Origin of the sequence: Bowmanella yangjiangensis, assembly GCF_017255015.1 — a bacterium.
GTDB classification, from domain to species: Bacteria; Pseudomonadota; Gammaproteobacteria; order Enterobacterales; family Alteromonadaceae; genus Bowmanella; species Bowmanella yangjiangensis.
In genome coordinates this window covers 1-57,671 of record NZ_JAFKCS010000023.1, presented here as the reverse complement: position 1 = coordinate 57,671, position 57,671 = coordinate 1, and the positions used below count along the sequence as shown (strand labels likewise).

Below are 57,671 nucleotides of genomic sequence, written 5' to 3'. Positions count from 1 at the left end.
AAAGCGCAGGATTTGCCGGACTGGGAAATCTGCAGGGCGGCACGCATGCCTGCGCCACCGGCGCCAATTACCACTGCATCAAATTCATGTACTGGAATAGTCACTTACACACCCCACAATACGAACAGACCTACAGCAACGTAGGCAAAAGCCAATAGGTTTAACAGGAACTGAATAGTGCCACGCAAAGCCGCAGCTTTAACGTAGTCGGTCAGAACCTGCCAAAGGCCGATGCGCACATGGATCATGATGGAAACCAGCGCCGCCAGGGTAAAGACCTTCATTCCCAGACCAGCAAACAACGCCTGCCAGATTTCAAAAGTGATCTGTGGCGTTGAAATAAAGAACCACGCCATATAAAGGAAGAAAGACGCGATAATGGCTGCGGTGGTGCGCAGAGATAAATAGTCCTGAACGCCGTTACGCTTCAGACTGGCCTGATTAGTTACCATAGTACGACTCCCACTACGACTGTCAGAACAATCCAAAGAGCAATAACAGCTTTAGCGCTGGCATTACCGGATTGCAATTCTTCCCAGTGCCCCATGTCCATGATCACATGGCGCAGGCCACCCAGAAGGTGATAGATGAAGGCAGAAACTGTGCCGATGGCAATCAGCTTACCCAAAACGCCATTCATGCATTCCACCACCATGTCAAAACCTTCTGCAGAGGATACAGACACTGCCCAAGCCGAGATCACAAAAATCAAGGCAAAGAACATAGCTACACCTGTTATCCGATGCAAAATGGAAACAATGGCAGATGGAGGAAAACTAATCGTATTGAGTTGTAAATTTACTGGTCTTTGTTTTTTCACGATTTGTTGCCCGTTACACCCCCGGAAGGGTTGAGTTCTACGTCGCTAATCCAGCGTTGCGCAAGATTAACCGTCTCTCTATTCAAGCTGTCAAAAATTAAACGACGGGGTGCTGCATCAAATTGTTAAAAAAATGCTACAAACACCGCTACTTAAACGTCGCAAAGTATATCCAGCCCTAGCCATAATTACAATTTTTGTTACGTCCTAACGCCTTGTTTGGATTTTGTTTATTTCCTATTCAATAGAAGAAAGTAAACTAAATCATAGCTTCTTGATAGATTGACGCGCATAACAAGCGCGCATCCCTTGTAAGCACTGACCAAACAAGATGTTTCACCAAGTATAAAGCCGATAAAACATCGGCTTTTTTGCTCAGGCTTTGGCAAAATCCTTTGCAAGCCCATAAGCAGGACGCATACACTTGGCCGCCGCAATTTTGCATTCAAATCGCAAAATCAGCGTTGCGCCTAGGTTATAGGGGAGATTCCCAACATGACACTAAACTTTAGTTGAATAGATATCAGGCGAAAACGCATTAAAATTGACTTGGAACGCTAATATCAGTACAAATAGCGGCACTTTTTAAACGCCTGTGTGAACTTTTCCGCTCTTTATTTCGGCTGTCTGCTTCCTGCGTACCAGTCTGGAAAAGTTGCAACACACCACCACAGAAGCAATCTGAAGGAGAGCATCTTATGGCAGATCAAAAGGCCATCTTAAAGGTAGGCGACAAGGAGATCGAACTCCCTATTCTATCTGGAACAGCAGGCCATGATGTGATCGATGTTCGGTCATTGGGCGCCAATGGTTACTTCACGTTCGACCCCGGTTTTATGGCTACAGGCTCTTGCGAATCGTCTATCACTTATATAGATGGTGAGAAAGGCATTCTGTTACACCGCGGTTATTCGATTGAAGACCTGGCCCGTGACGCCGGATATCTTGAAGTCTGCTACATGCTGCTGCACGGCGAAGCGCCCACTGCTGAGCAGTATGCTCAGTTCAAAAACACCATCACCCGTCACACTATGGTGCATGACCAGGTGAATAACTTCTTCCGCGGTTTCCGTCGCGACGCCCACCCTATGGCGATGCTATGCGGTACCGTTGGAGCTATGTCTTCGTTCTATCACGACGACCTGGATATTTCAGACCCAGAGCAGCGTTTGCGCAGTGCGTACCGCCTGGTAGCAAAAATGCCCACTTTGGTCGCTATGTGCTACAAGTACAACATTGGTCAGCCCTTTGTTTACCCGCGCAATGACCGTTCTTTTGCGGCCAACTTCCTGAACATGATGTTCTCTGTACCCGCTGAAGAGTACAACGCCAGTGAAGCCGTGGTTCGTGCCATGGATCGCATCTTCACTTTGCATGCTGACCATGAGCAAAATGCCTCTACCAGTACTGTTCGTTTAGCCGGCTCTTCAGGTGCCAACCCTTATGCATGTATTGCTGCTGGGGTTGCCTCTTTGTGGGGACCTGCACACGGTGGTGCCAACGAAGCCTGTTTGAACATGCTGGAAGAAATTGGCTCAGTGGATCGCATTCCAGAGTTTATTGAACGCGCGAAAGACAAAAACGACCCATTCCGTCTGATGGGCTTCGGTCACCGCGTTTATAAGAATTATGACCCACGAGCAACAGTAATGCGTGAGAGCTGTCACGAAGTCTTGGCCGAGCTGAATATTCAGGATCCATTGTTGGATGTGGCCATGGAACTGGAGCGTATTGCGCTGTCAGACCCCTACTTCAAAGACAAGAAGTTGTTCCCCAATGTGGACTTCTACTCAGGCATTATCCTGAAAGCCATTGGTATCCCAACTAACATGTTCACCTGTATTTTCGCTTTGGCTCGTACTGTGGGATGGATTTCTCACTGGCACGAAATGCTCAGCCAGCCAGGTCAGAAAATCGGTCGTCCCCGTCAGTTGTATACTGGCCACGACGCGCGTAAATACCAGCCACTGAACAAGTAATCAGTGTCTGAATTGAAAAAACCGCCATAAGGCGGTTTTTTTATGCACGCTCAAAATTGTAAGCCGTTCACAAGCAAATCTTTCAACCTGTAACATGGTGTTAATAGCTTGAATTTTCGCCGCAACATTTTGCCGCCTGCCGCATCACTACGACTAAGAACCACACCAGGTAATGACGCGCAAGATATGTCGCCATGCCAACAACTGATTGAAGATGTAATTGAGCCCCGCCTGGCACGTATTCCTGGGGTGGCGCAGGTTAACCTGGCCAGCCAGCGTCCCAGAGAACTGCGTATTAGTCTCGATCTTACAAAGCTGCTGCACTGAATGATATTAACCAGACAATCCGCGAACTTTATGATGGCCCACTGGCAGAACAGGGGCAATTAAAGGCCGGTGATAAAGTCGCGGTGCGCGGAGCAGAGCGGCTACGCGACGGTCAGCAGGTGCAGATCACCCGATCCTGATTCTCAACAAAGGGTATTTTGCGCTAAGCTAGAGGCCTTTATGCATGGGCAAGCAGGGATTTGATGAAAGCAGCCTTCAAATGGGTAAGTGGGATATTGATTGCTGGTCTGATAATCATTGCCCTAGTGTACAGCTTTCGCCACCCTCTTGCCTTTTCGCTGGCCAATCACTATCTAAAACCTTATCAGCTAAGCCTGGATTGCCTGGAATTTTCACTTAGCCGTGAGAATGGCAGCTGGCAAATTGATGCTAAGCAACTTTGTCTTAGCGGCCCTGGCTTTGTACTCGATGGTCAACAGGTCATATATGCGAGCAATAGCCTGCAGATTGCCAAACTGGCCATAACACATCAGCCCAGTACTGCGGCTAACAAGGCCGACCAGCAGCCGCTGCGTTGGCAGATCCCAACGCTGCCGTCTGTCAGCATCGCGGCCCTAAACCTGCAAAGCCCCATGCTTCGCCAGCCGTTGGAATTGGCCGTGCACTACGATAAAGGTGAACTACGACTGGATGGCCCTTGGCAGGCTGCGGTCGCCTTAACTGACAACCAGGCTCAAGCGCAAATTAACTGGTCATTAACCAGTCTTGCTGATTATTTTCCCATCCCCGACAGCCTGCCACCAGAGCTACTCAACACCGTCATTCAAAGTCAGGTGAGTTTTGATGGACAATTTGTCACCAGCCAGCACAACCTGGCACTGCAAATTCCCTATCAACACAACGTAAAAGACCAGCGTTGTTTGTTATTACTTGCGGCACAAGGTACCTTGGGTTTGTCGCTGGATATCTTAAGTTTACAAGGACAAGCTGACTTAACCGCCCTGCCCTTAAGTATTGCCCTGCAGCAATGTCCCTTGCCTTATGCCATGGCCGATGCATACAAGCCGGAACAATTGCAGATTAACCTGCCTCTACCGGTGGCATTTTCCTTACAACAACTCTCCACGCCCCGCCTGCACGCCGAGTTTAAAGGTAATAGCGCGGGACAGTTGCGTGTAACGGATTTGCTCTGGCAGCAATCAGGTAAGCTGACGGGCAGATATCAGCTCGATAGTCATCTCACTCCTGATGCCAGGCAGGCCAAGCTATTTCCATTGGCCATGCAGGGTATGGGAGACTTTGCGCTGCAGTTTTCAGCGGGACAACCACAATACCAGCTTACCGGGCAAGCTTGGCAGGTCAGCGCCGAAAGGTGGAAAGACCCAGACTGGCAGGTCGATGCGCTTAAGCTAAACGCTGATTTTACCTATAGCTCAGTGCAGGGAGGCGAGGTGAATGCCCAAGCAGCAGTGGCTGCCGGTCATTTCAAAGACAATAGATTCAGCAATTTATCTGCCAGCCTCTTTGGTCGGTCAGCCGATCTTGCTAGTGTCAGAGGGCATCTTGATCTATCAGTGGACAAATTCGTTGCGCCGCAAGGCCAGGCCAATGGGCTTCATCATCAACACCAGTTCAGCTTACAGGATGCCGTCTACTCACTGACTGGTACCAGCCAGATAAAGGAGCTTCAAGCGGATAAATGGAAGTTGGCGGATATCGGCCTTAGCCACACTGCAGCCATGCCACTAACTGAGCCTTTGCAAGGCACCTCGAGCCATAGCTGGCAGTTAAGTTCAGGTCTGCATGGGACGATAGAACAAGTACAGGAGCAGATTATGCTCACACTGCCAGCACAAAGTGCCAGCAAGTTTACCGCCCTTGCCCGCCCCTTGCTGCCAGAACTGACATTTACCCAAGGAAAATTTGCTGGTACAGCCAAATACAATCTTAACAACCAGGTATTAATGGCTACGCTGGGTATAGATTCATTATCCCTCAGCTACCAAGATTATCTGGTTAATGACATCAATTTGGCCACTGAGGTTAATTGGCATTCAGGTAGCCTTCATCTGCCCCCCGCTAGGCTGAATATAGGGTCGGTTAATGCCGGACTTGAGATTACCGATATCAGCGGCGAGCTGATGGGCGATGAACAAGGGATGCGGGTTGAAACCTTAAGCGGCAAGGTATTGGATGGCACCTTTCTATTGCCTAAAGCTATGCTCAGTGACAAGCCACAGCAGGTCACCTTGCATCTGAAAAACTTAGATGCAAAACAACTGGCGAGCCTCGGCAAAGATGCAGGAATTGAGGTAAGGGGCAGAATCAGCGCCGATGTGCCTATCCAGCTTGCCGACAGGCACATTGAGGTGCAAGGTGGCAGACTGTATAACGAAGGGCCAGCAAAATTACTGATTTATGACAACCAGGCCTTTGAAGATTTACTCGCCAGCCAACCAACCCTGGCACCCAGTTTGTCGGCCTTAAAGAATATGGATATTTCATCTGTCACCAGTAAGGTTGATTTAAAACCAGATGGCTGGCTGAACCTGGAAATGAAAATTAAAGGGCACAATCCTGGCCAAAAACAGGACGTTAACTTTAACTATAGCCATGAGGAAAACCTTTTCACCCTGTTTCGGGCCCTGCAACTGGGTGATGAGGTGCAAAAGAAAGTGCAAGAGAAAATCAAATGAGGAAAACGCTGTGAGACACTTACTGTTATTGACTGCCGTGCTAATGCTTGGCGCTTGTACGCATAGGGTCCAGGTGGAAACCAAGGAACCAATTACGATTAATCTGAACGTCAAAGTTGACCATGAGATTCGCGTCAAAGTGGACAAAGAGCTGGACAGCCTGTTCAGTGAAGACAGCGAATTGTTCTAAGGAGATATCATGAAAAACAAAATTTTGTCTGCCCTGTTTGCCCTACCGTTACTTTTGAGTCTACCTGCCCTGGCTATCGAGCTGGACGATGCGAAGCAGAAAGGTTATGTGGGTGAACAAACCGATGGCTACCTGGGTATAGTGAAAAGTGCCCCGGAAGTGCCAGAGCTGGTGCAGGATGTGAACGCTAAGCGCAAGGCCAAGTATCAGGAATTAGCGCAGAAAAATGGTATTTCCCTGGCCCAGGTTGAAGCGCTGGCAGGCAAGAAAGCGGTTGAAAAAACCGCGCCGGGCCACTACATACTGCTGGATGGTCAATGGGTTAAGAAATAACCCTTAAAGGTTTTTACTATCACCACCTTAGCACGGCCAGTTATACTGGCCGTGTTTTTTTGCAGGAGCCGTTATGTTTGAATGGATTGCCAGCCCTGAAGCCTGGGTAGCCTTAGGTACCTTGATGGCCCTTGAGATCGTTCTGGGCATAGACAACATCATCTTTATCTCCATTCTGGTTGGCCGACTGCCTCCCGAGCAACGGGAAAAGGCACGTAAACTGGGCATTACCCTGGCCATGCTAACCAGATTGGCCCTGCTATTCTCCATCACTTGGGTCATGGGCCTGACTGAGGCCTGGTTTACCTTGCTGGATAACGAAATATCTGGACGGGATGTCATTCTGATACTTGGTGGTCTTTTTCTTTTGGCCAAGTCCACCCATGAAATTCATAACAGCCTGGAAGGTGGTGGTGAAACTGATGCACATCAGGCCGCTACCAGCTTTGGCGCCATTTTGGTCCAGATAGCCATATTGGATCTGGTGTTTTCCCTGGATTCGGTAATTACCGCGGTTGGTTTGGTCTCGCACCTGTCAATCATGGTGATCGCCGTTGTGGCATCGGTACTGGTGATGCTGTTTGCCGCGAAGTCGATTGGCGAGTTTGTTGACGCCCATCCCACCATCAAGATGCTGGCCCTGTCATTTTTAATTATGGTGGGCTTTACCTTAGTCATCGAAGGCTTTGATGTGCATGTGCCCAAAGGCTATATCTACTTTGCCATGGCGTTCTCAGTGGCAGTGGAAATGCTTAATATCCGTCTGCGTAAACGCCAGCAAGTGAAAAAAGTAACTCTGAATAAATCCATCAGCTAACGAGGATAGGATGCAAACCAAAATATTGATCCTGCTGGCCTTGCTGGCCTTGTTTTTTATTAGCCGCACCGCCATTCAAATGTTTGTGCAAAAGGTGGTGGAAGTAAAAGACGCCAGCCTGACCCGCAAGGCTATGATCAAAAAGTTCCTGTATATGGCGCATTTAGGGGTGTTCCTGTTTGCGGCCGTGGTCACCATGGGCATAGACTACGCCAATCTGATGGTGTTTTTATCCTCTACCTTTGCCATTTTGGGGGTGGCTCTGGTGGCACAGTGGTCGATTCTGGCCAATATCACCGCCGGTATTCTGATTTTCTTTAACTTTCCTTACCGTGTCGGTGATCGGGTAATGATCGTCAATAAAGACTTTGATATGTCGGGGGTAATTGAGGAAATTACCACATTCCATGTGCTGATCCGTCGAGACCAGGGTGAGCTCATTACCTACCCCAACAGCCTGATCTTACAAACCCCTGTGATTAAAGTGCCCGATGGTGTTCCGCGCCTGTCTGGCAAAACCGAACAACTGGAATCCGATTGATGTCTATTATCCTGAAAAACGCCGAACAAATTGAGCTGATGCGCAACTCCGGACAGCTATTAGCCAAGGTATTTGCCATGTTGGATGATTATGTTCAGGCTGGCGTCAGCACCATGGACATCAACAATAAAGTTGATGATTTTATTTGCAATGAACTGATGGCGCGTCCGGCCAGCAAGGGCCAGTATGACTACCCCTATGTGCTGAACTGTTCCATTAATGAAGTGGTTTGCCATGGTATGCCAAAAGCCACACAGCGGCTGAAAAACGGCGATATCGTCAATCTGGATATAACCTTAGAGAAAAACGGCTTTGTCGCAGACTCCAGCAAAATGTACCTGATTGGCCAGGTTACCCCATTGGCTAAACGCTTAGTTGACACCACTTATCAAGCCATGTGGGCTGGTATTAACAGTGTCAAGCCAGGAGCCACATTAGGTGACGTTGGTCACGCTATTCAGCGCGTGGCTGAGAATGCCGGCTATTCGGTGGTACGGGATTATTGCGGCCATGGCATTGGTGAGCAGATGCACGAAGGCCCGCAAGTCTTACATTATGGTGAGCCTGGTACCGGTGTTACGCTCGAGCCGGGCATGACCTTTACCATAGAGCCGATGATCAATCAGGGTGGCTACCGCACTAAAACAAAGAAAGACGGTTGGACGGTGGTAACCCGTGACGGCAAACTGTCGGCACAATGGGAGCATACCGTCGCCGTTACCGAAACCGGCGTCGAAGTTCTGACCCTAAGACAAGAGGAAATGGCATGAGCCTGGACAATCGTATTGAATTGGCAACCCTGCCTACTCCGGTGGAATTCCTACAGCAGCTTAGCACTAAGCTTGGCGGCCCACAGATCTGGCTGAAACGCGATGATTTAACCGGTCTGGCGCTGGGCGGCAATAAAACGCGCAAGCTCGAATACATTCTATTCGATGCCATTGAGCAAGGCGCAGATTGCATTATCACGGCAGGCGCCATTCAGTCGAATCACTGCCGCCAAACCGCTGCAGCGGCGGCCAAGCTGGGTCTGGAATGCCATTTAGTGCTGGGCGGCGAAGCGCCAGAGAAGTGTAATGGTAATTTACTTCTGGATAATCTGCTTGGTGCGCATATTCACTGGGCAGGAGAGAACCGCAAAGGCGAAGGCATTCCCGCCCTGATTGCCGAACTCAAGGCTAAGGGTAAAACCCCCTATATGGTACCTTACGGCGGCTCCAATCTGCTTGGCGCAATGGGCTATGCCAATGCGGTATTGGAGTTGGTTAAACAATCCGAAACCCGTTTTACCCATGTGGTATTCGCGTCGGCATCGGGTGGTACCCATGCCGGTATTCTGGCCGGTGCCAGATTAGTTGGCTTGGATTCGCAGATCCTGGGTATTCGGATTGATAAAGCCGATACGCCGGAACTGCTATTTGCCGACAAGGTACTTAATCTTGCCAATGAAACCGCCGAGGCTCTGGCATTGGAACCCTTTAATGCCAAAGATGTACTGCTCAATGAAGATTATCTGGGGGGCGGTTATGCGGTTATTGGTGATGCAGAGCGTCAGGCTATTGATTTATTGGCCAAAACAGAAGGTGTATTAGTAGACCCCGTGTATACAGGACGCGCCATGGCAGGCCTACTGGATCTTATCCAAAAAGGTTATTTCAAAACCGATGACAAGATATTGTTCTGGCATACCGGCGGTGCCCCCGCCCTGTTTGCCTATGCCAATGAGCTCTAAAGAGTAAAAGCGCACTGCCCGGCAGTACGCTTTTCTCTACCCCATCGACAATGTTAGCGATGTCGACTCACTCTCAATCGCATACAAACTTTATTGCTTAGCCCGGCGACGTGACATGCTTAGGCTAGCCAAACCTAATAGCATTAATATCCAGACCGATGGCTCAGGTATCTGAGAAGGAATATCGGCCAGCCCTACCAGGGACCATTTGGCAAATGTCACCCTGGCAGAAGAACCATTGCTTGGGTTTGAGTGATCCCACCAGGTATTCATTGAAGAATGTGCAATCATGTCCTCTATGCTGGACGCATTTCGTGCAGAAGCACTTTTAGTTGATGTATCCTCAAAACCATAAGCGGTAACAACAAAGCATCTATCAGATGCAGTACAACCATTAGTTAATGATGGGTTAGTGTCATAGATACCGAGAAAAACCTGATCCAGCAACGCCTGTGATGCCAGATCAGCGCTAGCTAAATCCTGAAAAGTAAAATCGCTAATCTCATTACAGCCCGAATAAACACTCTGGCAGGACCCATCGATAAAACTGACATCATAGATATAATTGCCAACCGTCACTCCGGTAGCACCGAGCAGCGCATCATTCGTCCCCACAATTAATGCAGCATTTGATGAAAGCGGGCTGAAGAAGGCCACCGCCGCAATCAGATTGAGTATTTTTTTACTTAGCATAACTATCCTTACAACTTTTTTAAGCCAACGCCTTAGCAACAGTTACACCAAATCTAATTATTTGATATCAATAGGTTAACCAAGAACAAAGCTGGAAAACAACAGACTTTAACAAGGGTTTCGCAAACCACCAGACCGGCAAAATTGTAAGGCTAAGTCACCCGCATCGTCTTCTAGCCGAAAGTATGAAATTTACTGGAGAAGTTGTGAGGCGCAAAAATTTAATGGACAGATGAGCATCGCATTGAAGGGAGCGCATATAAGTGCGCTCCTTAGGTTACATTGACTCCAATTTTTACTAAAGCCCTAACAAATACCGCCATACGGCCTGTTCAATGGTCACTAATGCCTGGGCAGAGGCATCACCTTCAAGATCACCGCCGGTGGTTAAAATCACCAGGGCAATATCGTTTTGTAAATCACCGATGATTTCTGTTGATACCCCAGGGTCGCCGCCACTATGGCGTATGTAGCTGCCGTCCACTTCCCAGAATAAACCGTGTTGCCCAAACAAGGCCGGGTTATCTGTTAGTGCTGATTTCACTGCATTGGCATTCAGTACCTGCTGATCCCCCAGTTTGCCCTGATGCATCATAGCATCGAGATAACGACTAAGATCCCGTGCAGATGAACGCAACTCGCCATCGGCACTGGTCACACCGCTATACTGTGGAATAGGCTCATTCACACCGTCGCCATCCAGATCACCATAAAGCGTCGCCTGATCAGGCAAAGCCGGATCCCAACTGGTATTATGCATGCCTAACGGCGTGAACAAACGCTGCTGAGTATAATCAAAATAGTCCACATAGCCCTGTTGGTTTAAAAAGCGTCCAAAGGCATAGGAAGCCAATCCGGTTGCCAGGTTACTGTACTCACTGAACATGCCAGGTTCAAAGCCAGGGTATTGCAGATAGTTCTCCTGCTGATACAGCTCGCCGCCGGGAACAAGATAGCTTTTTAAAAATCTTCCCAAATCGGTTTCTACCGGGTCCGGACAGCTGTCGCTGGCATAAAGCTCGTTGTATAAAGAGCGACTGTCATCCAGCGCGTAGTAAGCACACAGATAGGAGGCATCCGTTATACCGGAAGTGTGGCTGGCCAGATGCGCGAAACTGGCCTGTTGTGATACGCCTTGCAATAGAAAGTCCAACCAGTTCTGCACCGGTGCAGATAGGTCCAGTTCCAGCTCGTGCTGGGCATGAGCCAGTGCGGTGCCCAGAAAGGCCTTACTCACTGAAGCCAGCTTAAATGGCGTATCCAGTGTCACAACCCGGCCGCTGTCATCAGCCTGACCATAGTTACCCTGCCAGACAATTTGCCCCTGTTTGATTGCCGCAATACTGGCGCCCACCAGGTTAGCGTCAGCCAGTATGGTCTTGATATTGTTATCCAACTCGCTTTCACTGCTCGCTGGCGCCAGTTTTCCACCCAGTTGTGTCAGTACATAATCGTAACTACTGAAGCGGCCAAACTGCGCACCGGAAAGACTGTAAGTTGGCAGATATACATCGGGCGGGATACCGCTCTTTTCAAAATGGTGGCCAAGGTGATCCCAGTAAAATTCATGAGAAAGCTCAGCGTCCCAGCCATTAGGTAAACTTCCGGGTAATTTGTCTGACAACCCGCCCCAGGTAGATTGCCCGACCAAGGTCACCTGAGGCAGAGCAGACATGGCCAGGGTGAAGGTTTCGCCAGCGCTGACCGTATCTTCACTGACAAGCAGATAAACCGGTTTATTGTAGAATATGTCGCCATCCGGCTCGATAAAGAACTCACTGACTGGCGAGTTTCCATGCTTGTTTCTGGCCTGTTTGGTAAAGGCGAGTCGCCGTTCATTGGTCAGGTAAGAGGCAATCTTTAGTCCCAGCGGATCAAATCCGCCGTCATTCAAGCGAATATCGACAATCATGCCCTTAGTGTCAGCCAAATCTGCCATGATTTCAGGCATGATTTCGTCCAGTACCGCCAGGTCTTCTGGAGCACCCTTACCACTAAATCCATACATACGGGTCACCACCAGTATGGCGACATTCTGTGCGGTTTTACCCCAAATCATGCCAGGTAAACCAGAGTCGCCCAGCTCACCACCACTATCGGCCACGATATAGCTACGAATGCGCTGTATGTATTCGTTAATATAGAGTTCCTGCAACGCGTCCAGTTGCGCTTGGCTAATACTGGGGTCATCCATAAAGGCACTAACCTGCGCCTGCTCAATTTGTTTAAACAACTGGCCTGTTTTACTGGTGGGTGAATATTCCCTGTCCAGGGTTTCTGCAGACAGCACCACATGGCCGTCGTTCAGAGGCTCAAGCATTTGGGTAAAGATATCGAACAGTTGTTCATCCGTGGTGGACGCATTAACAAGCGGGCGATACCTGTCATACATGGCTTGCCAGTCCACTTCACGCAAAGCAAAAAAAGCATAAAGTTCATTAAACTTATGCCAGAAGTATTCGAAGTTCGCTACCGGGTCCTGGCTCTCGTCTGTACCATCCACACATACCGAAGGTAAGGCATCGACCCGTTCAAATACAAAGTGGTAGTAAGGGCCATACTCAATGAGATCGAACTCCAGACGATTGGCACCGGGCAGCGAGAAGTCACCAAAAGTGTTATCGGCTTGTGCCATTGGTACATTCATCAATGGCAGGCAACCGACCTGATTGGCCTCAAAAATGCGCACTCCCTGGCTGTCCGCCTGCAAATAGCGGCCATACCCTTTTTGTACCCAAGCCCCTTGCGCCTGCTGATACACTGTCGGTTCAACCGGTATAACAGGTTTCTTATTGTCTGAGCCGCAGCCGGCTATTCCCAGAGCAATGGCTGATAAACAAAATAGTCGTAACATACTCAATCCTTTTGTTGGCGATGTGACCAATAGCATGCCAAGGGGACTGCCTGAAATCCGTTCAGGCTTGTGGCAAAGTTGTATGGGAATGTCGAACGTTGTGTATGCAACCGTGATTTTCAGTCACACCAAGGCATGAATTATCGAATTAACTTTTAGGTACAGGTCCGGAGGTAGGATTATCCATTGCATACCCCATCAAATAAGATGATCTGCCGACTAGCCACCAAAATGTGTCCGGTAATCCATAGGCGTAAAACCAAAGCGTAACTTGAACAAACGACCAAAGCTATTGGCACCGCTAAATCCGCATTCCTGACACACCCGCTCCAGACTATAACCGTCACACAGCAACAAACTGCGCGCCCGATCCAGACGCAACTGCTCAAGATAACGGCTGGGGGAAAGGCCAAATCGCTGAGTAAAAATGCGCCTGAAATGCCGCTCACTCAGACAGGCCTTATCTGCCATTTGTGCCAGGCCGATGGGACGGTGTAAGTTGTCGAGCACCCATTGTTGTAGCTGAATAAAACGGGTTTCCTCGCTGGCCTGCACAGTCAGTGGTCGTGAATATTGGGTTTGATTGCCACTGCGGCGCAGGTACATGACCAGCTCCTGGGCCACGGTTTGGGCCAGATGTAGCCCCAGATCTTCTTCCAATATAGCCAGGCACAAATCAATACCTGCCGTCATACCGCCTGAGGAATAGTATTTATCCTCTTTGTGATACAAGGCCTCGGCATTAACCTGCACGGCAGGAAAGGCGTCCTGCAATTGCTGAGCAAAGCGCCAGTGAGTAGACAAGGTTTTGCCATTCACCAGACCACTGGCGGCCAGTAAGAATGCACCAGTACAAATGCTGATTAATTTTTCAAGCTGACTATCCTGGCTGCGCAACCAGTGCAAAAACACAGGATTCTGCTGTAATTGCTGGTTACCGCTGCCACCGGGCAGCACCAGATAATCCAGTGCAGGACAATCATTCAGTGCAACGTCTGCCATCAGTTTCAGACCGTTTTCGGCCCTGATAGGTTGCGTATTCAAACCCAGCAGATGTATTTGATAAAACGCCGGGCGCCCCAATTTTTTCAGCTCCTCATTAGCTTGCCCAAAGGTATCTAAAGCACCGGCTAAATCAACGGCTTGCACCTGCTCATAAATAAAAATACCCACTTGCTTCATTGGCTGCTCCACCTGAGGTTTTAAGCAACTATAACAATGCCCAACACTGACCGAAAGGACATACATAGTGCAGATTCGGCCATAAAATATGAAATTTCAAGTGGCTTGATGAAGCGAATCAAGAATATCCAACAAAGCGGTTTCGTCCGGCTCCAGGTCGGTTTGTTGCGTTCCGCTGAGGCGCTGGCGGGTATGCCAGTCGCAATTTTCAATCACAACCGGGTCGATATAGCCCGGGTCATTGTGCAATGACAAAGGCCCTGGATGCAGACATTGCCAGAGGCGCGCAGAATCCGTCAGTTGTTGCTGAAAATAGGCCGCCTGAATCTCGGCCTGTCGCCAATGTTGGATATCTGCTTTAAGGGGAAAGGCGGGTGCCCCCGTCAGGGTTTCGGGGGCCTCAGGCAACGCCACCGCAGACGGCTCGCTAGCAATCCGCAGGCGTTCAAGCAGATTTTGTTGCAGCATACTCAGCAGCAGACTAAATGTCTGTGCCTGACCCGGCTTAGCCGCCCGGCTCAATACACCACTAAATTCGAGATCGTTAACTACCGATTGCATGACGTTCCCTACTCTTCTAGCAGATATATCGTATGCACTGCCTATAACTTTAGCGTGGCATTGAGCTTGCTTTCGATTGGCGATTAAAAGAAGATGACCAAAGCTGTAAACACTGGATGTATAGAACCCGGGCTACGATGGCAACCCTCTCCTATCTGAACAAGCGCGTACTTGTCGTTGATGATCAACGGCCTTTTCTTATTTTATTACGCGGCATTATGAATAACCTGGGTGCCACATCTGTGGTGGTAGTGCAAAACGGCGAATCTGCCGTCGCGGCCTGCCGTCAGGAAAAGTTCGATATTATTATTTCCGACTTGCATCTTGGCAGCGACAAAAAGAACGGCTACCAGTTACTTGAAGAGTTAAGGGTACGCAAGTTGGTCAAAGCCACCACAATTTATATGATGGTCAGTGCAGATAGTGACCGCCCTATGGTACTTGGCAGCATTGAGAAACAACCCGACGGCTATATCATCAAGCCCTTTTCTCAGTCACAACTACATAATCGCCTGGCCAAGGCGTATCAAAAACGCCAAACCTTGCAGCACATCTATCAGAAAATCATGGATGGTGATAACGCCTCGGCGATTGAAGAATGTCGTAATCTGATTCGTTCCGGCAACCGCTACAGCAAGTATTGTCTGTCGATTCTGCTGGATTTATTGTGGCGCGAAGGTCGTAATGAAGAAGCCTTGCAATTACTCAACTCCATCAGTGATGCCAAGCCACTCCCGTGGATCAATATTGCCCTGGCAAGAACGCATCTGTATCTGGGTAACATTCCAGATGCCATGTTATTAGCCAGCCGGGTTGCGGCACAAAAACTCTACGCCGTAGAAGGTCTGGATATTATGGCCCAGTGCAGAGTTAAGCGTAATGAACTGGACGAGGCATTAAAGACCATTCAAACATCCCTGAACTTGGCACCATTTTCACTGACAAGACAATTTCTGGGTTGCGAAATTGCCCGTCTCGCTGGTGATTTTGAAATGGCCAAAAACTGCTGCCAAGCCATTTTGGAACAAAGCAAAAAATCGGTACATCGCAGCGTTACCCATCTATGCAACTATGTTCGCAGCATTTTGGATGCTGCCTCCAAGGCAGAAGACAAGAAAATACGCAATCGCTATCACCAGGAAGCCATGCTGGTACTGCAGCGTAATCGCAATGATGAGCTGCTTAGCCGCACTAAGGAAAGTTTTGACTACAATATTTTTGAGGAGCTGATTGGCGCCAGGATAAATCTTATCGATGGGAAATTACTTGAAGCGAAACGCGCATTAAATGCCACCCAGTATGAACTACGCCAGCGTTTTGAAGAATATCCCATGGCACTGGCTCCTGACTCACTCACCCTAATGTCTGATTTAGGTGAGTTTGAGGAAGCCAGCCAATTACTGATGGAAATGCGCAGCAGCAATTTGCCGGTTGATCCTAACCTGCAATACCTGATCAACAACATTGAACACCGTCAAAACGAAATCAGAGAGAATTATAATAAGTACAACCGAGCCGGTATATCACAATACGCCGAGGGACAATACGAAGCCGCTTATCAGTCTTTCCTCAGCGCACAGGAGTTAGCGCCAATGAATACCGGCGTGGCGCTAAATCTGTTGCAGTGTCTTATTAAGCTGATGGAAAAAATGCAAAAGCCCGATCAACCGCTCATTATGAAATGTCGTCAAACCTACCGTATGGTCGATGGAATGCGATTACCTGAAAGCCATCAAACCAAATTTGACAGCATTAAAGACAAAGTAAAAAGTTACCTGGAGCACAGATGAAATATCAAGCCATTATTCCCGTCCTTCTGGCCAGTGTATCAATGGGATGCACCAGTAATGATGCACCCTGCGAGCGCATTCTTGAGGTTAAACAACAGGAACAGCAATGTGCCGAATGGCGCAAAATCATGATGGATAAAGAACATCCTCAGCAGGCATTAACCGCTAAAAAGCGTTACGAGGAGGCCTGTCTGGAAATTCGCTACTACCGTGACCAGTACGACACTATCTGTAAAGGTGACGAGCGGGCGATTGGCGAGCCTCGCAAGCGCGAAGAAGAGCAGAATTGAGTTAGCAAGCAGGTTGGTTTATGCCAACCTGCCACTTTGATAGTCACGAATTGCCTGTTGGATTTCTTCATGAGTGTTCATCACAAAAGGCCCATATTGCACCACGGGTTCGTTTAAAGGGCGGCCTGTGGCGAGAATAAAACGAGCGCCGGCTCTGACCTGAATATTGACCTCTTCCCCGTCACTGAGTACGGCCAACTGCCCTTTTAACACCGCTGTGTCTGTAATTTGAATCTGACCTTCATAGGGGTAAATAAAGGCGTTATGCCCCACGTCAACCGGAATAGTTAGCTCAGCATCCTGCGCAGCATGAATATCGACAAACAGCGGGCTAACGGCTTGTGTCGAAACCGGCCCTTGTGCGCCAAACACACGACCGGCCAAAATCCTGGCTTTAATACCTGGCTGCACTGTGATTTCGGTGATTTTATCAGCCGCTAAATCCTGATAGCCGGGTGCGGACATCTTCTCAGCAGCAGGCAAATTAACCCAAAGCTGAAAGCCTCTTAATAAGCCCTCTGTTTGCTGAGGCATTTCTTCATGAATAATGCCCCGCCCGGCATTCATCCATTGTACGCCCCCTGTTTCAATCAGGCCTTTATTGCCAACCGAATCGGCATGGGCCATCTTACCTGCCAACATATAAGTGACAGTCTGAAAACCGCGATGTGGATGCGGGGGAAAGCCAGCCAGATAATCTTGTGGCTGGTCTGAACCAAACTCATCCAGCATTAAAAATGGATCCAAACGCGGTAACGCTGGCTGCCCAATAATTCGGGTCAGAGATACCCCAGCACCATCATGGGTTTGGATACCAGATACCAGTTGTTTCACTTGCCTTTGCATCGCCACTTCTCATTAAACCCCATTCAACCCAATGTAAAAGAATGAAGAGTAAATAAACAGTGCAACATAACCATCAAATCTTTCGATATATGTGAACTATCCTAGCAACTTATCCACCACGGCTTTTGCAATGGGAATGGCAGAGGTTGCGGCCGGTGATGGCGCGTTCCCCACATGTAAACTGTTATGGGTTTGCACAAAGCGGAAGTCATGCAACAAATCACCACTATCCGTAACAGCCTGCGCCCGCACACCATGTCGGTATGGCTGTAGATCCTCCAGTTGGATTTGAGGACAATATTTCTGTACCCGTTTCAGGTATTCTGACTTACGCAGTGACTGCTGAAATTCGTTAAAACCACTTCGCCAGAATCGTTTTGCCAAAGGCCAAAAGCCCTTGTAGGTAAAACTATCCCAACAGTCCTTGAGGTTAACATCCGACCAGCTATACCCTTCTCTGGCGAGCGCCAAGACCGCATTTGGGCCTACCGTAACACTACCGTCAATCATTCGGGTTAAATGCACCCCCAGAAAAGGCAGTTGAGGATCGGGAACAGGATAGATTAAATGATTAACGATTTGATTATATTTTTCTGGAAGTTGGTAGTACTCGCCACGAAACGGCAAGATGCGAAAATCCGTCTTAAGGCCTTGCATGGCAATGAGCCGATCGGCCATCAGACCTGCGCAATTCAAAAACTGGGTAGCAGCAACAGATTGACCATCTGCACAGGTGACTAAAATATTGCCTTCACGTTCAGTGATTTCATTTACTTCACGATTAAATTGTATGCAGCCCCCGGCATTCTCAAACTTTGTCAGCATACTGCGGGTTATGGCTGGATAATCAGTAATGGCGGTTTCCTGAATAAAGATCCCCGCCATTCCCTTAACTGCCGGTTCTCGTTTTTTTAATTCATCGGCATCCAACCATTGTGGCGATAAACCATTTTCATGACTGCGTGAGTGCAAAGCAGCTAACCCTGACATCTCAGCGCTATCCGTCGCGACGATCAATTTTCCGCACTGCAACCAAGCAATATATTCCTGCTGACAAAAGGCTTTTGTTTGCTCCAGTCCTTCACGACAATAACGGGCCTTGAGACTACCAGGCGGATAGTAAACACCGGCATGTACGACACCTGAATTGCGGCCGGTTTGATGACTGGCTGGCTGTGACTCTTTGTCTATTACCAGTACCTTACTACCAGGACGGCGTTGCAGGTATTGCCAGGCACTGGCAGCCCCTAAAATACCCGCTCCGGCTATGATTAAGTCATATTGCTGAGTCTTACTCATTGGCTAATCAGGTCGGTAAGATCGTCAATAAGGGCTTGAACTTCCTTCAGTATGTGGCGCTTTTGTTTTTCGCTAAGCTGTGAATTCATACTGACCAGCATATTGGCATAGTGCTCGCGATTTGCCTTATCTGCCAACTGCAACTCATTGGACTGAAACACTTGTGGACGCGCCAAAAGCTCAATAAAACCCTGCCGCCATGACTCATTGTCCTCCCGCATCAACAGCATACGTTTAGCCTCGGCTTGCCAAGCACGACGATACGCCATCCGCGCTTCAAAGGTGGGCTGGAATCCTTCCGTCCATTTAGCCACATCGGCCTTTTGCGTGGAATTTAACTTGCCCGTCCATTCCTGCAAATCTTCCAAGCGATTCTCAACATCTCGCTCCAAGCGCTCTTGCGGGGTTAATTCCTCTCTTTCCTCTTCTCGTTTCAGTTGCTGCTTTTCCAACGCGGTAAACAACGACTCAACCTGCTCATCGGTTAATAGCAATGACAGGTCAGCTAAGTCAGGCGCAAGATAATTAAGCAATGATGCCCAGTGACCACGGCCTCTGGAAAACACTTCCTGCCACTGAAGGACTGTCATTTCGCCAGTCTCAAGTTGCTGCTTCAGGGCTTGTAAATCATCCAGATAACGTGGCAACTGCTGATTACGATGCCAAGCCAGCCAATCAGCCATTTTGCTATCGAAGTGCTTTTTCTGCGCACGGTTAAGATCGACATAATCATCGAGATACCAATGCACTAACCAATTGAGATTGTTATATACAAAAGTGGTAGAGCAGCCGCTAAGACCCAGTACCAACAAAATTGCCGCGAGAACTCTTGCCATCAACGCTCCTCTTTTTTGCGAGTTTAGCAACAGAGCATGGTTAAACAACGGTTAAGTTGTTACCGAACATGAGAAAGTTATCCATACGCACTAGCGGCAGCGTCATACTGGGGTTTATGCTAGTGGCATAAAACGCAAGGGAGCTGAGATGAAACGTATAGCTGTATTAACCTCTGGCGGTGACGCCCCCGGCATGAATGCCGCGATCCGAGCCATTGTTCTGGCAGGTCATTACTTTGGCCTGGAAGTCATTGGCTATCGTCATGGATTTAACGGTTTGTTAGAGCAGGAATATCAAATTCTGCAAACTAGTGATGTCAATAACATCATCCAACGCGGTGGCACTATTTTAAAAAGTGCCCGCTGCAAGCCGTTTAAAACGGACCAAGGTGGCCAGCAAGCGGCGGCGAACTTACAGGCTTTGGAGATTGATGCGCTGATTATTATTGGTGGCGACGGTTCGTTTCGTGGTGCAGTGCATCTGAGCCGCTTCTGGTCCGGCGCTATTCTTGGCTTGCCAGGCACCATAGACAACGACATTAACGGCACAGACGCCACCATTGGTTATTACACCGCTATTGATACAGCGCTGGAAAGTATCGATAAAGTCCGCGACACTGCTGACGCCTTTGAACGCATCTTCCTGATAGAAGTCATGGGGCGCCATGCTGGCTTTATAGGTTTGAGCGCCGCCGTGTGTTCAGGTGCAGAGCAAGTTTTGCTGCCTGAACTTTGCACCGAACAATTACCGGAATTAACCGAATTGGTTGCGCATATCCAAACCGCACAGCAGATACGCGGAAAATGTAGCTACATTATGGTGGTGTCGGAAAACACCTGGCCAGGAGGTAGCGCAGTTCTTGCTCAACAACTAGCAGAGAAAACCGGTATCGACTGTCGACCTGTTATTCTAGGTCATGTGCAACGCGGCGGCTCACCCGTTAGCCTGGATAGGATCCTGGCATCCAAGCTTGGCGCTTATGCAGTGGAGGCTGCTATTGGCGGTAAGACCGGCATTATGATTGGTGAGCAAAACCAACAAGTGGTGGAAGTACCTTTCCCCCAAACATGGGATAAAGCCAAGTCCCTTGACCCATACCTGCTGCACATTCAAACGGAAATGTTCGATTTAGTTAAGAACAACCACTAATGGGGCAATAAAAAAGCCCCACTCTCGCGGGGCCAAGGGAAATTGGGCCAGGCCACTTATCTGATTAGAGGCGTCAAGACCACAGACAAGTGACGCCCAAAAACTTTTTAGCTAATACGAGAAACCAGTTCCTGACCAATAGATGTTGCAATATGACCATTTGCTTCAGCCCATTGCTGTAATGCCATACCGTCTTTTTCAACTTTTTGCAGGTCGGTTTTGCTCATCTTTTTGATCATGAACGTACCCACTTCTGCCGCGTTATTCTCCATTGAATAACGAATCAGGCTTTGACCACCGCAGCTGATACCCTCGTAGTAATCACCCAGGCGCAGATTGTAGTCATCCTGAACCTGCTTTACTTTCTTACGCAGTTCAGCTTTGTCGTCGTTTTTCACAATTGTGCAGATATTTTGCAAATCATCATTGATGTCAGCAACACTCAAAGGAGATACCGCCAATGACGCCAAACCAAGCAAAACTAAAGCAGATTTTTTCATAAATTACAGCCTCTTAAATGAAGTTTCAAATCTTGACGGCGCGCATCATACAGATGAAATTTAACTCAAAATACTAGCAAGAAAGCACCCATGTATATAAATTCATACCAAAATAAAGACTCCCCTTTGTTCAAACAAACCGGCTAAAGAACTAGCATCGGTTGAACCTGTACTATACTGAAATAAACAGTCACCACGCTGTTTCGCACACTCACTAGGAAGCAATAAGATGAAGTCAACCCGATTTTGGTTGCTGATGTTACCCTTAGTCAGTCATCAGGCTTTGGCAGACTGGTCAGCAACGCTCACCGCGGTATCGGATTACCTCTTTAATGGCGTAAGCCAAACCGACGAAAAACCGGCACTACAAGGTAGTCTTGACTGGGCTTCTCAAAATGGCTGGTACGCCGGGGTTTGGGGCTCTAATGTGGACTTTGGTGACGACACCAAGATTGAAGCAGACATTTATGGCGGCTACTACCTTGACCTTTCAGATTCGTTAAACCTCGATGTGGGTCTAGCCCAATACACTTACCATGGTGCCAGTTATAGCAGTGAGGGGAATTATCCCGAGGCTTATATGAAATGGGGAATGGGTAATACCTCGTTTAATTTATGGTATTCATGGGACTATTTCGGTACTGGAGCAGGCCATTACATTGTCATGTTGAATCATAAGGTTCAGGTTAGCGACTCATTTTCCATTCTATTGGGCATTGATAAATCCACCAGTTTGGATAAGGACAAATGGCAATGGGAAGCGGGTGACGATGATTATATTCACTGGCAAGCCACAGCTAACTTTAGTCGCTGGGGGTTAGATATGTCGGTTGGTGTGCAAGGCACGGACTTGGATAGCTATGGCGACACTAAAGTACTTTTTACTATAGGTCGAACCTTTACCTTTTAATGAAGCTGCCCCGAGGATTCATCCATCGGGGCAGTTAATATTAGCAACAATTACCCTGCCGCTTTGTCTGCGGCAAAGGCAATTTATTGATGAATCATGGATTTTACTCTGTCTCTGTGGCTGCGGCTGACCTTCAATTCGGTGCCGTTTTGTAGAACCAGGTGGTATTCACCACTCACATGACTGACCAATTTACTCACATACTGAATATTGGCGATTGCGCTGCGGTGTACTCTGACAAAACGTCGTGGATCCAACTCTTCTTCCAGCTCTTTCATAGTACGTCGCATAATGTGCGTACCACCGCCAGCATGCACACACATATAATCCCCTGCCGCATCTATCCACTGAATATCGTTAACCGGTACGCGGGTAACTTCATTGCCGTCTTTAATCGCCAGAATATCGGCATACTGACTTATGGGCTGACCATCGGCCAATCTTCTCAGAATCTCTTCACAATCATCGCCGGTAATATCAGCCACCAGACGCGCTAATTTGTCTTTCTGTGTACCATCCTGACGCAGAGCCAGCACTTGACTGACCTTGTCTACCGCCGTTTTTAAGCGTCTCTCATCCACTGGTTTTAAAACGTAATCCAGTGCATGCACATCAAAGGCCTTAATGGCATAAGAATCATAGGCCGTGACAAACACAATCAGCGGCAAATTGCGCTGTTTCTCCCGCAACTCATTAATTACCTGGAAGCCGTTTAAACCGGGCATCTGAATGTCCATGAACACCAGATCTGGTTGCAGTTTGCTAATTTTATCAACCGCTTCCACGCCATTTTTACATTCGTCCAGCAGCTCGATGTTGGCAAAATCAGCCAAGCGAACTGCCAGGCCACGTCGTGCTAGGGGTTCATCATCGACAATAATGGTTTTAATCTTGGTTTGCATCCTGACCTACCTGATAAGGAATTCTGATACTGACTTTTACGCCCGACGGTGCATTATGGGCAATAACGAAGGAAAAGTTACTGCCATACAAAGATTGCAATCGTTCTCTAATGTTAGACAGGCCAACACCGCCGTGTCGTTGCAACTGACCGTTACTAATATCCGCGCCCGGTCCGTTATCTGTTACTTCTATGAGTAAATCCCGGCCGAAAGCCTTGGCACTGATGCTAATTTGACCACCCTGCTCGGTTTTGGCGATGGCATACTTAATGGCATTTTCAATAATAGGTTGCAGAATCAAGCTAGGCACCAGTGCTTCGCACGCCTCACCTGCCACATCCCAACTGACCGTCAGTCTATCTTCGAAACGCACTTTTTCTATATCAAGATACATCTCGATAGCCTGTATTTCCTGCTCAAGTGGCACTTTCTTGATGGGATCTTTATCCAATGAGTAGCGCAAAAAGTCACTGAGCCTCGACACCATGGCATTGGCGGTGTCATTTTCTTTAATCAATACCAAGGTCGAAATGGCATTAAGGGTATTAAACAAGAAGTGCGGATTAAGCTGATAACGCAACATCTTAAGGTGCGCCTGGTGAGCCATGGTTGATGCTTTCAAGGCATTCTGCTTTTCCTGCTGCAACAACTGATAATACTTGATGCCGAAATACAGCACGCTCCAGCAAACAATCACCAGGAATGAGTTTACGCTGTTGGAAAAATAGAAAATCCACTCGTCAGGCCGATAGCCATGTTTATAGATTTCCCAGTAGTTAATGTTTTTTATTACCGCCCAGATCACGCCCACTAAATAGGAACAGACCAAAGCAGCCAATATCATCTGCCAGGTTTGCAGACGCCATAACTTTCTGAACACATAGCGTAGCGGAATGGTTATCAGCCAGCCAGCGTAGGCATTCAACAAAATCACAAACAACCAGATGCTGCGCATATCATGCAGAAAGGAACCAAGGTAATAGATCAGCGCAAAGCCAACCCAGCCCCCGGTATGCAGTACCCAGAATTGACGCTCTCTGTCGTCAAATAATTTCAGCCCGTGAATCAAACCTAACTCTCAGGAAAGAACAACCACTTGAATTATACGGCTTTAGTCAAAAGACCAGAGGCTGCTGGTCGTGAGCCTGACGTCATCCGCCGCATGTTGCAAAAGCGTATCGTCAAGCCCACAGCGGTGTGACTAGTAGCTAATATTCATTCTTTTTAGCCAGTGCACCCACCACCATGCCGGCCCAACCAGCAAAAACTGCAAATCTTTGAAGAATGAGGGCTTTTTACCTTCAATATGATGACCGATAAATTGCAGTATCCACATCACAACGAACAAGGCCAGGCAGAATTGCCACACAGAGATATTCAACAGCACCAGTATTTTTATGCCCAGGAATACCAGTATGGATAACAGTGTCATTGCCGCACCAATAGGCCCGGACAGCTTAAAGTAGTAATACAAGGTCGGGATCATTAATACGTGAGCCCAGGTTGCCCCGAAATAATCGATAAAGTCAGGCACCGGAATTGACCAAAGCAGACCAACAGTCACAAAGTAAATGGTCGGCACTGCAATAGCGTGGATCAGTATATTGGTTTTGTTGGTATGGCTTTCACCATATTCCCTTAGTAACACATCTATCTGTCGCATTATTTCGCTCCTTTTTCGCTGGCAAGCGTTACCTTGCCTAGAAGTCTATAAGTATTTCAGACAATAGCGGGGTAATCTGTTCATCACCCTGTTCAAACTTGATGCCATAATAATGGTGCAATTCATCTGTCTTGTGGTTCATCACCTGCCCTTTGAGACGATAAACACTGTCCTTCTGGGGACGAATCGATAGCATCAGATTCTTGCCCGTCAGCTTACTCTCGCCCTGAACCGCTCTTTTCACCCCGACCCGACAACCACTGGCAGAGATATCCAGTACCAATCCATCATACAGGGGGCCACCTGTTTCACCATCGGCCAGTTCAACCGGCGTGCGGGTGCTGGTTCGTTTATCCGAGCGCAGCCCTTGATTCTGAATAGCCATAGGAAAGCTGATAAATACCAGTTGCGTGGGCTTTGTGGCAACGAGCAAGATACGACTTTTAAACGCAATGACCTCGCCGGTTTCATCTTCCAGAATGAAACGTACGATAATACTGTTGTCCGTGTATATGGCGTCTTTCAGATTGCCCCATTTAGCTTCGTCTGGGTAGCGCAAAATAATACAGCGCGTACCATCCATTCCTACAAATTCTGTGCGCACCCGCTTGGCGGCATTCGGTGATTTGACTTGAACATCGAGGACCATCCCAGGTCGCATAGAACGCAACTTGCGTAAATCGGAATTCGATAGCCCTACTTTTTCATTTAAAATTGCCATGTATTCAACCGCTGAGGCCTACCAGATTAGATTTTATCTTTATGATTTAGAAAGCATAATATGTGTCAGCAGCAACGTCACGCTGGCTTACTCACCAATGTAGCCCTATGTCGCGACAAACACAACGCTCAATCAATAACGAATTAGCTGCCACAAGCCCGGCAGTATAAGGTTTACCCGTCATGCATCTTGATTATCAGGTTGATATCAGCCTACGCAAACGCCATTTATTTCAGGTAAGGCTGGAGATTCCGGCCCATTCACAGCAGGTATTGAATATCAGTCTGCCCGCCTGGATACCTGGCTCTTACATGATTCGCGATTTTGCCAAGCATATTGTCAGCATTAATGCGACGTGCCCCCAAAGCAGTACACTTTTAACTCTGAATAAACAGGATAAACAGCGCTGGACACTACATAGCGGTGGTAAAGCCTGCACGCTGAATTACCAGGTTTATGCCTTTGACAGTTCAGTTCGCACGGCGTATCTGGATGACAATCGCGGGTTCTTTAATGGCACCAGTTTGTTTTTACAGGTGGAAGAACTTGCTGAATGCTCACACAGACTGAAACTGCTTCGTCCTGACGACCAGCCCCATTGGCGAGTAGCGACCGGCCTTAGCCGCGCGACTGGCACAGATAAATACGCATTTGGCAATTATCAAGCTAGCAACTACACACAGCTGATTGATTGCCCCGTGGAAATGGGTAACTTCGATGCCCTGGAATTTGAGGTATTGGGCATTCCTCATCACCTGATATTAACCGGCAAACATTATGCTGACCATGCCCGGCTTATTCGCGAACTGACCAAGTTGTGCGAATTGCATATTCGCATGTTTGACCCAAAAAACCAAAAGGCGCCTTTCAGTGAATACTGGTTTTTAACCAATATTTTGCCTGAGGGTTTTGGCGGCCTGGAACATCACAACTCCACTGCCCTGCTGTGTTCAAACTTTGACTTTCCCAACCTGCAACGCCCGAATGAATTAACAGAGGGTTACAAAACCTTCTTATCACTGGCCTCACACGAGTATTTTCATGCTTGGAATGTCTGTCGTATCAAACCCCAGGAATTAATCGCGCCGAAACTGGGCCAGGAGAATCATACCAGCCAGTTATGGGCATTTGAGGGCATTACCTCTTACTATGACGATTTGAGCCTGTATCGCACCGGCCTCATTGCTTTTGGTGATTATCTGGCATTGCTAAGTAAAACCCTGACCCGGGTGCAGCGCGGCCAAGGCGAGCTTAAACAATCGGTCGCCGACTCCAGTTTTGACAGCTGGACGCGTTTTTATCAGCAAGGCGAAGATGCAGTGAACAATATTGTTAGCTACTACACCAAAGGGGCAATGGTGGCTCTGTGGATGGATCTAACCATCCGCCAGCAAAGCCAGGGTAAACACAGTCTTGATGATGTGATGCGAGCACTGTGGCAACAGTTTGGCCAAACCGGTCAGGGCACTACAGAAGAGGATTTTATCAGCTTGCTGAATCAATTCTGTGGTAATGACCAAAGTGCAGCATTCAAAGACATACTGCACAGCAATAAGCGACTTGAGCTGGACGATTTGCTTGCACAAGTAGGGGTAAAAGTTAACCGACGTGCACCGCGTCCTAACGACTTACTAGCGGCAGAGAGCAATGAACATTCCCCTTACCTGGGCTTTCAATATCGTGCTCATCCTTTGGGTCTGGAAGTGCTGATGGTGCTGGAAGACTCCCCCGCCGAACAGGCTGGCGTCTGCGCCAAGGATATTTTGATTGCTCTGGATGGGATGAAACTGGATGCAGGCAATCTGCTTTCGCTGTTGCAAAATCAGCCAATTGATCAGCCCATCACTTTGCACCTGTTTCGCCATCAACAGCTCCATGCGCTAAGACTTGTCCCCAGCAGTGCCCCGCATTACGTGGTTGAGCTCGGCGAGCAGGATGCCAAGCTCAGTGCAAATTGGCAAAAAGTGATCGGACAGTAGTGCTTAACCAAGTATGATGCCATCCCGCCTTGGCCGAGGCGGGAAACATCAGCGAATCGCAAAAGAGACCATGCAAGTACAGATAGCCTATCAATTTGATTCAGAGCAAGACGCCTATCGTTTTCTAAATTCCCTCAGGCACTGGCCTGTGGCAGAGGTAGATGCGCGCTTCTATCGCGGTGCAGACAGTGTAAAAGTCAGCTATGAATATGTCGCCGGCGGTTTTGACGCTACCAGTAGCGAACTGGATGATTTGGCTGCCAGACACAATGGCCGGGAAATCAATTAGGCCACACATTTATGCTTTGGAGGATGAAATGAGCGGAAACCTAAGAGCCAATATCAAGAAAGGATTGCAAGTGGCCATCGTGCTGAAACAAGACCAGCGCAGCGGCAAACTCACTCAGGGTGTAGTGAAAGATATTCTGACCAACTCGCCAAACCATCCCCATGGCATCAAGGTGCGTCTGGAGTCGGGAGAAGTGGGCCGGGTAAAACAAATTATTGCCTGACACCCCGCAGTTACTGACGGGGTGGCACCAGCAGTTGTGGATCGATTCGTTCACCAAACCAATTGATACGCCAGTCCAGATGCGGCCCCGTGGCGCGGCCGGTTTTACCGATTTCTGCGATTTTCTGCCCCTGTTTAACCTCATCGCCAGCACTGACCAGACTTTTAGATAAATGAATAAAGGTTGATGACACCCCATAGCCATGGTCAATGATCAGTGTACCGCCTGAGTAATACATGTCCGGCACAAACAGGGTCACCACCCCATCGGCGGGAGCCACCACATCAGTACCCACGGGACCTGCCACATCCAAGCCGAAATGCGGGCGCTTGGGCACCCCATTGAATACCCGCTGACTGCCATATACACCGGATACACGCCCTTGCGCTGGCCAAATAAAACTCTGCCAGAAATCCAGTCTGTCGCTGGTAACCGCCCGTGCTTTGGCTATCTGGCGGTTATCCTTAGCGATGCGTTCGGTCACAGAGGCTGGCGGAGATACATATTTTTGTTCAACCCCTTCGATACGCTGTACGTCGTATTCTCTGGCACTCAGCGTCACGGGCCATTGCTGCAAACCATCTTCATCGGTCAGAGTAAGGGTGTTTTCCAGCGCCGCATCACGACCAAAACCGATAACAAATTTGCCGTCAGGCGAAACTTTGACCGGCTCGCCATTTAGCGCAACCTGCGTACCGGCGGCCACCTTACCGCGCAGCAAGGTGCCTTGTACTTTTGGACCGCTAAGCTCCAGTGTATGAGCGTAAAAGCTACCAAGGGCCAGCAACAACACCCAGGCCTTAGGCATAAGCGATAGCTCCCTTACCCACGCCTTCAAAGGCAAAGACCTGATACTCATGTGCTGGTGCTAAGCGTTTGTGCTCATCGGCCATAAACTGGGCCAGGCATTCCACCGTGGAGTCGGTATCGATGAGATCAGATTCGGCCTTAGGGATCACCAGCTCAAACAGCCCCTGGGAGGACTCATAGGCAAACAAGTAATGCTCAGAAAAATCCAATGTCTCGGCATGCTCAGACAAATGCAGTGCCGCACGCTCGGCCATATCTTCGCGGGTGCCGATATAGATATCCTGCCAACGTGTCGCCCAATACGCGGCACTCTCTTTACAGGGCTGGCCATCTTTAGTCACTTTAACCCGCGAGCGGTGACCATGGGCAATGCGCTGACAATTGCCGTCATGCTTTTTAAGGCCATGGGTGTAATGGTAATAAGGCTCATCAATCTGCTCTTCGCGAAGCATCAGGGTCAAGCCTTGCACGTTATCCGGCAGCTCAGTGGCAATAATCTCTTTAAGATACTGACTCACCGAGTCCATAGTCACTTCTTCGGAATAAATAAAGGCGTAAGCTTCCGGCGGACAGTGCAGATGTATGGAACGTCCATCCGGGCGCAGAAAGTCCAGATTAACCTGGTCGGTAAGCGGATCGTGCTTGACCTTGGCATACTGGTGTTCTGCAGGTACCAGCAGCTTGTGGTCAACATGCTCGTCAATCAGCCGCTTCAGTTGCTTTTTGACCTTTGAGAAGTCCAGCACCATGCTCTCTTCGTTCAGGCCGCCGTCCAGAATTACATCCACAATCCAGCTTTCGCCAACCATGCCCCGACGTGGGCATAAGTACGAGAAGTCCATTACGGTGAGGTCATTTACAAATAGTTGCATCAGGTGGGACACTTAACAAAAACACATGACATTATAAGGCCCTAAACGGGCCATTGTAAAAGCACAGGTCAGACCGGTATAACAAAAGGTCATCAATCTTTGGCCTGCTTGAGCAACTGATCCTTCAGATTGGGTGGAATCCCTTTGATCACCAAGGTGTCGGTGGCGATATCATAGCGAATGCGCTCGCCATACAAGGCCCGGTCAAAACTGATGCTCACGCCACCACCGGCGCCGGTAAATTTGCTTAAGCCTTTTAGCGCCCCGCGGTCGGCTTGAAACACTTCCTCAAGAGGACTCTCGTTAGCGTCGGTTTTGACAAAGTCGTAAAAGGTACGGTTTTCATCGCTGGGCAGACGACCAGACAACTCTTTGATGTTGATGTCCTCGCCCAGTTCCAGTTTTTCTTTGTAATACTCGGCCACGGCCTTACGACTTTGCTGTTTTTCCTGTGGGTCTAACTGCTCCGCCGCCAGAAACTCATCCACTGTGGTGACCAGCTGTTTATTTTGCTGTTTGATATCCACCAGTTCCTGACAGCCCAGGAAGCTTAAGAAAAAGTCTGACACCTTACGCCCAGCCCGGCCCTTGATAAAACTGACATAACGCTGCTTATCGGCATTAATCCTCAGCTCGGTTAAATCCACCCGCGCCGCCAGTTGCATACGTGCAAGATCTAAATGGTCGCTATAAGTCAGCTCCAAGTCGTGGTTAATCTCTATGTGCTCTTTGGTGTTGACCACCGCCACCAGCAAATAATCGGTGGCCAGAAACTGATAACGACTGAATATCACAAAGCCAGTTTCCGGTGTGGCGAAATCCATTAAGGTCTTTTTCAACAGCTCGGCAATCTGGATACTGAAGCCGTGAAAATCCAGCTGTTCAGCGGTTAACTGAGCGAGCAGCTGGGCAAACTCCGGGTGCTCTTCATCATTCAGGCCACCCACACCTTTGCCGGGCTTGGCGTTGTAGCTGTGGTGTAGCTGCTGAGCCAGTTCCTCGATTTGGGCGCTGATATCAAAACAATTGGCGCGGGGCACCAACACCAGTTCTTGTTCAGCGTTAATTCTCAACTGATGAACAACAAAATCTTCAATTACAGCACTCATAAATGCACAAAGCCCTTTGCAAATAGTTATAATTTAAGCAGTTGTCGTGGCGATACGCGCAACGGATTGGTAAACTTGGCCGCAGACAATTCCATAGAATGACAGCATGCCTCAAAAGTCAAAATACTCTAATGAACGTTTCGACCTGCTTACCCAGGATTTAATCAGCGTACTGGAAAAGCACCAGGCCGACCGCGATCTTACGCTAATGGCGCTGGGCAACCTGGTTACTAATGTATTTAACCATCAGGTGGCACCTCAACATCGTCAGGCCATGGCTGAACAATTCAGTCAGATTTTACTGAAAAGCCTCGATAAAGCCCAAACCACCAACAAGGAATAAAGCAGCGCGCTATGATACTTGGTGATACACCCAGAAGGCAACGCGTGACCAAATTGGTCAGTTGGGGGCATTGGTTTGCCTTAAGCAATATCCTGATCGCCATAGTGATCGCCTCCATCTATGTGTTTAATTCCCCCATACCCGACACCGGGTTAGGTTTACTTTACCTGTTCAGTAACTGGTTTAGTCACATTGCCTTTTTAACCTTTATGGGTTTTATCCTGTTTGTGTTGCCCTTGTGTTATCTGGTACCGAATGTCCGGGTGGTGAAAGGCTTAAGTTCGGTATTTGCCGCGGTAGGGTTGGCACTTCTTGCCTTTGATGCCCTGCTGTACAACAAGCATGGTTTACATCTTAGCTTAGGCTCAGCCGAGGTAATACGCAGCGAAACCCAGAACGCCATGGCCAACTTCAGTTGGCAACAGTGGAGCTTTTTGGGGCTGTTATTTTTAGTCTGGCTTTCCTTCCAGCTAATGATGGCCAATGCCCTATGGAAGCGTATTGAACGTTTCCAAAAGCAGCGTATCGGTCTGCCAATACTGAGCTTCTTTGTGCTGTGTTTTGTCAGTAGCCATGGCAGCCATATTTGGGCCGATGCCAACTTGTATCAGCCGATTATCAAGCAGGACGATATGTTCCCGCTGTCCTACCCGGCAACGGCCAAAACCCTGATGTCCAAGTACGGTTTACTGGACTATCAGAGCTATCAGCGGCGCAAAGAATTGCAACTGGACAGCCAGTTTAATCATGTCACCTACCCTTCTGCGCCCGTGTATTGTGGCATTAATGACAGGGCGAGTTTGGTGTTACTGGTAGGTACCGAGCCTTCTCAATTAGGACATCTTAGCTCTGCCTTAGCGCTTAGGCAGCATTCATTGCATTTTGATATTGCTGCCGACCAAACCAGTGCGCGTTTCTCGGTACTTTATGGCTTACCGTCCTTATACCAAAGAGCTTTACAGGGACAAAAACCTGTACCTTTGGATCTGGCGCAAAAACTCGGACTCCCCACCTTTATCTACTCAGCCCAGGCTTTACCTAAGGGCGTGCAAGGCTTGAATAAAGACTGGAGCAGTTTTTTCAATGCAGTCAGTGAAGATGGCCCTAAGCTCGCCATTGCTTTTGTCAACGATGAGCAGATGAACTTGTTGCTGGGTGGAGATTTACACAAACACAGTCAGTTACTGATTACCCAGATGCGACCTAACCAGCGCGTTGGGCTGCTGAGCAGTATGCCACTGGCCAGTAATGTATCCAGCCATGAAGACTTACTGCCGACACTGATGGGTATGCTGGGTTGCAATGCGCCCACGAACAACTACAGTACCGGTCAATCCTTGTTAACGCCAGAGCGTAGTTGGCTTATCAGTAACAACAACGGCAAATTGGTGTTACTGGATGACCAACAGCGGGTGGAAATTGACCCACAAGGTAATTTCAAGAGTTTTGATCTGCATTCAGACGAGCAAAACAGTAACGGTTTGAATATGAGCAGGCTAAGTCAGGCCATTAAGCATTTGAGCCGCTTCGCGGAGCACAAGTGATTAGCTCACCCCGCACAGGAAAGGCCGGACTGAGTCCGGCTTTTTTATTGGGTTTGTCCCGTCCTAAATAAGGTAGGTGTCAACCTAAATCAGGACTAGTCACAGCAATCTCATCCAGATGCATGACACAAATGGCATCTTGCCAACTGCCTTCAGCACCAGGATGTGCATAAAAATAGCGAAGTCCCACCCCGGCTTTTGTAGCCGCCTGCATATCCGAGGCTTTATCTCCTACCATCACTGAAGCGGACAAGTCGATATCCAAGGCTTTAGCGGCATCAAGTAACATACCGGGAGCCGGCTTACGACAGTCGCACTGTCGTTTATAGACACCCAGGCCTTTTTCGGCATGATGTGGACAAAAATATACCGCATCAATGCTGATACCCTTTGCCGCGAACTCGGCCTTCATCCACTCAGTAAGCAAGGCAAAGTCCTCTTCCGTGTAGAGCCCCCGGGCGATGCCGGACTGATTAGTGACCACCACCAGACGATAACCAGCGTGTTGAAAGCGTTGGCATAAGGCGAAAATGCCCTCAACGAACTCGAAGTCCTGCGGACGGTACACATAACCGTGATCCAGGTTGATTACACCGTCACGGTCAAGAAACAGGGCTTTTTGCATGGCATTCTTTGCAATTTAAACGACGGGCAAGGATAGCAGATTAGCCTCGAAGCGGCAGAAAAAAGGCGGCCAATGTCAGATTGCCGCCTTGCTTAGGGTTAAATGCGTGTACCGCCATCGACTTCCAATACCCGACCGGTAAAGTAGTCATTTTCGAAAATAAAGGCCGCGGCGTGGGCAATTTCATCCGGTTCGGCTAACCGTCTGAGCGGTACAGCGCTTAAGAAACGCTCACGCATTTCCGGACGCATTTGCGCCGCCATTGCCGTTTCCACTAGACCCGGCGCAATACAGCCTGTGCGAATGCCAAAACGCGCCAACTCTTTAGCCCAGGTCACCGTCATCGCTGATACCGCTGCTTTAGAGGCAGAATAGTTGCTTTGCCCGGCATTCCCCGCTCGCGATACCGAGGCCAGATTGATGATCACCCCTGCACTCTTGGTTTTAACCATTTGCGCCGCGGCTTCCCGGCCACATAAAAAAGTACCGGTCAGATTCACATCAATCACAGATTGAAATTGGCTTAGCGACATTTTGTCCAGCACTTCGCCATCTTTGACCTTAAGCAACATACCGTCTCGCATAATACCGGCACTGTTTATCAATCCGTTTAACGCACCGAAGTGTGCAGCGATATCGGCAAAGGCTTGCTCCACTTGTTGCTCATCGGTGACATTGACCACAAAGCCTTTAGCGCAATCACCGTTGGCATTGAGTTGGCTGACAGCCTGTTCTACCGCGTCGGCCTGCATATCCAGCAGCGCAATTTTCGCGCCCTTAGCGACAAACGCCTGTGCCATGGCCAAACCCAAGCCCTGGGCTGCGCCGGTAATGGCGATCACTTTATCTTGTAATTGCATACGCTCACTCACTTATGGGTATCGGCTTGACCGAACAGGGTGAAAATACTGGAAAAGTCTTTGTTACCATTGCCGTGCAGGCTATGCATGGCATACAGACTTTGCGCCAAAGCGCCAAGCGGCGTGGATGAATGGCTTTGTTTGGCTGTGTCCATGGCAAGCCCCAGGTCTTTACGCATCAAATCCACCATAAAACCGCCCTGATAACCATGGGTAGACGGCACATTCTCCATCACCCCAGGACAAGGGTTGTACTTTTGCAGTGTCCAGTTACAGCCCGAGCTTTGCAGCATAATGTCTGATAGCACTTTAGCGTCCAGGCCGTTGTCCAGTCCCAGCTTGAGCGCTTCACTGGTGCCCACCATCAGCACCGACAACAGCATATTGTTGCAGATCTTGGCAACCTGCCCGGCACCATGGCCACCGGCATGAAAGATATTCTGACCCATGGCTTGTAATACGGGCTTGGCCTTGTCGAATTGCTCCTCGCTGCCACCGACGATAAAGGTCAAGGTACCCGCTGCGGCCCCGGCTACCCCACCGGAAACCGGCGCATCAACAAAATCAATACCTTTGTCCGCCAATCCTTGTGCAACCACACGGGCACTTTCGGCATCGATGGTGGAAGAGTCAATGACCAAAGCGCCAAATTTCAGGTGTGCTACCAGGCCATCATCGCCAAGATACAGGCTACGCACATGCTTGCCGGCAGGTAACATGGACACCACCACATCTGCGCCTTTAGCCGCATCAACAGCGGAGCTTGCAGCAGTGGCTCCGGCCTTGACCAGCGACTTAATATTGTCTTCAACCAAATCAAACACATGAACATTAAAACCGGCTTTCACCAGGTTGGCGGCCATGGGCCCGCCCATATTGCCGAGTCCAACAAATGCAATTTGCATATAGATCTCCTATTCCTTACCAAGCCCAGCGAGGGGATGCTGCTGAGCATCCCAGATAGGCTTGAAGAACCATTCGACATAGTCAGCCGGTACATCAGCCACCGACTCGTAGCGCCATTTAGGTTGATTGTCTTTATCAATCAGTAAGGCACGCACCCCTTCCTGAAACTCACCAGCCTCGCCACAGCGACAGGACAGGTTAAGCTCCATACGGAAGCAATCTTCCAGGCTTAAGGCGCGGCCACGTTTAAGTTGCTCCCAGACCAAATGGGCGGTCACGCTGGAGCCAGCATTGAGGGTTTGTACTGCCCTTGCCAGCCAGTTGTCTTGCATGGGATCCAGCGCCTGGATCGCTGATACCGCGTCAGTCAGACTGTGGTGGCTGGTGACTTGTTGAATCAGAGCATGGTGCTCTTTGACATTACCGCGGGGTAACTGCGACTGGCAGTCTCGCTGAAACTGGGCACACAGATTGCTGAGCTTTTCGTGATTCAGGGATTGGGTCCCCCCCCACTTAATCGCCAGCATCTGCTCAATAAACTCATCCTTCAGCCCATGACTGATAAAATGATCGGCCAGTTTTACATACAGAGCATCCGTAGCATTGATGCTGGCGCCAGTCAGGCCCAGAAACAACCCACAACCAGTTGGCATACGGTTTAAGAACCAGCTGCCGCCCACATCGGGATAAAGGCCAATAGTGATTTCCGGCATGGCGATACGTGAGCTTTCGGTCACGATACGATGGCTGGCCCCACTCATTAAGCCCAATCCCCCCCCCATCACAATACCGTTACCCCACACCAACAACGGCTTGTTGTAAGTATGCAGCAGATAGTCAAGGCGGTATTCCTCAGTGAAAAACACTTCTAGTGAGCGGGGCACCTGACCGGGTTGCTCCAGCATAGCGTTATGCATGGCTACCACATCACCGCCGGCACAAAATGCCTTGTCGCCACTGCCATCCAGGATCACCGCGACAATGTTGTCGTCCTGCTGCCAAGCCAGCATTTGCGGCATTAACAGGCGGATCATCGACAGGTTCAGGGCATTTAATGCCTTAGGCTTCTTTAAAGTGGCATGGCCAATGCGTTTACCATTGGCGGTGACTCTCTCTTCAAATACCACCAAAGCTTGCTGTTCCATGTCTTGCATGCTCATCTCCTACAGGATCTCACCAACATCGTCGGCCAACAGGCGTCTTGCCACGATCAGGCGCATAATCTCGTTGGTGCCTTCCAGGATTTGATGTACTCGCACATCCCTGACATGGCGCTCCAGTGGATACTCACGAATATAACCGTAGCCGCCGTGAATTTGCAGGGCATCATCACACACCTTAAAGCCCACATCGGTAGCAAAGCGCTTGGCCATGGCACAATAAGCGGTTTTTTCCGGGTCGTTATTATCCAGTTTAAAGGCAGCCAGTCTTACCATCTGCCTTGCCGCTACAAGTTCAGTGTTCATATCAGCGAGCTTGAATTGAAGGGCCTGAAACGCCGCTAGCGGCTTACCAAATTGCTGACGTTCCAGCATATAGTTGCGCGCCGTGTTCAGCGCCTGCTGCGCGGTGCCGATAGAGCAGGTAGCAATATTAATCCGCCCGCCGTCCAGGCCCTGCATAGCGAATTTGAAACCCTCGCCTTCCATGCCCAACAAATTTTCTGCTGGCACTTTAACATCCTCAAAGGTCACCAGTCGGGTGGGTTGAGCGTTCCAGCCCATCTTCTCTTCGGCCTTGCCGTAAACAATGCCTTGGGCATCTGCCGGGATCACCAGCGCCGAAATACCTTTGGGGCCAGCTTCACCAGTACGAACCATCACCACCAGTACATCAGTTTCACCGGCGCCTGAGATAAACATTTTGGAGCCGTTGACCACATAGTGATCACCTTCTTTTCTGGCAGAGGTGCGCAGCGAGGCGGCATCAGAGCCTGAGCCAGGCTCAGTCAAACAGTAGGAAGCCAGTTTCTGGCCGGTAACTAAATGCTCACACCAGGCGGACTTCACCGCCTCGGTTCCCCATTTGGCAATCATCCAACTGGCCATATTGTGAATGGTCATCATGGCGGTCGTGGCAGTGCAGCCCATGGCCAGTTGTTCAAAGATAATCGAGGAGTCCAGTCTGGACAGGCCCAAACCACCCGCTTCTTCCGGGGTATACAAGGCACAGAAGCCCAGTTCACCGGCTTTTTGGATTACGTCTTTGGGAAAATGGTGCTGCTTGTCCCATTCACCGGCGTGAGGGGCCAGTTCCTGTTCAGCAAATTGTCTGGCCGTTTCAACAAAGGCCAATTGATCATCGGTAAGATTAAAGTTCACGTTAAATTACCTGTATGTCCGTTACGGCCGGTGTTTACCGGCCGTGAAAAAACACTCAAAGCACAGACACGCTGGCAAACAGCCCCTGTGCCCTATCACAATCAGCGTAAGCTGATGGTCATATTCGGACCATGTGGAATATCATCTTCAAACCAGCGGCTGGTAACCGTTTTGGTTTCAGTGTAGAAGCGCACTGCTTGTTTGCCGTAGGCGTGCAGGTCGCCGTAGAAGGAGTTTTTCCAGCCAGTGAAAGAGAAAAACGGCAATGGCACAGGAATGGGCACATTGATACCCACTTGCCCCACTTCGATTTCATGTTGGTATTTACGTGCGGCCGCACCGGAGGCGGTAAAGATGCTGGTGCCGTTACCAAAGGGGTTGCGATTTACCAGCGCAATGGCATCTTCCAGCTCTTCCACTTCCATGCAGCACAGTACCGGGCCAAAGATTTCTTCTTTATAGATGGTCATCTGCTCGTTTACACCGGTAAATACGGTGGGTCCCACCCAGTTACCCGCCTCATAACCCGGCAGGCTGAATTGGCTGCCATCGACCAGACACTCGGCACCTTCCTGTTTACCTTGCTCAATCAAAGACAATACACGTTGTTTCGCTCTGGGGCTTATCAGGGGGCCATAACCGGCCTCTTTGTCGTTCCAAACACCGGGTTTGACTTTGCCAATCATCTCGGCCAATTCCGGGATCCATTCTTTGGCCTTGCCGACAAACACCGCCACGGAAATGGCCATACAACGCTGACCAGCAGCACCCACTGAGGCACCGACAAGGTTATTCAGTACCTGCGCTTTGTTGGCATCCGGCATGATCACTGAATGGTTCTTGGCACCGGCAAAGCACTGGGCGCGTTTCATGTTATCGGTGGCCGTTTTATAAATATGCTGCCCCACGGGCACTGAGCCGACAAAAGACACCGCCTTGATATCTTCATGGGTGAGTAATTGATCCACCTCTTTGGCACCGCCGTGGACAATGTTCAGCAGCCCTTTAGGCGCGCCCGCTTCAAGGAATAACTCGGCCAGACGGGTTGGCGTCATAGGATCCTGCTCGGAAGGCTTGAGTACGAAAGTATTACCGGCAGCAATGGCCAGAGGGAACATCCACAACGGGATCATGGCCGGGAAGTTAAAGGGTGTGATACCCGCACAAACGCCGAGTGGCTGAATATAGCTGTAAGTATCAATACCGCGCGCTACATTTTCCACCGTCTCACCCATCAGCAGCGCCGGGATATTCATAGCCTGTTCAACCACTTCAATACCGCGCCATACATCACCTTTGGCATCGTCAAAGGTCTTACCAGTTTCCTGGCTGAGAATTTCAGCAATCTCGTCGTGATGCTGCTTCAGCAGCGCCTGATAGCGCATCATCAGGCGGGCACGCTCTGGTACCGCCACATTGCGCCAGGTTTTAAACGCTTCCTTAGCTGAGGCTATGGCAGCTTGCACTTCCTGTTCGGTTGCACAAGGAACCTGGGCAATCACGCTGTTGTCTGCAGGGTTAGTCACATCAATAAGTTGTGACGATTGCGAGGCAACAAACTCACCATTGATAAGCAAGGGGATCTGTTTCATAGGACATCCATCTGTTGCTGGCCACTCACTGAATGGAGCAGCTTGTTAATATAGTGTGAGCTACCTTAGCAGAGTTTTTACCTTGACGTTAACGTAAACTTGTAAAAATTTTTCCCCGTCCATGACAACTTCTCTGTACAACAAAAATGTCCTATTCCAACTAACGCAAGGAGCTTCACATAGACAATCAGACGTATCGCTCAGGCACCTGTTTTTAGGATATTTTTTTGTCGAATCCTGAACTGGGTTGCTATGCTCAAGGCTGCGTTGCTTGTACTGGAGTCAGATTGGTCGACAATATCAACATTGCCATTGTTGAAGATAATGGTGTTGCCCGCCTTAATCTGCGCAATCATTTAATGGAAATGGGTTATGCCGATATTGGCTGTTACAGCCATGGCCGCGAGCTCAAGCCTGTGCTCAAACAACGACATTTCGATTTGATCCTGATGGATTTTCATCTTGGCCAGCATAAAAACGGTGTAGAGGTGGTCAATGAGATGCAAAAGGAAGGTTTGCTAAAACCTTCAACCAGTTTGGTGTTTGTCACCTCCGATCGTATGCCGATGATTATCGGCCAGATTGTCGACGTACATCCGGACGCTTTAGTGCTTAAACCCTACACCATTCGCAATCTGGAGAAGACCTTACGCGCCTGTATCAACTTTAACCACTACCTGTCGCCGGTGTTAAAGCTAATGGACAGCGAATCCTATGAGCAAGCCTTACACACCCTGGATAGCTTGCTTAGCGACAACCAGATGCCCAAAGCCCGCACCAATATGATTAAATTGCGTGCCCGCTTATTGACCAAGCTTGGCCGCTTTGATGAAGCCGTGGCCATTTACACAGACATCCTTAAGGCGTCAGATAATATCATCTGGGCTAAATGGGGCCTGATTCAAAACACCTACCTGGCTGGCAATACAGAAAAAAGCGAGGCCATGTTACAGGCATTATTAGATACCCATCTGACCAATGACAAAGCCTGCGAATGGCTGACCCGGATTAATATAGATAAACAGGAATATCAAAAAGCCCAGGAATACATCGACCGCATCAAGGAAGGAGAATTGTCTCTGTCTGCTGCACGGCTGAAGGCCTATCTGTATCAGGTACAAGATCAGATGGATGATGCCATCAGCCTGCTGGAGAAAAAGCGCGAGTCCAACCGCAATATCCGCGAACGCTTTAACGAGCTGTCCCTGGATTTAGCCCGCTGCTACCTAACCCGCGCTCAGGATGCTCCTGAGACAGAGCGAGCCAAGCACCTGCAGGTCGCCCGTTTTCTTATTGGCAGTGCCGGTCGCAATTTGCATGGCCAGGATGTAGACATCAAGCGTAACTTTATGACTGCCCTGAGCTTTATGCTCGAGGGGGATCTAAACAAAGCTAAGGAGCTGCTGGATCAGCAAGATATGCAAAGTGTACTTAGCATGGATATCCCCACCTTATCGGATGCCGTGAATGCCTGGTTTGGTGCAGGCGAAATTGCCAAAGCATCTGAGCTCCTTTGCGAACTGGAACACAAACTTGAACATTTGCCCGATGAAAATGAAAAAACCGTTTCCAGCCTGATGATGCGACGCAATCAGGAAACCCTGGGCGACAGAAAAACCAGAGCCATGGCATTTAACAAACAGGGCCTGGAGTTTTATAGTCGAAACGAATTTGCCGACGCCATTGACGATTTTTATCAGGCATATTTGCTGTTTCCCGCAGAGCCCGCCTTTAGCGTTAATTTATTACAAAGCATGGTAGAAGCGGGCGTACATACCCATAAACGGGCAACCATTGCCATACTACATAAAGAATTGTCATCCCACCCCCTGTCACAGGCCAATGCTCATCGCCTTGCTGAGATCACCGCCAAAGCCAGCAAACTTAACTGGCTTGATTCACCCGAACAACCGGCAGAATAAAGTACCTTTACGATAGTTGTCCGACCAGTTAAGCTGACCGGCATCGCTTACCAACTTGGGTAATTCATGCATATTGATGAACTATTGCTGCAGATCCATAACAGTCAGGTGTCCAGTCCAACCTTACGTATACCCAAAGATTGGACACAGGGGCGCACAGTGTTTGGCGGACTGTCCGCGGCACTGTTATATGCCGCTATCCGCGAGAAAGTCGCGTCAGACCGACCACTTAGGTCATTGACAACCAACTTTATCGGGCCATTACTTCCAGATACGGATTTTAACATTGAAGTGACCTTGCTACGGGATGGTAAGAACGTTACTCAGGTTATTGCCAGTGCCATACAAGAAGGGCAGGTTGCGGTATTTAGCCAGGCGTGTTTCGGCACTGAACGGGAGTCCAAAATTCGGGTGGAATCCCAGAGTCGACATCAAATGCCACTGCCAACTAAAGCCAAGTTCATTCCCCAAATTCCGAAAGTGACACCTAAGTTTCTTAAACATATGGACTTGTCAGTGGTGGAAGGTGGCTTGCCGTTTACAGGAAAGTCACACGCCAGTGTACATGGTTGGATGCGCTTTACCCAACCTCCTGCACAAATTACCGATGCCCACCTGATCGCCCTGATTGACGCCTGGCCGCCGACCATTTTACAAATGCTGCGCTGGCCAGCCCCAGCCAGTACCATGAGTTGGAACCTGGAATTTATTCATCCTCATCAACCCGTGGCGCCGGATGATTGGTTTGCCTATCAAGCCGATACGCGCCAGGCTGCCGATGGGTACTGTCATAGCGAAGCCAATATCTGGGATAAGCAGGGCGAGCTGATAGCCATCAGTCGCCAGATTATTGCGGTATTTGACTGATTAAGAGGCCTGACTGACCAGTGAAGCCATATGGCCTTGCTGCAGGTAGGCCAGCCCTTCCTGGTAGCCAATCTGAATGATGCGCTGAGCTTGGCGAAAGTCCAGCATACCGACGTTTTCGATACGCGGCTGGATAAAGTAATCTACCATCTCTCGGTTGGCTTTCTGCCGCTGTGCGCTGGCCAGCATAGAGGAACGCAGTAAGGTATGCAGTATTGAGGGAACCTTGGGCTGTTCTCTGCCTAGCAATTTATTAACCAGCAATTGCCAAGGCGACGGCACCTCACTGAGTTGGGTCAGATAATCCTCTTCTGGACTCACGTCGATGGCGGCGATAGGCCCACGATTGCGCTGACGCATCAGATCGCAGGGCAAATTGTTGAACAGGCCGCCATCAACCAGATAATGGCCGCCGTCTATTACCGGGGCAATAACCCCAGGAATAGACACACTGGCACGAATCGCACGCCACAATACCCCTCGCTCATGATCACGTTCTTCAGCGGTACTCATATCCGACGACACACAGAAAAACGGTAACGGCAGTTCTTCAATTTGAATGTCGCCAAATCCTTCATGCAATAGCTTATCCAGACGCTGACTTTTCGATAGCGAAATCATCGGTAAGGTGTAATCTCCGAGGGGATTTACCGACACAAAAAAGCGCCTTATGGCGACAATAATTTGCTCGCTGTTCCATCCCAATGCAATCCAGCCGCCCATAATAGAGCCCATACTGGTACCTCCCACCCAATCCACATTAACACCGGCTTCCTGCATAGCTTTAAAAATGCCAATCTGGGCAAAACCTCGGGCACCACCGCCACCTAAGACTAAACCCAGCGACTGGTCAGTCAGATAGCGACTTAGGCGTTCCACATCCAGGCGGCTGTCCTGCTGCAGATGAAAATGCTGACGAATGCCCAGAACATCCAGCCATTGGCTGGTTGCACTGATATGGGCAACCCGAGGGTGGATAAGCACCAGATGTTTTCGCTGCTTTTGCCAGGAAAACATCTGGCTGAATTTAGACAGCCAGGCCAGCAGATTCTGAACCCCATGACTTTCTTCGGCTAGTAACCATACCTCATCGGCCCGTTCGAGGCAGATCTTGGTCCAGTCATCAGCATCCAGACTGGAAAAATACAGATTGATAGCATTGTCTTGTTCGCGGGCATCCAGATGATCAATCAAGGTTGCATGGTTGATATCGCTAATCTGACGGTATGCAAATTTTCTGCACACCTCTTCTTCGCTGAATACGCCAAAGGCACTCTGCCATAAAATGGACTTAAGTTGTTTAGCTGTGTCGTGCGCACCATCCCGACCACATTCTAATACCAGGCGGTTTACCGGTTTTACCTTACGACTGTTTTTCTCACTTTGTTTTTTGATGCGATCAATCAAACTGGAGACGATATAAGTGCTGAGCCAGGGAAACTCTACCGACAGCCGATCAAACTGCTGTCTGTCCAGACTAATCAAAGCACAGGAACGCGTTGCCACCAAACGCACGGTTCGCACTTGGTTGCTGAACAGTGACATTTCGCCAAAGGCTTCACCATGGAAAATCTCCCCTACCCGTCTCAGACTGTCCTTGTCACCGGCATAGACATCTATTTTTCCGCTCAGTAAAAAATACATCACCTGAGCCGAATCGCCCGGCTCAAACAGGGTCTGATTTTCCTTTAGATAAGAAAAATGCGCACTTTGAATCAGTTCCTGCAGAAACTCGGCAGACACATTCGGATAACTGCGCAAGAAGGTCTGCAGCACTAATCTGATGGTATGTAGCCTATGATGCAGGGGCTCAAAGTGGACAGCCACCTCATCCAGCTTGGCTTTGTCGATTAACGACCAATCAACAGATTCAAACAGGCACGAAGAGGTACATAGCAGGCCAAAACCGAGGTTCTCTTCGCCTGCCAAAATGGCTTGGCCTACCCACTGTCCTGGTTGTAAATCCAGGGCATTCACTGTGGTATCCTGCTGGCGCAACTGCAAAACTGCCGAACCACTCACCAAACGATACAAGGTGGTATTCAGATCGCCTTGGGCAAACAAATGATGCGCTTTCTCACAATTAACCATCACCCCATGAAGGGATGCGGATTGCTCAAGTACCTCGATACCCTGCCCCTGCCACAACATAGCCTGCCCCTGCTAAAAACTGGAACCTAGAGTATAGAATAAAACGTCAAATATTCAGCAACTTAACGCAAGCAGCGTAATTATGCGCTGAGTTACTATTATTATTCTGATTTTCGCACAGATGCACTATCCATACGCCGACGGCTAAGCACTTGTGCCAACTTCTTCATACTCACAGCCTTGTCTTTTTCATCCACAATTTCAAGACCCAACATAGCTTCAAGTAAGTCTTCCAGCGTCAGGATCCCTTCAAGCCCACCGTATTCATCCACGACCAACAGCATGTGCGCCCGATTATTCAAAAAATGATCAAAGGTCTGCACCAATGGCATGCTACTCAGCATAGTCACCATATCTTTGCGATACTCACCCAACGTACGTTGTCCATTGCCACGCGCCTGAGCCAAAAGCAGATCAGACTTGAGCACAAAGCCAGTGACCTGCTCTGGCTCATTCTCATACACAGGAATACGGGAAAAGGTGACATCGTCATGCTTATGAAAGAAGGTTTCCACCGTCATAACTTCCGGCAATGAAAACACCACGGTGCGATGGGTCATGGCTTCTTTGATTTTCATTTGATGCAAGTTAAGCAGGTTCTGCAGAATATGCGCCTCACGCGACGCCAGTTGCCCTTCATCCCGGGATAACTCAGCCATTGCCAAAAGCTCGGCGCGATTCAAACCTCGCTGAGAACTATCTGGCGATATATGTTTGGTTAGCCAGTTAGACATCACCACAAAGGGATACATGCCCCAGATCAGGTACTTCAGCAAGTAGGCTGTTATGGGCGCCAACTGGCGCCAATACGTCGCGCCCAAGGTTTTGGGAATAATCTCCGAAAAAATCAGGATCAGTAACGTCAACACCGCAGACGCAAGTCCCAGATAGGCATCACCAAATACAACGGCCGCCTGCGCACCAGCACCGGCGGCACCAAAGGTATGGGCAAAGGTGTTTAAGGTCAGAATTGCCGACAAAGGCCGATTAATATCATCGGTTTGACTTCTCAGCAATTGCCCGGCCGGACGACCTTCCCCCTCCAGAACAGAGATGTAGGCAGAAGATACACTCAGGATCACTGCCTCGGCGATAGAACACAGAAACGAAAAACCCAGGGCTACCAACACATAAACTATAAGCAAAATCATTGGGCTTTTTGCTCCTGGCTGCCCCGATACTTATCAAACCACCATAGAATATACTGCACTTTGGTCATAAGGTTACTTGGGCGTTTGTAAATGCCGTGCGGTGCGTCTGGAACTCTGACCATGGCTGTGTCCACTCCTTGCAGTTTGAGTGCCTGATAATATTGCTCCGTTTCGGAAATAGGCGTTCTATGATCAGCCTCACCTGTCAGTAACATGGTTGGCGTTTTTACATTACCCACATAGCTAATGGGTGAACGTTTCAGATAATGCTCTGGATCTTCCCAGGGTTTCTTAGCAAACCAATACTGGGTAAAAAATGGATACATATCTGCAGTCAGGACAAAGCTGTACCAATTAATAACGGGTTTAGCCACCACCGCGGCTTTAAAGCGATCCGTATGACCGACAATCCAGGCGGTTAGCACGCCGCCACCGGAACCACCAGTCACAAAAAGCTGCTCGGCATCAATGAAGCCTTTGCCAATGAGCATGTCCACACCACTCATAAGGTCATCATAATCCTGGCTGGGATAATTGTGGTGAATAGTCTGGGCGAATTGCTGACCATAACTGGAGCTGCCACGGGGATTGGTATACAGCACCACATAACCCGCGGCTGCAAACAACTGTACTTCCGCAGAAAAGTGCGGGCCATAGGCGGTTGTCGGCCCACCATGGATCTCAAGCAACAACGGATACTTCTTACTGGCGTCGAAATCTGGCGGATACACCACCCAGCCTTGAATATCCAGACCATCGGCTTGTGACTTGTACCAAATTTCCTCCACCTTACCCAAGGTCTTATGACCCAGGGCATCGTCATTTAAATGGGTTAATAATTGCGGTTCACCCTTTTTTAACACCGCAATATCTGCTGGTCTGTCAGGGCTAGAATAGGTAAACACCAGGGAGCCGTCCTCTGCTACATCAAACTCAGCGCCGGTGTAGGGCCGCCCATAGGACTGTCCGCCCAAACTGTCCGTCAGAACTTGGCGTTTACCATTAAGTCCCTGAAATGCCAGTAGGGTTTTACCTTGGTTATCATATTGAATATATAAGCCCCGCCCTTTGGCATCCCACTTAAAATCACTGATGCTGCGATCTAAGTCAGCACTGATTGAACGGCTGTTACCCGTGGCCAGTTCCAAGACATAGAGCTGGTTATTCTCATAGTTTGTACGCTTGTCATCATAGCCAAGGTAAGCAAGATATTTACCGTCCGGCGATACCTGAGGGCTGCTATCCGGCCCGTTTCTCTCGGTAATAGCCTTTATCTTTCCAGAGGCCAGCTCCAGTTGATAAATCTCGCTATTCATCGGTGCCGTGCGGAAGTCTTCATGCAGATTGGCAGAAAAATACAAAGATTCGCCATCCTTACTCCAACTCAAACCGCCACTGTGGTTGTAGTCGCCAAAGGTAAGCTGGCGAGGGCTGCCGCCCTGCGCATCAAGCACAAAGATCTGTACATACCCAGGCTCGGCATAGCCGCCACCGTCGTTTCGGTAAATAACGTCGTCAATAAATACCGCCGGTTCTGCCCATTTTGCACCAACAGGCATACCACTCAGGGCCACTGGAGACTTGGCTTTTCCTTTGACAAACATCTTAAAGGCCAACTTACTGCCATCAGGTGACCAGGTCAGTCCACTGGGGGATGAGGTCAAATGGCTAATCTGCCCACTGACTTTCTTATCCAACCACTGCAGATGAATCTGCGGTTTCCCTGACTGAGTCGACACATAAGCTAAACGTCTTTTATCCGGTGACAAGGCTAACCCATAATCCTGATGAGCCCCGCTGGTTAACGGTAACATCTGCCCTTGTTTATCCACCTGCCAGATGTTGCCAAGCTTTTTATCCTGGTAGATGTCCATGTAATTACGAATAAAAAACACACTTCCAGACTCAGCACCACCCGTGATCCCGGAGGCATACTCCAAACTAAAAATGTCACTGGGAATCAGCATTGATTGAGGCTCTGCCTGGATGGCACCAGCGCCCAGCAGCAAAGACACGGCCAGAGATTTATAGGAATTCATTTTATTTCCCTGAGTTAACAGACAGGTATTCCCCTGGATTGTTGCACCTCAAGCACAGCCTGTCATCTGCCATTCAACGTAAAAACCGGAAAAATCTGCTCATTTATTAAGCATAAATGTCGATATAAGATTTGGAGGTGAGTCATTATGAACATGTCCATTGCAATCGCATTTTCCCATAACCAATCCATTGTGGGGGACGTAAAGTCTGTCCAGCAACGAAAAGATTTAGCTAACAGTTGGCAAGAAGCGAAGGAACAGCGTTTACCCCAGGAAAAAACCAGGCAAACGCTAAATACACTGGATGAGAATTACCGTATAACGCTGAAAATTGAACGAGAGTTACAACACTACAATCTGGAAACAGAGTTGAAGTACTATAAATACAATCATAGTGAACAGGGTCAGCTACTCGATACCCTTGTTTAGGCTTGATTTTACGCTCTGCTCAAAACCACTGGCGGGTAAATACCTTGTCTAGTTCATCAAATGCTTTACGCAATAATCCCGCCAGTTCCATATATTTAGGTCTACGTTGAATATCCTGGAGCTGGCAACCTTGCTGGCGCATTTTCGAATGGATCTCCTGATACCAGGAAAAAATAGCCGGCGGTAGTGACTGGTTTGCCCTATGGCCAAGCCACAATAACCCCTGTAATGGCAGACTCAAAAAGAAAGCTGCCATAGCTAGCGCCTGAGGCAAGGCTTCATGGCCTAAGGTGCTTACATGGGCAAAGGCGACAATCACGGCCAGCGGAGGCATAAAGCGGATGGAAAAACGCGTAGCCGCGATAACACGACACTCAGGGAAAAGCCCATACAGTTCAGGCTGCATTGGCCACAGTTGCATGTAAGCCTGACCATCTTTGAACATGCTGGTGATGGATTGCCCCATAACTGCCCCTCGGTTTAAAACACTACGTTTTAACTATATCAGCATTTACCCCAGTTAGCGGCAAAGTTTTCTGTCACTCGCCGCTCCGCAATACCAGTAAGCTTATTTATCGGTATAACACCAAGGTACTGGTTAGCCTATCTCTGCCGAAAGAGGCCATTTTTATAAATTCTTCCCGGCTCACAGGCACATTGGTAAAGTCCATTTCCGTCTGCCAACTTTCATAGTCTCGCTCGGGATCGGTAATAGAGACACAATTCTGGTCAGCCCCTGTCACTAACACCCAATGTGGTGCCTTGTCGCGCGTTAGCCGCCACATGCTGATCAAACTCACTAACACCGCTCCTTGCTGCAGATATTCATCCAACTTGGCTAAGGTCAGCGGCGTATACTGGATGTCCACTTGCGTTTCTTGCAACTGTTGGAGGAAGTGCTTGTGAACCTCTTCGATCACCACCTTTTTTTGTGGATCGCGAACACTGTTGATAAATGGCACATTGGTCTGATTCACGTACAAATGTACCTTGTAGTCACGACGCCAGGCACTTAATGCCAAACCAAAGCCGCTGCATCCGCCATGACCGGACGTCATAAAGATAGTGGTCGCCTCACGCCAAATCTGAATCTCTTCGGCCATGGACATTTGATAGCGTGTATCGAGTTTATGCATAGCCATCATCAAACTTGCCGGACCGCAGGTAAAGTCTGTCGTTTGTTGGTAGCGAATGCTGGGCTGTTTGCCTAGGGAAGTGGGACGCAAAGTGCGCTCCATCTGCAGCGCATCGCCACCGTCTTCGTAATACCCTTCAACCCTACCAATCGGACGGTACTTGAGTTTTTGATAGAGGTTGATGGCAGCCTGATTATCTACCCGAACCTCAAGACGCATAAACAAGCACAACTCTTCTGAAGCGCGCTGCTCGACGTCATTGAGCAACTGCTGAGCCACGCCTTTACCGCGGCTAGCATCAGATACGGCAATAGAGTATAGCCTGGCGAGCTGAGTGCCATTGCGGTAGAGCACCAGCGCATAACCCGCCAAGTGCTGACCATCGTAGGCAACTATCAGTGAGCAATGCCCTTTACGAATAAAATAGGTAAAACTGCGACGGGAAATTCTGTCCGTCGTAAAGCTGGCTTTTTCCAACGTGACTAAATCGGAGATATCAGTCAGTTGAGCAGGTCGAATAACAAGTGTGTTCAACAACATAGACTCGCAAAAATGCGTCGCGATAGTTTAGGCTTAAACTCAGAAACTGCAATATGCAAATACAAGACAAGCCAATCGTTTAAAACTATTATTGCAACACTTGTTTTAGTGTATTTTAGCGGTCTGCATAATGTCCTTGTCGGGCACAATAAGCAGACGAATTTGTTATACCTCTTATCTGACGCTAACAGGCGTCTAAGGCATTAGTCAGCATGTCTGGATACTTTGTGGTCGTGGACGACCTGGACGATTGGGCTCCCTACTTCCCCAGTCGAGAAGTAATCTCCTTTGATCAATACCTGGCCAAAACCGATATCCCCGCCGATCAAACGGTACGGATCCTCAATTTTTGTCGCAACAAGCGGGCGCTGGGACGCGGTTACTACTGCTCTTTGCTGGCGGAGGCCCGGGGGCATAAAGTGATCCCCAATATCAGCGTACTTAACGATTTGCGTCGTAAGAAGCTTTACACACTAAAGCTCGAAGAAGTCGCAAAATCTATTGCTAAGTTAAAGCCAGCGGGTAATGACACCCAGACCACATTCCGCATCTTTTTAGGTGAATGTTTGCAAACCGAGTTTGCCGAACTGGCCAAAAACATTTTTGAACGCTTTGCCGCTCCTGTGTTGGAAGTCACGCTGGAATATGACGGCCAGTGGAGCCTGGAAAAGGTTCATACCCTGTCATTAAAAGAAATCACCGATGAAGCCGAGCAGGAATTCTTAGCCAACACACTGGAGAAATTCAGTAACCGCCTGTGGCGTAAGCCTAAGACACGCAAACACTATCGATATGATGTGGCGATGTTGGTTAACGCTGAAGAAAGCATGCCTCCCAGCGACAAGAAAGCGCTGAACAATTTTATTAAGGCTGCAGATAAGCTGGGTATCAATCTGGAAACCATCGGCAAGCGTGATTATGTGCGCCTGGCGGAATACGACGGACTCTTTATCCGCGAAACCACCTCTATTGACCACCACACCTATCGATTCGCCAAAAAGGCTGAAGCAGAAGGCATGGTCGTTATAGACGACCCAACCTCTATTCTGCGTTGTACCAATAAGGTTTATTTGGCCGATTTGTTGCGAACCAATAAGGTTCCCACGCCAAAAACCTTGTTACTAAGTCGTACTGACAAGGAAAGCCTGCAGCACGCCATTGATTATTTAGGCTTTCCAATCGTGTTGAAAATACCAGACGGGGCCTTTTCGCGCGGCATGTTTAAAGCCACCAACATGGATGAGTTGGTAGATGCCATGAAAAAATTAAGCAAGACTTCGGCCTTGGTTTTAGCGCAGGAGTTCCTATATACCGAGTACGACTGGCGTATCGGCGTACTGAACAACAAGCCGCTTTACGCCTGCAGATACTTTATGGTGAAAGGACACTGGCAGATTTACCGCCATGATGACGGTAAGAAAGCCGCTACGGGTGGCTTTGAAACCATGCCGACCTATGAAGTACCACAGCCGGTCCTCGAAGCGTCCTTGAAAGCCTGTCGACTGATTGGTGATGGATTTTACGGGGTAGATGTCAAACAGACCAAAGACGGCCGGGTGGCGGTAATTGAAGTCAATGACAACCCTAGTATCGATTCGAGCGTTGAAGACAAGTTTTTAGGGCAAGCCCTTTATTACGAAGTGATGGCGGAATTTTTGCGCCGGCTTGAATCTCAATAGCAGGGGCACCGGTCCCTTGCATGAATTATGTAGTACAACTTTTTAGCTGGAGAATTTATGGCTGAAGCAAGACATAGCCGCCTGATGATTTTAGGTTCAGGCCCCGCGGGCTACACGGCAGCCGTTTACGCGGCACGTGCCAACCTTAACCCTGTATTGATCACCGGTATTCAACAGGGCGGCCAATTAACCACCACCACTGAGGTTGAAAACTGGCCAGGTGATCCAGAGGGCCTGACCGGTCCAGATTTGATGGTGCGCATGCAAAAGCACGCCGAGAAGTTTGATACCGAAATCATCTTCGATCACATCAACGAAGTAGACTTTTCTAAACGTCCATACACCCTCAAAGGTGACAGCGGCAGCTATACCTGTGATGCGCTGATTATCGCTACCGGGGCTTCAGCCAAGTATCTGGGTTTACCCTCTGAGCAAGCCTTTATGGGTAAAGGCGTTTCCGCCTGTGCAACATGCGACGGATTCTTCTACCGCAATCAAAAAGTAGCGGTGATAGGTGGTGGTAACACCGCGGTTGAAGAAGCGCTGTACTTGTCCAACATTGCTTCAGAAGTGCATGTTATTCACCGACGCGACAGCTTCCGTAGTGAAAAAATCCTGGCTGACCGCCTGATGGAAAAAGCCAAGAATGGTAACGTTGTATTGCACCTGAACAAAACCCTCGACGAAGTGCTGGGTGATGAGATGGGTGTGACAAAAGTACGCATTCGCGATACGCAAAACGACAGTACCGAAGAATTGGACGTAATGGGCTTATTTGTGGCTATCGGCCATAAACCTAATACCGATATTTTTGCCGGCCAACTCGATATGAATGATGGTTATATCAAGATTAACAGTGGTCTGAATGGCAATGCCACCGCAACCAGCGTACCTGGTGTTTTTGCTGCCGGGGATGTGTGTGACCACGTTTACCGTCAGGCCATTACTTCGGCCGGTACCGGCTGTATGGCCGCACTGGATGCAGAGAAGTATCTGGACGGTCTGGAATAAGCCTCGAAGGCAGGCATAAGCCTGCCTCTTTCCCGCCTATGAGCGAACATTTCTATAAACTCGACCAACGCCTGCAGTTCCCTGATCCAACCCTAGCATTAGTGGACCCAAACGGCTTACTGGCTTTTGGTGGTGATCTAACTGTCGCTCGCCTCTTGTTGGCCTATAGCAATGGCATTTTCCCTTGGTTCAGCCAGGGCGAGCCCATCTTATGGTGGTCCCCTGATCCAAGGGGTATTTTGGAACTGGATGAATTCATTTGTAGTAAAAGTCTGGCCAAACTGGCCAGGTCGAAACGTTATCAAGTCACCCTGAATACGGATTTTGACGCAGTCATCCGCCACTGTGCCTCAGTACCAAGAGATATTAACGGCACCTGGATCACTGAGCAGATGATTCAGGCCTATATGGCCATGCACCAGGCAGGACACGCACACTCAGTGGAAGTGTGGGACAAACAGGAACTAGTTGGGGGATTATACGGCGTTAGTATCGGCAAAATATTTTGCGGTGAGTCAATGTTTCACTTGCGAAGCAACACCTCCAAACTGGCATTTTTTCACTTAGTTCACTATCTAAAAGGGATGGCATTTGACTTGATAGATTGTCAGTTGCAAAACCCACACTTAGCCAGCTTAGGCGTAAAAGAAATACCCCGCTCGCAATTTTTAAGCAGACTCAAACCAGCCGTTGCTTCGTCGGTTAGCAGCGATTGCTGGCAGAAAAAATGCCTTAACGAGTAAGCGTCAGAATGAAGTTTGCTCTCACCCATCCCTTTACCTGTAGTTACCTGCCAGAGGAAGACGAGCAGCTTATCGTCCTGGCCGATGCCACGCCGGTAAGCGTAGAACATTATCAATATCTGCTCGGTGCAGGATTCAGACGTAGCGGTGAGCATGTCTATCGTCCCCACTGCCCGCAATGCAATGCCTGCCAATCTTTACGCATTCCCGTTGCGCAATTCAAACCCAGCCGTGGACAACGAAAACTAATAAAAGCCACGCTGCACATAGAACACCGGTTGTCGGAAACGAACAAAACCGAGTATTACCCTATGTACGCCCGTTATATTGCGGCGCGCCATCAAGACGGCAGCATGTACCCGCCTTCACAAGAGCAATATCATACCTTTACCCAAGCGCCCTGGGGTAATCCTCTGTATCTTGAACTATGGCTGGATTCGCAGTTAGTCGGCCTGGCCATTACAGATGTTACCAAGCAGGCATTGTCGGCCTTATACACTTTCTTTGAACCCGACCTGTCAACACTTTCATTGGGCACACTTGCCATATTGCGACAAATTGAGGTGGCGCAAAGCTTAGGTAAGGCGCACCTTTATCTGGGCTACCAAATAGATCAATGTGACAAAATGAACTACAAATCCCGCTTCCACCCTCACGAGAAATTTATCCGTGGTAACTGGTACCGAGAGCAAGATCAGGGCTGAAAAAGTAAAAAAATCCAGAGTACGCTTTACAGTGGCGGTATATTTGGGCAAAATCTGCGCGGCATTTCTCTGGGTACCAGATAGGAAAAACTTCCCTGGTAATAAGGAAATTTCAGGTAAACACGACTTTGCCCCCTGGGAACGACAATATTCATCACATTCTGCTTGGGAATTCCCCCAAACCGGAAAGTAACTAGCGATAAACAAAGGTAATTTTTTTAGATGGCGAAAGAAGACTGTATTGAAATGGAAGGCACGGTATTGGACACCCTTCCAAATACTATGTTTCGTGTTGAGCTTGAAAACGGTCACGTGGTTACCGCGCACATCTCTGGCAAAATGCGCAAAAACTATATCCGCATTCTCACCGGCGACAAAGTCACAGTCGAGATGACCCCATACGATCTGACTAAAGGACGTATTATCTACCGCGCTCGTTAATTTTTTCGCGGAAAGATAAAAAAAGGCCCGTTATACGGGCCTTTTACATTTTTCAAACTTCAGCCTTTGAACTACTCATACTGTAATCAAAGCTCAGTTTGTCATCCTTCACATCAATTTTAACGCTGCCGCCATCAGACAGCTCACCAAACAACAACTGATTGGCCAGCTCCTTCTTCACGTGCTCCTGCAGAACCCTGGCCATTGGCCTCGCTCCCATCGCCTTGTCATAGCCTTTCTCAGCCAGCCAAGCGCGCGCATCAGAAGTAATTTCCAGCGATACGCCTTTGGCATCCAACTGCACCTGTAGTTCAACAATGAACTTGTCGACCACCTGCAGAATAATGTCAGCCTCAAGATGATTAAACCAAATGATGCCATCTAACCGGTTCCTGAACTCCGGGCTGAATATGCGGTTTATCTCGGCCAGTGCATCATGGCTGTGATCTTGCTGTTTAAAGCCAATAGATTTCCTCACCGTCTCCTGCACACCTGCGTTGGTGGTCATCACCAACACCACGTTACGAAAATCTACCTTACGTCCATTATTATCGGTCAGGGTACCGTGATCCATCACTTGCAGCAGGATGTTATATATATCGCTATGTGCTTTTTCTATTTCATCCAGCAGCACCACCGAATACGGATGCTTAATCACAGCATCCGTTAACAAACCGCCCTGATCAAAGCCCACATAACCTGGAGGGGCGCCAATTAACCGGCTGACGGCATGACGCTCCATATATTCAGACATATCAAAACGAACCAGCTCCACCCCCATGATTTTCGCAAGCTGCTGGGTTACCTCTGTTTTACCTACCCCAGTGGGACCAGCAAACAAGAAGTTACCAATGGGTTTGGTTTCGCTGCCAAGACCACTGCGAGACAAGCGAATAGCGTTTGTAAGCGTCTCTATGGCATTGTCCTGGCCAAATACCACCATTTTGAGGTTGCGGTCCAGGTTCTTAAGCGTTTCTTTGTCAGAAGCCGACACCGACTTCTCAGGGATACGCGCCATTTTGGCAATAATCTGTTCTATCTCCGCCACGCCAATGGTTTTCTTGCGCTTTGACACGGGCAATAAACGCTGACTGGCACCGGCTTCATCTATGACATCAATGGCCTTATCCGGCAAATGACGCTCATTGATATACTTTGCAGAAAGCTCCGCAGCGGCGCGCACAGCCTTGTGCGTGTAGCGCACGCCATGGTGCTCTTCATAACGAGACTTCAATCCCATCAAGATCTTGGTGGTATCATCCACACTAGGTTCTATCACATCAATTTTCTGGAAACGCCTGGCCAGCGCCCGGTCTTTCTCAAAAATACCCTGATATTCCTGATACGTAGTTGAACCAATACAGCGCAACTCACCACTGGAAAGCTTAGGTTTCAGCAGGTTGGATGCATCCATGACCCCACCAGACGCAGCGCCAGCACCAATAATGGTGTGGATCTCATCAATAAACAAAATAGCGTGCTCATCACGCTCCAACTCTTTCAAGATGGCCTTCAACCGCTTTTCAAAATCGCCACGGTATTTGGTACCCGCCAGCAATCCGCCCAAATCCAGCGAATAAACGGTGGCGTCGGCAATCACTTCCGGTACTTCTTTTTGCACTATACGGTATGCCAAGCCTTCAGCAATGGCCGTCTTACCCACCCCCGCTTCACCAACCAGTAGCGGGTTATTCTTGCGCCGGCGGCATAGGATCTGAATTGTACGCTCCAGCTCCATATCACGGCCGATTAACGGGTCAACCTTACCTTCCTTAACCATCACATTAAGGTTGGTGGAATACTTATCCAGGGTAGATGTACCCTCTTCTACTTCGCCCGGTTCGTCTTCACGTTCAACCTGTGAGGGGCGATCTTCTTCCGATTTCGATACACCATGGGAAATAAAATTCACCACGTCCAAACGGGTCACGTCCGACTTTTTAAGAATGTAAACCGCCTGGGATTCCTGCTCACTAAAAATGGCAACCAATACATTGGCCCCAGTCACTTCATCTTTTCCGGAAGATTGCACATGGAAAACCGCGCGTTGCAATACGCGTTGAAAACCTAAGGTTGGTTGGGTTTCACGATCAGATTCAGGTCCATCAAGAATCAATGGTGTAGTGTCTTTGACAAAATCGGTTAACTCAGCACGAATAACATCGATATTGGCACCACAGGCTTTGAGTGCCTCTCGAGCCGCTTTGTTGTCAAGCAGTGCCAATAGTAAATGCTCGACCGTCATAAATTCATGGCGATGCTCACGAGCGAAAATAAACGCCTGATTTAACGTTTGCTCTAAATCTTTATTCAACATACGCGACCCCTTACTACTGCGCTCGACGATTCAAGCTGGCTCCATGGAACACATTAATGGATGTTGATGCTTCCTGGAGTACTGATTGACTTGCATAACCTTGGTTTCAGCGATTTCCGCAGTGTAAATACCACATACCGCTCGTCCCTCGTAGTGCACCGTCAACATCAATTGGTTTGCTTTGTCCGCTGTCATATTAAAAAAACGCATCAACACTTCTACCACGAAGTCCATCGGCGTGTAGTCATCGTTGTTCAGCAACACTTTATACATTGGAGGCGGCTGAACTTTGCGTTTTACCGCCTCGAGTTGCTTGTCATGACTAATGATGCTGTCTTTACTCATACTTCAAATAATAGCCGTTCAATTAAAATGCTAAATGGGAATTTCTGACTTTTTAGTAAAATGTTAAATTTACCCTTGACATATTCAGGTTAAAAAATCTACATTTTTTAGGTTCCCTTAATTTGCAGTAGTCAGGGAACCTTAATCCCTAAGTCTCATTGTGGGGATTATCACGGGACAGTTCAAGGGCTCTAGAGGAAGCAGAAGTATGGCAGTTGGCAAGGTTAAATGGTTCAACAACGCTAAGGGTTTCGGTTTTATCGTACCGGAAGACGGCGGTGAGGATGTTTTCGCTCACTATTCTACGATCCAGATGGAGGGTTACCGCTCTCTTAAAGCGGGTCAGGAAGTTAAGTATGAAGTGCAACAGGGTCCTAAGGGACTACACGCTGAGAACATCGAGTTAGCTATCGAGCCAGAAAGATAAATCCGGCTTGGCAAAATAAAAAAAGCAGATACACATTGTCTGCTTTTTTTATTTCTGCTGTTTATGACCGCCCTAAATATAGACTAATTACATCTGATTTATAGCTTATATTTATATTCTTCGATCTATTATTGATTTGCTATTTAATTCAATTAGTTGGTGTTTTAACTTATGAACCATAAAATAAATTATTCAACATCGTCTCACGATACTGAATAGCTTCTCGCAAGTTCAGCCAAGCATAAAAAAAACCCGGTCAATGCCGGGCTTCCATCATTTACTTTTCAATTATAAGGTAGCCAGTACGCTCTTAAACACCTCACTTGGGAACATGGCTTTACTAACCTTAGCTTCTTCAGGGAGGTAGTAACCACCGATATCCAGCGGATTGCCTTGAGTCGCATCAATCTCAGCCAAAATCTTGGCTTCATTAGCTTGCAAGGCTTCAAACAGAGGTTTGAACTTAGCCGCCAGCTCAGCATCTTTGCTTTGGTTAGCCAAGGCTTCAGCCCAGTACATGGCCAGATAGAAGTGGCTGCCACGGTTGTCCAGTTCACCGGCACGACGTAGCGGTGATTTATTCTCGTTCAGCAGCTTTTCAGTGGCCTGATCAAGGGTCTTAGCGAGTAGTTCCGCTTTGGCATTTTTCTGCTTAATAGACAGGTCTTCCAGCGATACAGCCAGGGCCAGGAACTCGCCCAGG

General features: G+C 48.8%; 59 protein-coding genes (1 of these 59 running past the window's edge). 27 read left to right on the top strand and 32 right to left on the bottom strand.

Annotated features, from left to right (window positions below; all coding sequences use genetic code 11):
• The 3 genes from J0A65_RS18225 to sdhC all read right to left on the bottom strand — a co-directional run.
• Positions 1-104: part of an FAD-binding protein coding region (locus J0A65_RS18225; protein ID WP_206595777.1), annotated on the bottom strand (this coding region is incomplete at its 3' end). The annotated region extends 644 nt beyond the left edge of the window; the window shows 104 of its 748 annotated nt.
• Positions 105-452 (bottom strand): succinate dehydrogenase, hydrophobic membrane anchor protein, encoded by a 348-nt coding sequence (gene sdhD / locus J0A65_RS18220; protein ID WP_206595776.1) that lies wholly within the window; start codon positions 450-452, stop codon positions 105-107.
• Positions 446-820 carry a succinate dehydrogenase, cytochrome b556 subunit gene (gene sdhC / locus J0A65_RS18215; protein WP_206595775.1) on the bottom strand — a complete coding sequence of 125 codons (375 nt, stop codon included), beginning with the start codon at positions 818-820 and terminating at the stop codon, positions 446-448. Before sdhC ends, sdhD begins: the two co-directional genes overlap by 7 nt.
• Before the next feature lie 698 nt (positions 821-1,518).
• On the opposite strand from sdhC, the gene J0A65_RS18210 reads away from it, so the two are divergent.
• From J0A65_RS18210 to J0A65_RS18170, 9 genes are all read left to right on the top strand, one after another.
• Positions 1,519-2,799 (top strand): citrate synthase, encoded by a 1,281-nt coding sequence (locus J0A65_RS18210; RefSeq protein ID WP_206595774.1) that lies wholly within the window; start codon positions 1,519-1,521, stop codon positions 2,797-2,799.
• Between the two features lie 108 nt (positions 2,800-2,907).
• Positions 2,908-3,126 (top strand): efflux RND transporter permease subunit, encoded by a 219-nt coding sequence (locus tag J0A65_RS18205; protein ID WP_206595773.1) that lies wholly within the window; start codon positions 2,908-2,910, stop codon positions 3,124-3,126.
• A 203-nt stretch (positions 3,127-3,329) separates the two neighbouring features.
• A complete protein-coding gene (locus tag J0A65_RS18200; RefSeq protein ID WP_206595772.1) occupies positions 3,330-5,783 on the top strand; it encodes an intermembrane phospholipid transport YdbH family protein in 2,454 nt (817 codons plus the stop codon).
• 43 nt (positions 5,784-5,826) lie between these two features.
• Entirely contained in the window at positions 5,827-5,973 is a 147-nt protein-coding gene (locus tag J0A65_RS27450) for a YnbE family lipoprotein (protein WP_214343315.1), read from the top strand.
• Between the two features lie 9 nt (positions 5,974-5,982).
• Complete coding sequence (locus J0A65_RS18190) at positions 5,983-6,306, top strand: YdbL family probable chaperone protein (RefSeq protein WP_206595770.1); 324 nt, start codon at positions 5,983-5,985, stop codon at positions 6,304-6,306.
• 73 nt (positions 6,307-6,379) lie between these two features.
• Positions 6,380-7,123, top strand: coding sequence for a TerC family protein (locus J0A65_RS18185; RefSeq protein WP_206595769.1), 744 nt, complete (start codon positions 6,380-6,382; stop codon positions 7,121-7,123).
• Positions 7,124-7,133: 10 nt separating this feature from the next.
• Positions 7,134-7,664: a mechanosensitive ion channel domain-containing protein gene (locus tag J0A65_RS18180; protein ID WP_206595768.1), complete on the top strand. Its 531-nt coding sequence runs from the start codon at positions 7,134-7,136 to the stop codon at positions 7,662-7,664.
• The gene (gene map, locus J0A65_RS18175) at positions 7,664-8,434 is read left to right on the top strand and encodes a type I methionyl aminopeptidase (protein WP_206595767.1); all 771 of its coding nucleotides are present in this window, start codon (positions 7,664-7,666) and stop codon (positions 8,432-8,434) included. Before J0A65_RS18180 ends, map begins: the two co-directional genes overlap by 1 nt.
• Complete coding sequence (locus J0A65_RS18170) at positions 8,431-9,396, top strand: D-cysteine desulfhydrase family protein (protein WP_206595766.1); 966 nt, start codon at positions 8,431-8,433, stop codon at positions 9,394-9,396. The genes map and J0A65_RS18170 overlap by 4 nt, the downstream gene beginning before the upstream one ends.
• A 90-nt stretch (positions 9,397-9,486) precedes the next feature.
• On the opposite strand, the gene J0A65_RS18165 is transcribed toward J0A65_RS18170, so the two are convergent.
• The 4 genes from J0A65_RS18165 to J0A65_RS18150 form a co-directional block, all read right to left on the bottom strand.
• The gene (locus tag J0A65_RS18165; RefSeq protein ID WP_206595765.1) at positions 9,487-10,089 is read right to left on the bottom strand and encodes a PEP-CTERM sorting domain-containing protein; all 603 of its coding nucleotides are present in this window, start codon (positions 10,087-10,089) and stop codon (positions 9,487-9,489) included.
• 298 nt (positions 10,090-10,387) lie between these two features.
• A complete protein-coding gene (locus J0A65_RS18160) occupies positions 10,388-12,943 on the bottom strand; it encodes a serine hydrolase (protein WP_206595764.1) in 2,556 nt (851 codons plus the stop codon).
• Between the two features lie 219 nt (positions 12,944-13,162).
• Entirely contained in the window at positions 13,163-14,125 is a 963-nt protein-coding gene (locus J0A65_RS18155) for a GlxA family transcriptional regulator (RefSeq protein ID WP_206595763.1), read from the bottom strand.
• 96 nt (positions 14,126-14,221) lie between these two features.
• Complete coding sequence (locus J0A65_RS18150; protein WP_206595762.1) at positions 14,222-14,686, bottom strand: VC2046/SO_2500 family protein; 465 nt, start codon at positions 14,684-14,686, stop codon at positions 14,222-14,224.
• Positions 14,687-14,823: 137 nt separating this feature from the next.
• On the opposite strand from J0A65_RS18150, the gene J0A65_RS18145 reads away from it, so the two are divergent.
• The gene (locus J0A65_RS18145) at positions 14,824-16,476 is read left to right on the top strand and encodes a tetratricopeptide repeat-containing response regulator (RefSeq protein WP_206595761.1); all 1,653 of its coding nucleotides are present in this window, start codon (positions 14,824-14,826) and stop codon (positions 16,474-16,476) included.
• Positions 16,473-16,766 (top strand): hypothetical protein, encoded by a 294-nt coding sequence (locus J0A65_RS18140; protein ID WP_206595760.1) that lies wholly within the window; start codon positions 16,473-16,475, stop codon positions 16,764-16,766. Before J0A65_RS18145 ends, J0A65_RS18140 begins: the two co-directional genes overlap by 4 nt.
• A gap of 18 nt (positions 16,767-16,784) precedes the next feature.
• Here J0A65_RS18140 and J0A65_RS18135 read toward each other — a convergent pair whose 3' ends face one another.
• From J0A65_RS18135 to J0A65_RS18125, 3 genes are all read right to left on the bottom strand, one after another.
• A complete protein-coding gene (locus tag J0A65_RS18135; protein WP_206595759.1) occupies positions 16,785-17,612 on the bottom strand; it encodes a pirin family protein in 828 nt (275 codons plus the stop codon).
• A 96-nt stretch (positions 17,613-17,708) separates the two neighbouring features.
• Positions 17,709-18,911, bottom strand: a complete 1,203-nt coding sequence (gene lhgO, locus J0A65_RS18130; protein ID WP_206595758.1) for an L-2-hydroxyglutarate oxidase — start codon at positions 18,909-18,911, stop codon at positions 17,709-17,711.
• The gene (locus J0A65_RS18125; RefSeq protein ID WP_206595757.1) at positions 18,908-19,747 is read right to left on the bottom strand and encodes a DUF6279 family lipoprotein; all 840 of its coding nucleotides are present in this window, start codon (positions 19,745-19,747) and stop codon (positions 18,908-18,910) included. The genes lhgO and J0A65_RS18125 overlap by 4 nt, the downstream gene beginning before the upstream one ends.
• 148 nt (positions 19,748-19,895) lie before the next feature.
• On the opposite strand from J0A65_RS18125, the gene J0A65_RS18120 reads away from it, so the two are divergent.
• Complete coding sequence (locus J0A65_RS18120) at positions 19,896-20,897, top strand: 6-phosphofructokinase (RefSeq protein WP_206595756.1); 1,002 nt, start codon at positions 19,896-19,898, stop codon at positions 20,895-20,897.
• A gap of 107 nt (positions 20,898-21,004) precedes the next feature.
• Here J0A65_RS18120 and J0A65_RS18115 read toward each other — a convergent pair whose 3' ends face one another.
• The gene (locus J0A65_RS18115; protein ID WP_206595755.1) at positions 21,005-21,397 is read right to left on the bottom strand and encodes a DUF3718 domain-containing protein; all 393 of its coding nucleotides are present in this window, start codon (positions 21,395-21,397) and stop codon (positions 21,005-21,007) included.
• 229 nt (positions 21,398-21,626) lie between these two features.
• Between J0A65_RS18115 and J0A65_RS18110 the strand changes: the two genes are divergently transcribed.
• Positions 21,627-22,307, top strand: a complete 681-nt coding sequence (locus J0A65_RS18110) for a TorF family putative porin (protein ID WP_206595754.1) — start codon at positions 21,627-21,629, stop codon at positions 22,305-22,307.
• Between the two features lie 83 nt (positions 22,308-22,390).
• Here the strand turns inward: J0A65_RS18110 and J0A65_RS18105 are convergent, their stop codons facing one another.
• From J0A65_RS18105 to J0A65_RS18090, 4 genes are all read right to left on the bottom strand, one after another.
• Complete coding sequence (locus tag J0A65_RS18105; protein WP_206595753.1) at positions 22,391-23,209, bottom strand: LytR/AlgR family response regulator transcription factor; 819 nt, start codon at positions 23,207-23,209, stop codon at positions 22,391-22,393.
• Positions 23,193-24,278, bottom strand: coding sequence for a sensor histidine kinase (locus J0A65_RS18100; RefSeq protein ID WP_206595752.1), 1,086 nt, complete (start codon positions 24,276-24,278; stop codon positions 23,193-23,195). Before J0A65_RS18100 ends, J0A65_RS18105 begins: the two co-directional genes overlap by 17 nt.
• Positions 24,279-24,410: 132 nt before the next feature.
• The gene (locus J0A65_RS18095) at positions 24,411-24,872 is read right to left on the bottom strand and encodes an Mpo1 family 2-hydroxy fatty acid dioxygenase (protein ID WP_206595751.1); all 462 of its coding nucleotides are present in this window, start codon (positions 24,870-24,872) and stop codon (positions 24,411-24,413) included.
• Between the two features lie 37 nt (positions 24,873-24,909).
• Positions 24,910-25,593, bottom strand: a complete 684-nt coding sequence (locus J0A65_RS18090; RefSeq protein ID WP_206595750.1) for a flagellar brake domain-containing protein — start codon at positions 25,591-25,593, stop codon at positions 24,910-24,912.
• Between the two features lie 182 nt (positions 25,594-25,775).
• On the opposite strand from J0A65_RS18090, the gene J0A65_RS18085 reads away from it, so the two are divergent.
• The 3 genes from J0A65_RS18085 to J0A65_RS18075 all read left to right on the top strand — a co-directional run bounded on the left by J0A65_RS18085 (position 25,776) and on the right by J0A65_RS18075 (position 28,084).
• Positions 25,776-27,572 carry a M61 family metallopeptidase gene (locus J0A65_RS18085; protein WP_206595749.1) on the top strand — a complete coding sequence of 599 codons (1,797 nt, stop codon included), beginning with the start codon at positions 25,776-25,778 and terminating at the stop codon, positions 27,570-27,572.
• A gap of 70 nt (positions 27,573-27,642) precedes the next feature.
• A complete protein-coding gene (locus tag J0A65_RS18080; protein ID WP_206595748.1) occupies positions 27,643-27,861 on the top strand; it encodes a hypothetical protein in 219 nt (72 codons plus the stop codon).
• Between the two features lie 28 nt (positions 27,862-27,889).
• A complete protein-coding gene (locus J0A65_RS18075; RefSeq protein WP_206595747.1) occupies positions 27,890-28,084 on the top strand; it encodes a YwbE family protein in 195 nt (64 codons plus the stop codon).
• 10 nt (positions 28,085-28,094) lie between these two features.
• Here J0A65_RS18075 and J0A65_RS18070 read toward each other — a convergent pair whose 3' ends face one another.
• From J0A65_RS18070 to yejK, 3 genes are all read right to left on the bottom strand, one after another.
• Positions 28,095-28,892 carry a M23 family metallopeptidase gene (locus J0A65_RS18070; protein ID WP_206595746.1) on the bottom strand — a complete coding sequence of 266 codons (798 nt, stop codon included), beginning with the start codon at positions 28,890-28,892 and terminating at the stop codon, positions 28,095-28,097.
• Positions 28,885-29,766, bottom strand: a complete 882-nt coding sequence (locus tag J0A65_RS18065) for a 6-carboxytetrahydropterin synthase (RefSeq protein ID WP_206595745.1) — start codon at positions 29,764-29,766, stop codon at positions 28,885-28,887. The genes J0A65_RS18070 and J0A65_RS18065 overlap by 8 nt, the downstream gene beginning before the upstream one ends.
• A 92-nt stretch (positions 29,767-29,858) precedes the next feature.
• Positions 29,859-30,875, bottom strand: coding sequence for a nucleoid-associated protein YejK (gene yejK / locus J0A65_RS18060; RefSeq protein ID WP_206595744.1), 1,017 nt, complete (start codon positions 30,873-30,875; stop codon positions 29,859-29,861).
• A 106-nt stretch (positions 30,876-30,981) separates the two neighbouring features.
• Between yejK and J0A65_RS18055 the strand changes: the two genes are divergently transcribed.
• Positions 30,982-31,218 carry a YejL family protein gene (locus tag J0A65_RS18055; RefSeq protein WP_206595743.1) on the top strand — a complete coding sequence of 79 codons (237 nt, stop codon included), beginning with the start codon at positions 30,982-30,984 and terminating at the stop codon, positions 31,216-31,218.
• 11 nt (positions 31,219-31,229) lie between these two features.
• Entirely contained in the window at positions 31,230-32,762 is a 1,533-nt protein-coding gene (locus J0A65_RS18050; protein WP_206595742.1) for a DUF3413 domain-containing protein, read from the top strand.
• Between the two features lie 79 nt (positions 32,763-32,841).
• Here J0A65_RS18050 and gmhB read toward each other — a convergent pair whose 3' ends face one another.
• The 6 genes from gmhB to J0A65_RS18020 all read right to left on the bottom strand — a co-directional run bounded on the left by gmhB (position 32,842) and on the right by J0A65_RS18020 (position 39,066).
• Positions 32,842-33,387, bottom strand: a complete 546-nt coding sequence (gene gmhB, locus J0A65_RS18045) for a D-glycero-beta-D-manno-heptose 1,7-bisphosphate 7-phosphatase (RefSeq protein WP_206595741.1) — start codon at positions 33,385-33,387, stop codon at positions 32,842-32,844.
• A 98-nt stretch (positions 33,388-33,485) separates the two neighbouring features.
• Entirely contained in the window at positions 33,486-34,247 is a 762-nt protein-coding gene (locus tag J0A65_RS18040) for an SDR family oxidoreductase (RefSeq protein ID WP_206595740.1), read from the bottom strand.
• Between the two features lie 8 nt (positions 34,248-34,255).
• Complete coding sequence (gene mmsB, locus J0A65_RS18035; protein ID WP_206595739.1) at positions 34,256-35,152, bottom strand: 3-hydroxyisobutyrate dehydrogenase; 897 nt, start codon at positions 35,150-35,152, stop codon at positions 34,256-34,258.
• Between the two features lie 9 nt (positions 35,153-35,161).
• Entirely contained in the window at positions 35,162-36,307 is a 1,146-nt protein-coding gene (locus J0A65_RS18030; RefSeq protein ID WP_232850039.1) for an enoyl-CoA hydratase/isomerase family protein, read from the bottom strand.
• A gap of 9 nt (positions 36,308-36,316) precedes the next feature.
• The gene (locus J0A65_RS18025) at positions 36,317-37,474 is read right to left on the bottom strand and encodes an acyl-CoA dehydrogenase family protein (RefSeq protein ID WP_206595738.1); all 1,158 of its coding nucleotides are present in this window, start codon (positions 37,472-37,474) and stop codon (positions 36,317-36,319) included.
• Between the two features lie 101 nt (positions 37,475-37,575).
• Positions 37,576-39,066 (bottom strand): CoA-acylating methylmalonate-semialdehyde dehydrogenase, encoded by a 1,491-nt coding sequence (locus J0A65_RS18020; RefSeq protein ID WP_206595737.1) that lies wholly within the window; start codon positions 39,064-39,066, stop codon positions 37,576-37,578.
• Positions 39,067-39,293: 227 nt separating this feature from the next.
• Between J0A65_RS18020 and J0A65_RS18015 the strand changes: the two genes are divergently transcribed.
• Positions 39,294-40,988 carry a response regulator gene (locus J0A65_RS18015; RefSeq protein WP_232850038.1) on the top strand — a complete coding sequence of 565 codons (1,695 nt, stop codon included), beginning with the start codon at positions 39,294-39,296 and terminating at the stop codon, positions 40,986-40,988.
• A gap of 66 nt (positions 40,989-41,054) precedes the next feature.
• Positions 41,055-41,855: an acyl-CoA thioesterase gene (locus J0A65_RS18010; RefSeq protein ID WP_206595736.1), complete on the top strand. Its 801-nt coding sequence runs from the start codon at positions 41,055-41,057 to the stop codon at positions 41,853-41,855.
• Here J0A65_RS18010 and J0A65_RS18005 read toward each other — a convergent pair whose 3' ends face one another.
• The 3 genes from J0A65_RS18005 to J0A65_RS17995 form a co-directional block, all read right to left on the bottom strand.
• The gene (locus J0A65_RS18005; protein ID WP_206595735.1) at positions 41,856-44,006 is read right to left on the bottom strand and encodes a patatin-like phospholipase family protein; all 2,151 of its coding nucleotides are present in this window, start codon (positions 44,004-44,006) and stop codon (positions 41,856-41,858) included.
• A 101-nt stretch (positions 44,007-44,107) separates the two neighbouring features.
• Positions 44,108-45,157: a CNNM domain-containing protein gene (locus J0A65_RS18000; RefSeq protein WP_206595734.1), complete on the bottom strand. Its 1,050-nt coding sequence runs from the start codon at positions 45,155-45,157 to the stop codon at positions 44,108-44,110.
• Positions 45,154-47,196, bottom strand: a complete 2,043-nt coding sequence (locus J0A65_RS17995) for an alpha/beta hydrolase family protein (protein WP_206595733.1) — start codon at positions 47,194-47,196, stop codon at positions 45,154-45,156. Before J0A65_RS17995 ends, J0A65_RS18000 begins: the two co-directional genes overlap by 4 nt.
• A 147-nt stretch (positions 47,197-47,343) precedes the next feature.
• On the opposite strand from J0A65_RS17995, the gene J0A65_RS17990 reads away from it, so the two are divergent.
• Complete coding sequence (locus J0A65_RS17990; RefSeq protein ID WP_206595732.1) at positions 47,344-47,625, top strand: hypothetical protein; 282 nt, start codon at positions 47,344-47,346, stop codon at positions 47,623-47,625.
• Positions 47,626-47,644: 19 nt separating this feature from the next.
• On the opposite strand, the gene yfbV is transcribed toward J0A65_RS17990, so the two are convergent.
• Both yfbV and J0A65_RS17980 read right to left on the bottom strand, forming a co-directional pair.
• Positions 47,645-48,091 (bottom strand): terminus macrodomain insulation protein YfbV, encoded by a 447-nt coding sequence (gene yfbV / locus J0A65_RS17985; protein WP_206595731.1) that lies wholly within the window; start codon positions 48,089-48,091, stop codon positions 47,645-47,647.
• A gap of 106 nt (positions 48,092-48,197) precedes the next feature.
• On the bottom strand, positions 48,198-49,301 hold the full coding sequence (locus tag J0A65_RS17980) for a GNAT family N-acetyltransferase/peptidase C39 family protein (RefSeq protein WP_206595730.1): 1,104 nt from the start codon (positions 49,299-49,301) through the stop codon (positions 48,198-48,200).
• Positions 49,302-49,513: 212 nt separating this feature from the next.
• Here J0A65_RS17980 and J0A65_RS17975 point away from each other — a divergent pair, with 212 nt between their 5' ends.
• The 5 genes from J0A65_RS17975 to infA all read left to right on the top strand — a co-directional run bounded on the left by J0A65_RS17975 (position 49,514) and on the right by infA (position 53,879).
• The gene (locus J0A65_RS17975) at positions 49,514-50,980 is read left to right on the top strand and encodes a RimK family protein (RefSeq protein ID WP_206595729.1); all 1,467 of its coding nucleotides are present in this window, start codon (positions 49,514-49,516) and stop codon (positions 50,978-50,980) included.
• Between the two features lie 57 nt (positions 50,981-51,037).
• Positions 51,038-51,991, top strand: coding sequence for a thioredoxin-disulfide reductase (gene trxB / locus J0A65_RS17970; protein ID WP_206595728.1), 954 nt, complete (start codon positions 51,038-51,040; stop codon positions 51,989-51,991).
• 38 nt (positions 51,992-52,029) lie between these two features.
• Positions 52,030-52,734 carry a leucyl/phenylalanyl-tRNA--protein transferase gene (gene aat, locus J0A65_RS17965; protein WP_206595727.1) on the top strand — a complete coding sequence of 235 codons (705 nt, stop codon included), beginning with the start codon at positions 52,030-52,032 and terminating at the stop codon, positions 52,732-52,734.
• Positions 52,735-52,742: 8 nt separating this feature from the next.
• Positions 52,743-53,438, top strand: a complete 696-nt coding sequence (locus tag J0A65_RS17960; protein WP_206595726.1) for an arginyltransferase — start codon at positions 52,743-52,745, stop codon at positions 53,436-53,438.
• A 222-nt stretch (positions 53,439-53,660) separates the two neighbouring features.
• A complete protein-coding gene (gene infA / locus J0A65_RS17955) occupies positions 53,661-53,879 on the top strand; it encodes a translation initiation factor IF-1 (protein ID WP_008844395.1) in 219 nt (72 codons plus the stop codon).
• A gap of 52 nt (positions 53,880-53,931) precedes the next feature.
• On the opposite strand, the gene clpA is transcribed toward infA, so the two are convergent.
• Positions 53,932-56,196, bottom strand: coding sequence for an ATP-dependent Clp protease ATP-binding subunit ClpA (gene clpA / locus J0A65_RS17950; RefSeq protein WP_206595725.1), 2,265 nt, complete (start codon positions 56,194-56,196; stop codon positions 53,932-53,934).
• A gap of 30 nt (positions 56,197-56,226) precedes the next feature.
• Positions 56,227-56,541, bottom strand: coding sequence for an ATP-dependent Clp protease adapter ClpS (gene clpS / locus J0A65_RS17945; RefSeq protein ID WP_206595724.1), 315 nt, complete (start codon positions 56,539-56,541; stop codon positions 56,227-56,229).
• A gap of 208 nt (positions 56,542-56,749) precedes the next feature.
• On the opposite strand from clpS, the gene cspD reads away from it, so the two are divergent.
• On the top strand, positions 56,750-56,968 hold the full coding sequence (gene cspD / locus J0A65_RS17940; protein WP_206595723.1) for a cold shock domain-containing protein CspD: 219 nt from the start codon (positions 56,750-56,752) through the stop codon (positions 56,966-56,968).
• 288 nt (positions 56,969-57,256) lie between these two features.
• On the opposite strand, the gene J0A65_RS17935 is transcribed toward cspD, so the two are convergent.
• A partial coding sequence (locus J0A65_RS17935; RefSeq protein WP_206595722.1) for an NADP-dependent isocitrate dehydrogenase occupies positions 57,257-57,671 on the bottom strand: 415 nt, incomplete at its 5' end.

Coding starts and splice junctions, on each gene's coding strand:
- sdhD (WP_206595776.1), bottom strand. CDS start 452: ATGGTAACTAATCAGGCCAGTCTGAAGCGTAACGGCGTTCAGGACTAT.
- J0A65_RS18210 (WP_206595774.1), top strand. CDS start 1,519: ATGGCAGATCAAAAGGCCATCTTAAAGGTAGGCGACAAGGAGATCGAA.
- J0A65_RS18200 (WP_206595772.1), top strand. CDS start 3,330: ATGAAAGCAGCCTTCAAATGGGTAAGTGGGATATTGATTGCTGGTCTG.
- J0A65_RS27450 (WP_214343315.1), top strand. CDS start 5,827: ATGCTTGGCGCTTGTACGCATAGGGTCCAGGTGGAAACCAAGGAACCA.
- J0A65_RS18190 (WP_206595770.1), top strand. CDS start 5,983: ATGAAAAACAAAATTTTGTCTGCCCTGTTTGCCCTACCGTTACTTTTG.
- J0A65_RS18185 (WP_206595769.1), top strand. CDS start 6,380: ATGTTTGAATGGATTGCCAGCCCTGAAGCCTGGGTAGCCTTAGGTACC.
- J0A65_RS18180 (WP_206595768.1), top strand. CDS start 7,134: ATGCAAACCAAAATATTGATCCTGCTGGCCTTGCTGGCCTTGTTTTTT.
- map (WP_206595767.1), top strand. CDS start 7,664: ATGTCTATTATCCTGAAAAACGCCGAACAAATTGAGCTGATGCGCAAC.
- J0A65_RS18170 (WP_206595766.1), top strand. CDS start 8,431: ATGAGCCTGGACAATCGTATTGAATTGGCAACCCTGCCTACTCCGGTG.
- J0A65_RS18165 (WP_206595765.1), bottom strand. CDS start 10,089: ATGCTAAGTAAAAAAATACTCAATCTGATTGCGGCGGTGGCCTTCTTC.
- J0A65_RS18160 (WP_206595764.1), bottom strand. CDS start 12,943: ATGTTACGACTATTTTGTTTATCAGCCATTGCTCTGGGAATAGCCGGC.
- J0A65_RS18155 (WP_206595763.1), bottom strand. CDS start 14,125: ATGAAGCAAGTGGGTATTTTTATTTATGAGCAGGTGCAAGCCGTTGAT.
- J0A65_RS18150 (WP_206595762.1), bottom strand. CDS start 14,686: ATGCAATCGGTAGTTAACGATCTCGAATTTAGTGGTGTATTGAGCCGG.
- J0A65_RS18145 (WP_206595761.1), top strand. CDS start 14,824: ATGGCAACCCTCTCCTATCTGAACAAGCGCGTACTTGTCGTTGATGAT.
- J0A65_RS18140 (WP_206595760.1), top strand. CDS start 16,473: ATGAAATATCAAGCCATTATTCCCGTCCTTCTGGCCAGTGTATCAATG.
- J0A65_RS18135 (WP_206595759.1), bottom strand. CDS start 17,612: ATGCAAAGGCAAGTGAAACAACTGGTATCTGGTATCCAAACCCATGAT.
- lhgO (WP_206595758.1), bottom strand. CDS start 18,911: ATGAGTAAGACTCAGCAATATGACTTAATCATAGCCGGAGCGGGTATT.
- J0A65_RS18125 (WP_206595757.1), bottom strand. CDS start 19,747: ATGGCAAGAGTTCTCGCGGCAATTTTGTTGGTACTGGGTCTTAGCGGC.
- J0A65_RS18120 (WP_206595756.1), top strand. CDS start 19,896: ATGAAACGTATAGCTGTATTAACCTCTGGCGGTGACGCCCCCGGCATG.
- J0A65_RS18115 (WP_206595755.1), bottom strand. CDS start 21,397: ATGAAAAAATCTGCTTTAGTTTTGCTTGGTTTGGCGTCATTGGCGGTA.
- J0A65_RS18110 (WP_206595754.1), top strand. CDS start 21,627: ATGAAGTCAACCCGATTTTGGTTGCTGATGTTACCCTTAGTCAGTCAT.
- J0A65_RS18105 (WP_206595753.1), bottom strand. CDS start 23,209: ATGCAAACCAAGATTAAAACCATTATTGTCGATGATGAACCCCTAGCA.
- J0A65_RS18095 (WP_206595751.1), bottom strand. CDS start 24,872: ATGCGACAGATAGATGTGTTACTAAGGGAATATGGTGAAAGCCATACC.
- J0A65_RS18090 (WP_206595750.1), bottom strand. CDS start 25,593: ATGGCAATTTTAAATGAAAAAGTAGGGCTATCGAATTCCGATTTACGC.
- J0A65_RS18085 (WP_206595749.1), top strand. CDS start 25,776: ATGCATCTTGATTATCAGGTTGATATCAGCCTACGCAAACGCCATTTA.
- J0A65_RS18080 (WP_206595748.1), top strand. CDS start 27,643: ATGCAAGTACAGATAGCCTATCAATTTGATTCAGAGCAAGACGCCTAT.
- J0A65_RS18075 (WP_206595747.1), top strand. CDS start 27,890: ATGAGCGGAAACCTAAGAGCCAATATCAAGAAAGGATTGCAAGTGGCC.
- J0A65_RS18070 (WP_206595746.1), bottom strand. CDS start 28,892: ATGCCTAAGGCCTGGGTGTTGTTGCTGGCCCTTGGTAGCTTTTACGCT.
- J0A65_RS18065 (WP_206595745.1), bottom strand. CDS start 29,766: ATGCAACTATTTGTAAATGACCTCACCGTAATGGACTTCTCGTACTTA.
- yejK (WP_206595744.1), bottom strand. CDS start 30,875: ATGAGTGCTGTAATTGAAGATTTTGTTGTTCATCAGTTGAGAATTAAC.
- J0A65_RS18055 (WP_206595743.1), top strand. CDS start 30,982: ATGCCTCAAAAGTCAAAATACTCTAATGAACGTTTCGACCTGCTTACC.
- J0A65_RS18050 (WP_206595742.1), top strand. CDS start 31,230: ATGATACTTGGTGATACACCCAGAAGGCAACGCGTGACCAAATTGGTC.
- gmhB (WP_206595741.1), bottom strand. CDS start 33,387: ATGCAAAAAGCCCTGTTTCTTGACCGTGACGGTGTAATCAACCTGGAT.
- J0A65_RS18040 (WP_206595740.1), bottom strand. CDS start 34,247: ATGCAATTACAAGATAAAGTGATCGCCATTACCGGCGCAGCCCAGGGC.
- mmsB (WP_206595739.1), bottom strand. CDS start 35,152: ATGCAAATTGCATTTGTTGGACTCGGCAATATGGGCGGGCCCATGGCC.
- J0A65_RS18030 (WP_232850039.1), bottom strand. CDS start 36,307: ATGCAAGACATGGAACAGCAAGCTTTGGTGGTATTTGAAGAGAGAGTC.
- J0A65_RS18020 (WP_206595737.1), bottom strand. CDS start 39,066: ATGAAACAGATCCCCTTGCTTATCAATGGTGAGTTTGTTGCCTCGCAA.
- J0A65_RS18010 (WP_206595736.1), top strand. CDS start 41,055: ATGCATATTGATGAACTATTGCTGCAGATCCATAACAGTCAGGTGTCC.
- J0A65_RS18005 (WP_206595735.1), bottom strand. CDS start 44,006: ATGTTGTGGCAGGGGCAGGGTATCGAGGTACTTGAGCAATCCGCATCC.
- J0A65_RS18000 (WP_206595734.1), bottom strand. CDS start 45,157: ATGATTTTGCTTATAGTTTATGTGTTGGTAGCCCTGGGTTTTTCGTTT.
- J0A65_RS17995 (WP_206595733.1), bottom strand. CDS start 47,196: ATGAATTCCTATAAATCTCTGGCCGTGTCTTTGCTGCTGGGCGCTGGT.
- J0A65_RS17990 (WP_206595732.1), top strand. CDS start 47,344: ATGAACATGTCCATTGCAATCGCATTTTCCCATAACCAATCCATTGTG.
- yfbV (WP_206595731.1), bottom strand. CDS start 48,091: ATGGGGCAATCCATCACCAGCATGTTCAAAGATGGTCAGGCTTACATG.
- J0A65_RS17980 (WP_206595730.1), bottom strand. CDS start 49,301: ATGTTGTTGAACACACTTGTTATTCGACCTGCTCAACTGACTGATATC.
- J0A65_RS17975 (WP_206595729.1), top strand. CDS start 49,514: ATGTCTGGATACTTTGTGGTCGTGGACGACCTGGACGATTGGGCTCCC.
- trxB (WP_206595728.1), top strand. CDS start 51,038: ATGGCTGAAGCAAGACATAGCCGCCTGATGATTTTAGGTTCAGGCCCC.
- aat (WP_206595727.1), top strand. CDS start 52,030: ATGAGCGAACATTTCTATAAACTCGACCAACGCCTGCAGTTCCCTGAT.
- J0A65_RS17960 (WP_206595726.1), top strand. CDS start 52,743: ATGAAGTTTGCTCTCACCCATCCCTTTACCTGTAGTTACCTGCCAGAG.
- infA (WP_008844395.1), top strand. CDS start 53,661: ATGGCGAAAGAAGACTGTATTGAAATGGAAGGCACGGTATTGGACACC.
- clpA (WP_206595725.1), bottom strand. CDS start 56,196: ATGTTGAATAAAGATTTAGAGCAAACGTTAAATCAGGCGTTTATTTTC.
- clpS (WP_206595724.1), bottom strand. CDS start 56,541: ATGAGTAAAGACAGCATCATTAGTCATGACAAGCAACTCGAGGCGGTA.
- cspD (WP_206595723.1), top strand. CDS start 56,750: ATGGCAGTTGGCAAGGTTAAATGGTTCAACAACGCTAAGGGTTTCGGT.